54 protein-coding genes and 1 pseudogene (1 of these 55 running past the window's edge) are annotated in these 56,872 nt (G+C 70.6%); 24 read left to right on the top strand and 31 right to left on the bottom strand.

The annotated features are described in order from the left end of the window. Positions 1-133 precede the first annotated feature (133 nt). On the bottom strand, positions 134-1,882 hold the full coding sequence (locus OG257_RS21595) for a BACON domain-containing protein (protein WP_443054452.1): 1,749 nt from the start codon (positions 1,880-1,882) through the stop codon (positions 134-136). Between the two features lie 194 nt (positions 1,883-2,076). On the opposite strand from OG257_RS21595, the gene radA reads away from it, so the two are divergent. Together radA and disA are read left to right on the top strand one after the other, a co-directional pair. Next, positions 2,077-3,489 (top strand): DNA repair protein RadA, encoded by a 1,413-nt coding sequence (gene radA, locus OG257_RS21590; RefSeq protein ID WP_329209821.1) that lies wholly within the window; start codon positions 2,077-2,079, stop codon positions 3,487-3,489. Positions 3,490-3,568: 79 nt separating this feature from the next. After that, the gene (gene disA, locus OG257_RS21585; protein ID WP_329209819.1) at positions 3,569-4,693 is read left to right on the top strand and encodes a DNA integrity scanning diadenylate cyclase DisA; all 1,125 of its coding nucleotides are present in this window, start codon (positions 3,569-3,571) and stop codon (positions 4,691-4,693) included. A 111-nt stretch (positions 4,694-4,804) separates the two neighbouring features. Here the strand turns inward: disA and OG257_RS21580 are convergent, their stop codons facing one another. Continuing rightward, positions 4,805-5,620 carry a hypothetical protein gene (locus tag OG257_RS21580; RefSeq protein ID WP_443054566.1) on the bottom strand — a complete coding sequence of 272 codons (816 nt, stop codon included), beginning with the start codon at positions 5,618-5,620 and terminating at the stop codon, positions 4,805-4,807. Positions 5,621-5,900: 280 nt separating this feature from the next. Between OG257_RS21580 and OG257_RS21575 the strand changes: the two genes are divergently transcribed. The 5 genes from OG257_RS21575 to cseC all read left to right on the top strand — a co-directional run bounded on the left by OG257_RS21575 (position 5,901) and on the right by cseC (position 10,298). Continuing rightward, complete coding sequence (locus OG257_RS21575; RefSeq protein ID WP_329209815.1) at positions 5,901-6,803, top strand: A/G-specific adenine glycosylase; 903 nt, start codon at positions 5,901-5,903, stop codon at positions 6,801-6,803. Positions 6,804-6,986: 183 nt separating this feature from the next. Next, positions 6,987-7,571 carry a SigE family RNA polymerase sigma factor gene (locus tag OG257_RS21570; RefSeq protein ID WP_329209814.1) on the top strand — a complete coding sequence of 195 codons (585 nt, stop codon included), beginning with the start codon at positions 6,987-6,989 and terminating at the stop codon, positions 7,569-7,571. Then, entirely contained in the window at positions 7,559-8,251 is a 693-nt protein-coding gene (locus OG257_RS21565; RefSeq protein ID WP_443054451.1) for a hypothetical protein, read from the top strand. Before OG257_RS21570 ends, OG257_RS21565 begins: the two co-directional genes overlap by 13 nt. Before the next feature lie 8 nt (positions 8,252-8,259). Beyond that, a complete protein-coding gene (gene cseB / locus OG257_RS21560) occupies positions 8,260-8,967 on the top strand; it encodes a two-component system response regulator CseB (protein WP_329209813.1) in 708 nt (235 codons plus the stop codon). Continuing rightward, on the top strand, positions 8,964-10,298 hold the full coding sequence (gene cseC / locus OG257_RS21555) for a two-component system sensor histidine kinase CseC (RefSeq protein ID WP_329209811.1): 1,335 nt from the start codon (positions 8,964-8,966) through the stop codon (positions 10,296-10,298). The genes cseB and cseC overlap by 4 nt, the downstream gene beginning before the upstream one ends. A gap of 131 nt (positions 10,299-10,429) precedes the next feature. Here the strand turns inward: cseC and OG257_RS21550 are convergent, their stop codons facing one another. Continuing rightward, positions 10,430-12,019: an MDR family MFS transporter gene (locus OG257_RS21550; protein ID WP_329209810.1), complete on the bottom strand. Its 1,590-nt coding sequence runs from the start codon at positions 12,017-12,019 to the stop codon at positions 10,430-10,432. A gap of 137 nt (positions 12,020-12,156) precedes the next feature. On the opposite strand from OG257_RS21550, the gene OG257_RS21545 reads away from it, so the two are divergent. Next, positions 12,157-12,741, top strand: coding sequence for a TetR/AcrR family transcriptional regulator (locus tag OG257_RS21545; RefSeq protein WP_329209808.1), 585 nt, complete (start codon positions 12,157-12,159; stop codon positions 12,739-12,741). Positions 12,742-12,767: 26 nt separating this feature from the next. On the opposite strand, the gene OG257_RS21540 is transcribed toward OG257_RS21545, so the two are convergent. Together OG257_RS21540 and OG257_RS21535 are read right to left on the bottom strand one after the other, a co-directional pair. Then, positions 12,768-13,490 carry a M23 family metallopeptidase gene (locus tag OG257_RS21540; RefSeq protein WP_329209807.1) on the bottom strand — a complete coding sequence of 241 codons (723 nt, stop codon included), beginning with the start codon at positions 13,488-13,490 and terminating at the stop codon, positions 12,768-12,770. A gap of 1,050 nt (positions 13,491-14,540) precedes the next feature. After that, positions 14,541-17,069 (bottom strand): ATP-dependent Clp protease ATP-binding subunit, encoded by a 2,529-nt coding sequence (locus OG257_RS21535; protein ID WP_329209806.1) that lies wholly within the window; start codon positions 17,067-17,069, stop codon positions 14,541-14,543. Positions 17,070-17,498: 429 nt separating this feature from the next. Here OG257_RS21535 and OG257_RS21530 point away from each other — a divergent pair, with 429 nt between their 5' ends. Next, positions 17,499-18,080, top strand: a complete 582-nt coding sequence (locus tag OG257_RS21530) for an SCO3374 family protein (protein WP_329209804.1) — start codon at positions 17,499-17,501, stop codon at positions 18,078-18,080. Here OG257_RS21530 and OG257_RS21525 read toward each other — a convergent pair. From OG257_RS21525 to OG257_RS21480, 10 genes are all read right to left on the bottom strand, one after another. Continuing rightward, complete coding sequence (locus OG257_RS21525; protein WP_329209803.1) at positions 18,059-18,394, bottom strand: histone-like nucleoid-structuring protein Lsr2; 336 nt, start codon at positions 18,392-18,394, stop codon at positions 18,059-18,061. The two genes, OG257_RS21530 and OG257_RS21525, sit on opposite strands and share 22 nt — an antisense overlap. Positions 18,395-18,538: 144 nt before the next feature. After that, the gene (locus OG257_RS21520) at positions 18,539-19,120 is read right to left on the bottom strand and encodes an amino-acid N-acetyltransferase (RefSeq protein ID WP_329209801.1); all 582 of its coding nucleotides are present in this window, start codon (positions 19,118-19,120) and stop codon (positions 18,539-18,541) included. A gap of 9 nt (positions 19,121-19,129) precedes the next feature. After that, complete coding sequence (locus OG257_RS21515) at positions 19,130-19,564, bottom strand: BlaI/MecI/CopY family transcriptional regulator (protein WP_329209799.1); 435 nt, start codon at positions 19,562-19,564, stop codon at positions 19,130-19,132. A 103-nt stretch (positions 19,565-19,667) separates the two neighbouring features. Beyond that, positions 19,668-19,847, bottom strand: a complete 180-nt coding sequence (locus OG257_RS21510; RefSeq protein ID WP_329209797.1) for a hypothetical protein — start codon at positions 19,845-19,847, stop codon at positions 19,668-19,670. 57 nt (positions 19,848-19,904) lie between these two features. Then, positions 19,905-20,501 carry a hypothetical protein gene (locus OG257_RS21505; RefSeq protein ID WP_329215248.1) on the bottom strand — a complete coding sequence of 199 codons (597 nt, stop codon included), beginning with the start codon at positions 20,499-20,501 and terminating at the stop codon, positions 19,905-19,907. 140 nt (positions 20,502-20,641) lie between these two features. Next, positions 20,642-21,439 (bottom strand): type III pantothenate kinase, encoded by a 798-nt coding sequence (locus OG257_RS21500; RefSeq protein ID WP_329209795.1) that lies wholly within the window; start codon positions 21,437-21,439, stop codon positions 20,642-20,644. After that, on the bottom strand, positions 21,439-22,485 hold the full coding sequence (gene nadC, locus OG257_RS21495) for a carboxylating nicotinate-nucleotide diphosphorylase (RefSeq protein WP_329209793.1): 1,047 nt from the start codon (positions 22,483-22,485) through the stop codon (positions 21,439-21,441). Before nadC ends, OG257_RS21500 begins: the two co-directional genes overlap by 1 nt. Before the next feature lie 88 nt (positions 22,486-22,573). Further along, positions 22,574-24,361, bottom strand: coding sequence for an L-aspartate oxidase (locus tag OG257_RS21490; protein ID WP_329209792.1), 1,788 nt, complete (start codon positions 24,359-24,361; stop codon positions 22,574-22,576). Next, on the bottom strand, positions 24,358-25,371 hold the full coding sequence (gene panC, locus OG257_RS21485; RefSeq protein WP_329209790.1) for a pantoate--beta-alanine ligase: 1,014 nt from the start codon (positions 25,369-25,371) through the stop codon (positions 24,358-24,360). The genes OG257_RS21490 and panC overlap by 4 nt, the downstream gene beginning before the upstream one ends. Next, complete coding sequence (locus OG257_RS21480) at positions 25,368-26,342, bottom strand: Rossmann-like and DUF2520 domain-containing protein (RefSeq protein WP_329209788.1); 975 nt, start codon at positions 26,340-26,342, stop codon at positions 25,368-25,370. The genes panC and OG257_RS21480 overlap by 4 nt, the downstream gene beginning before the upstream one ends. A gap of 166 nt (positions 26,343-26,508) precedes the next feature. Between OG257_RS21480 and OG257_RS21475 the strand changes: the two genes are divergently transcribed. Beyond that, positions 26,509-27,654 carry a threonine aldolase family protein gene (locus OG257_RS21475; protein ID WP_329209786.1) on the top strand — a complete coding sequence of 382 codons (1,146 nt, stop codon included), beginning with the start codon at positions 26,509-26,511 and terminating at the stop codon, positions 27,652-27,654. Positions 27,655-27,692: 38 nt separating this feature from the next. On the opposite strand, the gene OG257_RS21470 is transcribed toward OG257_RS21475, so the two are convergent. After that, a complete protein-coding gene (locus OG257_RS21470) occupies positions 27,693-27,857 on the bottom strand; it encodes a hypothetical protein (RefSeq protein WP_329209785.1) in 165 nt (54 codons plus the stop codon). 104 nt (positions 27,858-27,961) lie between these two features. On the opposite strand from OG257_RS21470, the gene OG257_RS21465 reads away from it, so the two are divergent. After that, entirely contained in the window at positions 27,962-29,074 is a 1,113-nt protein-coding gene (locus tag OG257_RS21465) for a DUF5937 family protein (RefSeq protein ID WP_329215246.1), read from the top strand. Positions 29,075-29,083: 9 nt separating this feature from the next. On the opposite strand, the gene OG257_RS21460 is transcribed toward OG257_RS21465, so the two are convergent. Beyond that, positions 29,084-29,761 (bottom strand): response regulator transcription factor, encoded by a 678-nt coding sequence (locus tag OG257_RS21460; protein WP_329209783.1) that lies wholly within the window; start codon positions 29,759-29,761, stop codon positions 29,084-29,086. Between the two features lie 18 nt (positions 29,762-29,779). Beyond that, positions 29,780-30,988 (bottom strand): sensor histidine kinase, encoded by a 1,209-nt coding sequence (locus OG257_RS21455; RefSeq protein WP_329209781.1) that lies wholly within the window; start codon positions 30,986-30,988, stop codon positions 29,780-29,782. A 96-nt stretch (positions 30,989-31,084) separates the two neighbouring features. Between OG257_RS21455 and OG257_RS21450 the strand changes: the two genes are divergently transcribed. Together OG257_RS21450 and OG257_RS21445 are read left to right on the top strand one after the other, a co-directional pair. Beyond that, complete coding sequence (locus OG257_RS21450) at positions 31,085-32,095, top strand: SAM-dependent methyltransferase (RefSeq protein WP_329209779.1); 1,011 nt, start codon at positions 31,085-31,087, stop codon at positions 32,093-32,095. Between the two features lie 48 nt (positions 32,096-32,143). After that, positions 32,144-33,286 carry an NADH-quinone oxidoreductase subunit D gene (locus OG257_RS21445; protein ID WP_329209777.1) on the top strand — a complete coding sequence of 381 codons (1,143 nt, stop codon included), beginning with the start codon at positions 32,144-32,146 and terminating at the stop codon, positions 33,284-33,286. A gap of 71 nt (positions 33,287-33,357) precedes the next feature. On the opposite strand, the gene OG257_RS21440 is transcribed toward OG257_RS21445, so the two are convergent. The 4 genes from OG257_RS21440 to OG257_RS21425 form a co-directional block, all read right to left on the bottom strand. Next, on the bottom strand, positions 33,358-34,392 hold the full coding sequence (locus tag OG257_RS21440) for a hypothetical protein (protein ID WP_329209775.1): 1,035 nt from the start codon (positions 34,390-34,392) through the stop codon (positions 33,358-33,360). A 102-nt stretch (positions 34,393-34,494) separates the two neighbouring features. Continuing rightward, positions 34,495-35,475: an ABC transporter substrate-binding protein gene (locus OG257_RS21435; RefSeq protein WP_329209773.1), complete on the bottom strand. Its 981-nt coding sequence runs from the start codon at positions 35,473-35,475 to the stop codon at positions 34,495-34,497. 50 nt (positions 35,476-35,525) lie between these two features. Further along, positions 35,526-36,200, bottom strand: coding sequence for an ABC transporter permease (locus OG257_RS21430; protein ID WP_329209771.1), 675 nt, complete (start codon positions 36,198-36,200; stop codon positions 35,526-35,528). A 3-nt stretch (positions 36,201-36,203) separates the two neighbouring features. Further along, complete coding sequence (locus OG257_RS21425; protein WP_329209769.1) at positions 36,204-36,926, bottom strand: ABC transporter permease; 723 nt, start codon at positions 36,924-36,926, stop codon at positions 36,204-36,206. A gap of 131 nt (positions 36,927-37,057) precedes the next feature. Between OG257_RS21425 and OG257_RS21420 the strand changes: the two genes are divergently transcribed. Next, a complete protein-coding gene (locus OG257_RS21420; protein ID WP_329209767.1) occupies positions 37,058-38,239 on the top strand; it encodes an ABC transporter ATP-binding protein in 1,182 nt (393 codons plus the stop codon). 42 nt (positions 38,240-38,281) lie between these two features. On the opposite strand, the gene OG257_RS21415 is transcribed toward OG257_RS21420, so the two are convergent. Continuing rightward, complete coding sequence (locus OG257_RS21415) at positions 38,282-39,403, bottom strand: alpha/beta hydrolase (RefSeq protein ID WP_329209765.1); 1,122 nt, start codon at positions 39,401-39,403, stop codon at positions 38,282-38,284. A gap of 143 nt (positions 39,404-39,546) precedes the next feature. Here OG257_RS21415 and OG257_RS21410 point away from each other — a divergent pair, with 143 nt between their 5' ends. The 6 genes from OG257_RS21410 (at position 39,547) to OG257_RS21385 (ending at position 44,472) form a co-directional block, all read left to right on the top strand. After that, positions 39,547-41,382, top strand: a complete 1,836-nt coding sequence (locus OG257_RS21410; protein WP_329209763.1) for a phosphatidylglycerol lysyltransferase domain-containing protein — start codon at positions 39,547-39,549, stop codon at positions 41,380-41,382. A gap of 30 nt (positions 41,383-41,412) precedes the next feature. Continuing rightward, a complete protein-coding gene (folP, locus tag OG257_RS21405) occupies positions 41,413-42,273 on the top strand; it encodes a dihydropteroate synthase (protein WP_443054450.1) in 861 nt (286 codons plus the stop codon). Beyond that, positions 42,270-42,752 (top strand): nuclear transport factor 2 family protein, encoded by a 483-nt coding sequence (locus OG257_RS21400; RefSeq protein ID WP_329209762.1) that lies wholly within the window; start codon positions 42,270-42,272, stop codon positions 42,750-42,752. Before folP ends, OG257_RS21400 begins: the two co-directional genes overlap by 4 nt. Positions 42,753-42,945: 193 nt before the next feature. After that, positions 42,946-43,305, top strand: coding sequence for a dihydroneopterin aldolase (gene folB / locus OG257_RS21395; protein ID WP_329209760.1), 360 nt, complete (start codon positions 42,946-42,948; stop codon positions 43,303-43,305). Continuing rightward, positions 43,302-43,913, top strand: a complete 612-nt coding sequence (gene folK, locus OG257_RS21390; RefSeq protein WP_329209758.1) for a 2-amino-4-hydroxy-6-hydroxymethyldihydropteridine diphosphokinase — start codon at positions 43,302-43,304, stop codon at positions 43,911-43,913. Before folB ends, folK begins: the two co-directional genes overlap by 4 nt. Positions 43,914-43,989: 76 nt before the next feature. Beyond that, entirely contained in the window at positions 43,990-44,472 is a 483-nt protein-coding gene (locus OG257_RS21385; protein ID WP_329209756.1) for a DUF3180 domain-containing protein, read from the top strand. A 23-nt stretch (positions 44,473-44,495) separates the two neighbouring features. Here the strand turns inward: OG257_RS21385 and OG257_RS21380 are convergent, their stop codons facing one another. The 7 genes from OG257_RS21380 to dacB all read right to left on the bottom strand — a co-directional run bounded on the left by OG257_RS21380 (position 44,496) and on the right by dacB (position 52,698). After that, positions 44,496-44,852, bottom strand: a complete 357-nt coding sequence (locus tag OG257_RS21380) for a VOC family protein (protein ID WP_329209754.1) — start codon at positions 44,850-44,852, stop codon at positions 44,496-44,498. Positions 44,853-44,987: 135 nt separating this feature from the next. Beyond that, positions 44,988-45,593 carry a GTP cyclohydrolase I FolE gene (gene folE / locus OG257_RS21375; protein WP_329209752.1) on the bottom strand — a complete coding sequence of 202 codons (606 nt, stop codon included), beginning with the start codon at positions 45,591-45,593 and terminating at the stop codon, positions 44,988-44,990. Between the two features lie 185 nt (positions 45,594-45,778). Continuing rightward, positions 45,779-47,839: an ATP-dependent zinc metalloprotease FtsH gene (gene ftsH, locus OG257_RS21370; RefSeq protein WP_329209750.1), complete on the bottom strand. Its 2,061-nt coding sequence runs from the start codon at positions 47,837-47,839 to the stop codon at positions 45,779-45,781. Positions 47,840-48,122: 283 nt separating this feature from the next. Then, the gene (gene hpt, locus OG257_RS21365; protein WP_329215242.1) at positions 48,123-48,662 is read right to left on the bottom strand and encodes a hypoxanthine phosphoribosyltransferase; all 540 of its coding nucleotides are present in this window, start codon (positions 48,660-48,662) and stop codon (positions 48,123-48,125) included. 99 nt (positions 48,663-48,761) lie between these two features. Then, complete coding sequence (tilS, locus tag OG257_RS21360; RefSeq protein ID WP_329209748.1) at positions 48,762-49,835, bottom strand: tRNA lysidine(34) synthetase TilS; 1,074 nt, start codon at positions 49,833-49,835, stop codon at positions 48,762-48,764. Positions 49,836-50,025: 190 nt separating this feature from the next. Beyond that, positions 50,026-51,165, bottom strand: a complete 1,140-nt coding sequence (locus OG257_RS21355) for a zinc-dependent metalloprotease (protein ID WP_329209746.1) — start codon at positions 51,163-51,165, stop codon at positions 50,026-50,028. A gap of 48 nt (positions 51,166-51,213) precedes the next feature. Further along, positions 51,214-52,698 (bottom strand): D-alanyl-D-alanine carboxypeptidase/D-alanyl-D-alanine endopeptidase, encoded by a 1,485-nt coding sequence (dacB, locus tag OG257_RS21350; RefSeq protein WP_329209744.1) that lies wholly within the window; start codon positions 52,696-52,698, stop codon positions 51,214-51,216. 86 nt (positions 52,699-52,784) lie between these two features. Between dacB and OG257_RS21345 the strand changes: the two genes are divergently transcribed. Next, a complete protein-coding gene (locus tag OG257_RS21345) occupies positions 52,785-53,279 on the top strand; it encodes an inorganic diphosphatase (protein ID WP_014155500.1) in 495 nt (164 codons plus the stop codon). 200 nt (positions 53,280-53,479) lie between these two features. Next, on the top strand, positions 53,480-55,192 hold the full coding sequence (locus tag OG257_RS21340; RefSeq protein ID WP_329209742.1) for a threonine/serine exporter family protein: 1,713 nt from the start codon (positions 53,480-53,482) through the stop codon (positions 55,190-55,192). Between the two features lie 306 nt (positions 55,193-55,498). On the opposite strand, the pseudogene OG257_RS21335 reads toward OG257_RS21340, so the two are convergent. After that, a pseudogene (locus tag OG257_RS21335) lies at positions 55,499-56,194 on the bottom strand (DedA family protein); the annotation flags it as partial. Between the two features lie 147 nt (positions 56,195-56,341). Between OG257_RS21335 and OG257_RS21330 the strand changes: the two are divergent. Next, on the top strand, positions 56,342-56,707 hold the full coding sequence (locus OG257_RS21330; protein WP_329209740.1) for a YbjQ family protein: 366 nt from the start codon (positions 56,342-56,344) through the stop codon (positions 56,705-56,707). A gap of 55 nt (positions 56,708-56,762) precedes the next feature. Further along, a protein-coding gene (gene wrbA, locus OG257_RS21325; protein ID WP_329209737.1) for an NAD(P)H:quinone oxidoreductase crosses the window boundary here: on the top strand, positions 56,763-56,872 show its beginning. The gene runs 514 nt beyond the window's last position; only the first 110 of its 624 coding nucleotides appear in the window; the start codon lies at positions 56,763-56,765; its stop codon lies off the right edge, out of view.

The following is a 56,872-nucleotide window of genomic DNA, read 5'->3' as shown; positions in this document are numbered from 1 at the left end:
TCCGGTTCTGATCCGGGTCTGATCCGGGTCTGATCCGGGTCTGATCCGGGTCTGATCCGGGTCTGATCCGGTGATCGCGGCCCGGTGCGCGGTGGACAAACGTTCCGCCGCCCACCGGGCCGTGTGCTGTCCGTCAGTCCGTCGGTTCGGGGCTGCCCCCCGGATCCGTCGTCTCACCGGACGGACCGGGTGTGGGCGACGGCGGGTCGGTGGCCGGCGGCGTCGGATCCGGCGAGTCCGTCGGGTCCGGGGTCGGATCCGACGGGCCGGGCGTCGGCTCCGTGGGGTCCGGGGTCGGGTCGGGCGACGGCGAGGACGGCGACGGCTCGGGGGAACCGGAGGGCGGATCCGGGTCCGGGTCCGGGCTTCCCGGCGGCGGCACCGTGGCGCCGTACCCGCTGATCGCGACCACGGCACCCGACGGGGCGAGCACGATGCGCGCACTCCACGGTCCCGCCGGTTCTGCCGCGTGGTTCACGAGGGCGTGGATGGTGACGCTCCGGCCCGGGGCGACCGTGCCGGAGGAACGGCTGAGGTACAGCCACGGCACATCCGCCCGGGCCGACCAGGCGACGGCTTCGGTGCCGGTCGCGGTCAGGGTGATCGTCGTACGGCCGCCGGACGAGCGGGCCGCGACCCTGAGCGCTCCGGGTCCGTGCCTGCCGCTGCCGGCACTGATCACCTCGGCCGAGACGTCCGGCCTCCGGCCTGCGTCGGCGAAGCGGCCGTCGGCGTCGGGACGGGCGTTGCCCGCGTTCTCGTAGTGGTCGTACGGATCGCCTTCGAGCCCGGCTCCCCCGTCCACCTCCGTCGCGGTCACCGAGGGACCGTCGCGGCCCTCACCGGTCAGCGGTGCGCCCCGGTAGGCGGCCCACAGGGCGATCACGGGGGCGGCCACGACCGTCGCCACGACCGTCGTCGTCACAACCCGGGCGCGCAGCCGGTCCCGGCGCGCCGCATGGTCCTTCGGGTCGAGAGGGAAGCCCGTCCGGCCGAAGCGCGGGGTGCCCGACCGGGACCGCCTGGCGTGAACCAGGGCGACGCTCACCGAGGGGCGGGGCGCCTCGAGGACCGTCAGCGCCGTGGCCGGGGTGACGGTCGCGCCGGGCCACGGTCCGGCGGCACCCGCCCGTTCGGCGGCGCTGCGGCACCGGGGGCAGTCGTCGACGTGCCGGACGAGCTCGCGGCGCAGGGCCGCGGAGAGCAGGACCCGGTGGGTGCCGGTGAGCCGGGCGACGGTGGGACAGTTCCCGGTCTCGACGACCGCGAGGGCGGCGCGGGTGCGTTCCACCTCGCAGGCCGCGGCGGCCAGGAGCTCCCGGGCGGTCGCGGGTTCCAGGCCGAGGACGGCGGCGACGGCGCGCGGGGTGAGCCGGTGACGAACGGCGAGCTCCAGCGCCTCGCGCTGCTCGGGGGTGGTGCCCGCGGCCTCCGGCCAGGCGAGCTGGGCGAGTTCGCGCCGGCGCGCTTCGGCGGCGGGGGATTCGGCGTGGCCCGGGGCGACCGCTTCCTCCGGGGTGGCGCCGGTGACGGGTAACGGGGGCGGCTGCGTGGCTGTCCGGCGGTGGGCCTGGCGGCCCCGCTTCTGCTCCGTGAGCGTGCGCAGGCACATCCACCTGGCCAGGGCGTACAGCCAGGATTTACGTTCCTCCTCGGCTGCGGGGCACCGGCCGTCCTGACGCTCCGCGATCGCGAGGACGGCGCCGAGCGCCTCCGTGGCCGCCTCGTGGTCGCACAGCACGGAGAGGCAGTAGGTGAACAGGCCGTCGAGATACGGCTCGTAACGTGCGGACGATCGCTGCGCCGCCGGGCGGGGACCGCGGCGGTGCGCCCGGGGTGCGCCGGTGGTGTGTAGGGGTGTCTCCAGCCTGCTGCTCGTCACCTGGCGACCGTAGGCAGACGAAGGTGCGCCCTTAGCACCCCTTCCACACATTTAATCCTTACGGGTGAACGTATCCCTCGAAAGGGGACAGGAATCCCAGATTCCAACGGAAATGCCGCATCGTGCACATGTTCGTCACCCGTGACTCCGGTCGACTGGTCGGCACTGTCGGACCACCCCTATACGGTGACGCCATGGCTGCCCGTACGAAATCCGCGAAGGACCGGCCGTCCTACCGCTGCACCGAATGCGGCTGGACGACCGCCAAGTGGCTCGGCCGCTGCCCCGAATGCCAGGCCTGGGGGACGGTCGAGGAGTTCGGCGGCGCCCCTGCCGTGCGCACCACGGCCGCAGGCCGCGTCTCCACCGCCGCCGTGCCCATCGGGCAGGTCGACAGCCGCCAGGCCACGGCGCGCTCGACCGGGGTGAGCGAGCTGGACCGGGTGCTCGGAGGCGGGCTCGTGCCGGGCGCCGTCGTGCTGCTCGCGGGCGAACCGGGCGTCGGGAAGTCGACGCTGCTGCTGGACGTGGCGGCGAAGGCGGCGAGCGACGAACACCGCACGCTGTACGTCACGGCGGAGGAGTCCGCGAGCCAGGTGCGGATGCGGGCCGACCGGATCAGGGCCATCAACGACCACCTGTATCTGGCCGCGGAGACCGACCTGTCGGCTGTTCTCGGCCATCTGGACGCGGTCAAGCCCTCCCTCCTCGTCCTCGACTCCGTACAGACGGTCGCCTCGCCGGAGATCGAGGGCGCACCCGGTGGCATGGCGCAGGTCCGCGAGGTCGCGGGCGCCCTCATCCGGGCCTCGAAGGAACGCGGCATGTCGACGCTCCTGGTCGGCCACGTCACCAAGGACGGCGCGATCGCGGGGCCGCGGCTCCTGGAGCACCTCGTCGATGTCGTGCTGTCCTTCGAGGGCGACCGGCACGCCCGCCTCCGTCTGGTTCGGGGCGTCAAGAACAGGTACGGGGCCACGGACGAGGTCGGCTGCTTCGAGCTGCACGACGAGGGCATCACCGGGCTCGCCGATCCTTCCGGCCTCTTCCTCACCCGGCGCGACGAGCCGGTTCCCGGCACCTGCCTGACGGTCACCCTGGAGGGCAAGCGACCCCTCGTCGCGGAGGTCCAGGCGCTGACGGTCGATTCGCAGATCCCCTCGCCCCGGCGCACGACCTCGGGCCTGGAGACCTCCCGCGTCTCGATGATGCTGGCGGTTCTCGAGCAGCGCGGCAGAATCAGCGCGCTCGGCAAGCGGGACATCTACAGCGCGACGGTCGGCGGCGTGAAGCTCACCGAGCCCGCCGCGGACCTCGCGATCGCACTGGCGCTGGCCAGTGCGGCGAGCGACACCCCCCTCCCGAAGAACCTCGTCGCGATCGGCGAAGTGGGCCTCGCGGGGGAGGTCAGAAGGGTTACGGGGGTCCAGCGGAGGCTCGCGGAGGCGTACCGTCTCGGGTTCAAGCACGCCCTGGTCCCGAGGGACCCCGGGCAGGTCCCGGCCGGTATGAAGGTCACGGAAGTCGCCGACATGGGCGATGCTCTGAGAGTCCTCCCGCGCAGGTCTCGCTCGGACGGACCACAGGAGGACGGCGCACGCCGGTAGACTTTGCCCTGGTCTCGCCCGCCCGTACGAACGGCATGAGGACGCAAGGGCACCGCAAACCTGTGACCGGAGGAGTGCAGTGGCAGCCAACGACCGGGCAGCATCGCCCGGAAAGTCCGGCCAAGGCACCGGTAACGAGGCGCTGATGCGCGCCTCGCTGAGTGCGGTCGCGCCCGGGATGGCCCTCCGGGACGGCCTGGAGCGCATCCTCCGCGGCAACACCGGTGGACTGATCGTCCTCGGTATGGACAAAACCGTCGAATCCATGTGTACCGGTGGATTCGTCCTGGATGTGGAGTTCACCGCGACGAGGCTGCGCGAACTGTGCAAGCTGGACGGCGCGCTGATCCTCGACAAGGACATGACCAAGATCCTGCGGGCCGGAGTACAGCTGGTCCCGGACGCCTCGATCCCCACCGAGGAGACCGGCACCCGCCACCGCACGGCGGACCGGGTCTCCAAGGCGTGTGTGTACCCGGTCGTCTCGGTCTCCCAGTCGATGCACCTGATCGCGCTGTACGTGGACGGGGAGCGCAGGGTCCTGGAGGAGTCCTCCGCGATCCTGTCCCGCGCCAACCAGGCGCTCGCCACGCTGGAGCGGTACAAGCTCCGGCTCGACGAGGTCGCCGGGACGCTCTCCGCGCTGGAGATCGAGGACCTGGTGACCGTCCGGGACGTGACGGCGGTCGCGCAGCGGCTGGAAATGGTGCGCAGGATCGCCACCGAGATCGCCGAGTACGTGGTGGAGCTGGGCACCGACGGCAGGCTCCTGTCGCTCCAGCTGGACGAGTTGATCGCGGGCGTGGAGCCCGAGCGGGAGCTGGTCGTACGGGACTACGTGCCCGAACCGACCGCGAAGCGGTCCCGCACGGTCGCGGAGGCGCTGACCGAGCTGGACGCGCTCTCGCACACGGAGCTGCTCGAACTTCCGGTGGTGGCACGGGCGCTGGGGTACAGCGGCTCGCCCGAGACGCTGGACTCCGCGGTCTCGCCGCGCGGCTTCAGGCTGCTGGCGAAGGTGCCGCGGCTGCCGGGAGCGATCATCGAGCGGCTGGTGGAGCACTTCGGCGGTCTGCAGAAGCTGCTCGCCGCGAGCGTCGACGACCTCCAGACGGTGGACGGGGTCGGCGAGGCGCGGGCACGGAGCGTGCGGGAGGGACTCTCGCGACTGGCGGAGTCCTCGATCCTGGAGCGGTACGTCTAGCCGGACCCGAACGTCCGGGCGGACCCGGAGGAGTCGGGCCGAGGGCCATCCGGACCGGGTGGCCGGCCCGATCGGTCCCTGTCCCTGCCGGGCGGTCGCCGGTCCTGCCGGTCAGTCCTTGGCGAGGACGAACGAGGCGCGCTGCAGCGGCTCGCCCGGCGCCTTCGCCTCGATCAGATACGTACCGGGCGCCGCCTTGCCGGGGGGCGGTGTCGCGCACTGGGGCGCGCTCTTCTTCCGGTCCCATTCCACGGTGTGCACGACGGTCGACCCTGCCGGGATCTTCAGGAACACCGCGCCGCCCGACGGGCAGTCCTTGGAGGACCACACCTGTTCGTCGTTGCCGCCGGCCTCGGTGATGGTGAGCACCGCGCTCTTCGGCCCGAAGTCGGCCTTGCAGTCGCTGCCCGAGGTGTTCTTTGCCGTCAGCCTGAACTTCGGCTTGTCGTCGGGGCCGTAGCTGATCTCCGTACGGAGACTCAACTGCAGTACGGAAGGTGTGCAGTTGGGGAGCGAGGAGCCGGCCGGTACCTGTTCGCCCGTGGTCCCGCCGCCACCCGTTCCCGTGCCGGCCGCCGCCGAGCCGCCCGATCCGCCCGCGCCGGATCCGGCGTCGCCGCCCGTCCCGCCGTCGCCGTTGCTTCCGTCGGAACCCGCGTCCGCGGCACCGTCCCCGCTCCCGCCGGAGTCCGACTCGTCGCGGCCGCCCGGCTGTTGGCTGATTGCCGGTCCTGAACCGGAGGGTCCCGGAGTGATGGACGGGGCGGGATCGTGGTCGCCGGGCTTCGCGTCGTCCTTCGTCCCGCCGCCGCCACCCGAGGTGACGGCCCATGCGACCAGCGCCGCGAGCAGCGCGATCACCATCGCCGCAACTGCCCTCCGCCGCCAGTAGATGCTGGAGGGAAGCGGCCCGACCGGATTGCGCATAGATCCCACGGCGCAAACTGTACGAGAGATCCGGACCATCTCCGGCCCCACCCGCCGCTCTGATCCTCAAGTTTTCCGGATCATCATCACGCAGGGGCCGTTCCCAGCCACTTCCGGCCACTTTGCACCGTACGGAGGACTCCCGGGGCGTCCTCGAAGCGTCCGGAGGGACCAGAAGGGTCAGAACGGGTGGCGTTATCACTCCCTGAGCCCTCAGCCGGGCCGACACCCCCGTGACCGTGCCCCATGTCCTGCCTTCCGTGCCAGGATCGTGGGTGCGATGACTGCCACGACTTCGACACACACGCCCCCCGCCTCCCTCCACACCCCCGTCATCGGGTGGTTCGAGCAGCACGCCCGCGATCTGCCCTGGCGCCGCCCCGAAGCGGGCGCCTGGGGTGTGATGGTGAGCGAGTTCATGCTGCAGCAGACTCCGGTGAACCGGGTCCTCCCGGTGTACGAGCAATGGATGGCCCGCTGGCCGCGCCCCGCCGACCTGGCCGCCGACGCGCCGGGTGAAGCGGTCCGCGCCTGGGGCCGGCTCGGCTACCCGCGACGTGCCCTGCGCCTGCACGGGGCCGCGCAGGCGATAACGGAACGCCACGGCGGCGACGTACCCAGCGAGCACAACCAGCTGCTCGCGCTGCCCGGGATCGGTGAGTACACGGCGGCGGCCGTGGCCTCGTTCGCGTACGGGCAGCGTCATGCCGTGCTCGACACGAACGTCCGCCGGGTGTTCGCCCGCGCCGCCTCCGGCATCCAGTACCCGCCGAACGCCACCACGGCGGCCGAGCGCAAGCTCGCCCGCGCACTGCTCCCCGAGGAGGACGAGCGCGCGGCCCGCTGGGCCGCGGCCACCATGGAACTCGGCGCACTCGTGTGCACCGCGAAGAACGAGGACTGCACGCGCTGCCCGATCGCCGGACAGTGCGCCTGGCGGCTGGCCGGCAAGCCCGCGCACCAGGGACCGCCGCGCCGCGGCCAGACCTACGCCGGTACGGACCGGCAGGTGCGGGGCCGGCTGCTCGCCGTTCTGCGCGAGGCGGTGACGCCTGTGCCGCAGTCCGCGCTGGACGCGGTGTGGGAGGAACCGGTGCAGCGCGCGCGTGCCCTCGACGGACTGGTCGCCGACGGACTGGTCGAACCCCTGCCGGGCGGCCAGTACCGGCTGCCCCTCACCTGAGCCCACACCGGCGGACCGGGCTGTCCAGCGGCTGTTACACAACCGATGGACAGCCGTGCGTCCGCGTACGGCTGCTCCGCACACCCTCGTGACAACGCCTCCGTAGCGTCTGCGACGTCAGCGAACGGGACCACCTGCTGACAAGCGGTACCACGGGGATTCACGGGGACGGAGGCGGTTGTTATGGCGCAGGGCGAGGTGCTCGAATTCGAGGAGTACGTGCGCACCAGGCAGGACGCACTGCTGCGCAGTGCCCGCCGGCTGGTTCCGGACCCGGTGGACGCACAGGACCTGCTGCAGACCGCCCTCGTCCGCACCCTCGGCCGGTGGGACGGGATCGCCGACAAGTCGCTCGCCGACGCCTACCTGCGCCGCGTCATGATCAATACGCGTACGGAGTGGTGGCGGGCCCGGAAGCTCGACGAGGTACCCACCGAGCAGCTGCCCGACGCGAGCGTCGACGACGGTTCCGAGCAGCGCGCCGACCGTGCTCTGCTCATCGACGTCCTGGGTGTCCTGGCTCCCAAGCAGCGCAGCGTCGTCGTGCTGCGACACTGGGAGCAGATGAGCACCGAGGAGACGGCCGCGGCGCTCGGCATGTCGGCCGGTACGGTGAAGAGCACGCTGCACCGCGCCCTGGCCAGACTGCGCCAGGAGCTGGAGGACCGTGCCGCCCGGAGCCGCGAGGCCGGGGGAACAACGGCGCGGATACCGGCGCAGCCGGACAGGCGTCATGACGAGCGGGGGCGGGAGCGGTGCGCGGCCTGACAGGCAGCGGTACGGCGGCCGGCCGGGGCAGTGGGCTCCGGGCCGGTCTGGCGGCGGGAGGTACGGCCATGGCCGGGCTCGCCGCCTTCGGGCTGTTCTGCGCCGGCTGTTCCACCGGCGGCACGGGCACCCGGGACGAGGGGCCCGCGGGCACCCAGCCGGTGGCTCAGGTGACGCCCTCGAACGTGCCGCCCACCGGCACGGCGAAGGCTGCCGCACCGGTCAACGCCGTACAGCTCGTCAAGCGTGACCCCGAGGTGAGCCGGCGGATCAGCAGCGATCTGAGGCCCTGCACCGGTGACGAGTACCCGGTGGACACCTCGTACGGCTCGCTCACCGACGGTCCCGCACCCGATGTCGTGGTCAACGTCATGACCTGCGGCGATTCGGTGGGAGTCGGCACCTACGTCTACCGGCAGCGCCCGGACGGTTCGTACGACAACGTCTTCACCGCCGAGATACCCGCGGTCTACGGCACCATCGACCGCGGCGACCTGGTGGTGACGACCCAGGTGTACGGCTCGAAGGACGCGGTCGCCTACCCGTCCGGCGAGGACGTGATCACCTACCGCTGGTCGGACGGCCGGTTCGCCGAGACCGACCGGGTGCACAACGACTTCAACCGGGCCGTCGGCAACGGGGACGGAGAACTTCCCGCCCCGCCGACGACGCAGAACTGAGAGCCCGCATGGCCGAGACCCATGTCCTCTTCGTCGAGGACGACGACGTCATCCGCGAGGCCACCCAGCTCGCACTGGAGCGGGTCGGCTTCACGGTCACCGCGATGCCCGACGGCCTGCTGGGCCTGGAGGCCTTCCGGGCGGACCGGCCGGACATCGCCCTGCTCGATGTGATGGTGCCGGGGCTGGACGGGGTGAGCCTGTGCCGCCGCATCCGCGACGAGTCGACGGTGCCCGTGATCATGCTGTCCGCGCGGGCCGACTCGATCGATGTGGTGCTCGGCCTGGAGGCCGGGGCCGACGACTACGTCACCAAACCCTTCGACGGGGCCGTGCTGGTCGCCCGGATCCGCGCCGTACTGCGCCGGTTCGGCCACGCCTCGGGCGGGCAGAGCGGCACCACGGCTGCCGAGCCTTCGCACGGGACGGGCGGGGCGCTGGTCTTCGGCGATCTGGAGATCGACACCGAAGGCATGGAGGTACGCCGGGGAGGCGCGCAGGTGGGCCTGACGCCGACCGAGATGCGGCTGCTGCTGGAGTTCTCGTCCGCACCCGGCACCGTGCTCTCCCGGGACAAGCTCCTGGAGCGGGTCTGGGACTACGGCTGGGGCGGTGACACCCGAGTCGTGGACGTCCACGTGCAGCGGCTGCGCACCAAGATCGGGCAGGACCGGATCGAGACGGTCCGCGGCTTCGGCTACAAGTTCCGCGCATGAAGCGGCTCGCTCTGCGGACCGGTGTCCGCTGGAAGATCAGCATCGCGATCGCCGCGGTCGGCGCACTCATCGCGGTGGCCCTGAGCCTCGTCGTCCACAACGCCGCCCGCGTCTCGATGCTGGAGAACGCCCGCGAGGTGCAGCTGGAACGGCTGCTGTTCGCCCAGCGGCTGTACGAGGCGTCGAACACGCAGAAGCCGTCGCCCAAGTTCGGCGCCAAACTCAACGACCCCGCGATGCCCTCCAGCCTGCGGGACCAGGTCAGGAACAACCGGCGCGCCACCCACGTCGACGAGTACGCGGGAGGAGTGCCCGACGTCTGGGCGGCCGTACCGCTCGCGAACGGTGACGTCCTCTCGCTCCACACCCGCTTCGCCGACCGCAACGCCACGATCATGGGCGACCTCGACCGCGCCCTCGTCATCGGCTCGGTCTCGGTCGTCTTCGGCGGGTGCGCGCTGGGGGTGCTCATCGGCGGCCAGCTGTCACGCAGGCTGCGCAAGGCCGCGGCAGCGGCGGGCAAGGTGGCCCAGGGCAACACGGATGTACGGGTACGGGAGGCCGTCGGCGGCGTCGTACGGGACGAGACCGATGAGCTGGCCCGCGCGGTCGACGCCCTCACGGACGCGCTGAACGAACGGATCGAGGCGGAACGCCGGGTCACGGCGGACATCGCCCATGAGCTGCGCACCCCGGTGACGGGACTGCTCACGGCGGCCGAACTGCTGCCGCCGGGGCGCCCGACCGAGCTCGTACGGGACCGGGCACAGGCGATGCGGACCCTGGTCGAGGACGTGCTGGAGGTTGCCCGCCTGGACAGCGCCTCGGAGCGGGCCGAGCTGCAGGAACTACCGCTCGGCGAGTTCGTGAGCCGCAGGGTCGCCCTGCTGGATCCGGAGATCACCGTCCAGGTGGTGCACGAGTCCTGGGTGTCCACGGATCCGCGGCGCCTGGAACGCATCCTGGGCAATCTGCTGGGGAACGCCGCCAAGCACGGGGCGGGCCCGGTCGAGCTCACCGTCGAGGGCAGGGTCGTGCGGGTCCGCGATCACGGGCCCGGTTTCCCGGAGGCGCTGCTGCGGGAGGGGCCGAGCCGGTTCCGTACCGGCAGCAGTGACCGGGCCGGCCGCGGGCACGGTCTGGGTCTGACGATCGCCGCGGGGCAGGCGCGGGTCCTGGGTGCCCGGCTGACCTTCCGCAACGCTGCGCCCGCCGGGGCGGCGGACGGTGCGGGCGGGGCCATCGCCGTGCTGTGGCTGCCCGAGCACGCGCCGACGAACACCGGGAGCTTCCCGGTCCTGCAGCAGTCCGGGCAGCAGACAAAGGACTGACGGGTGGGCCGCCCCGGAGAGGAGCACGCCCTGGATACGGGTGGGCCAGCCCCGGATACGGGTGGGCCGCCCCGGATACGGGTGGGCCCCGGAGGCATCGCGCCTCCGGGGCCCACCCGTCGTACAGCTGCTCAGACGGTCTGCGACTCCTTGGCCGCCGATGTCTGCGGCGGTGCCGCGTCGTCGACCGGAGCGGCCTCCGGCTTCTCGGTACCCCGCAGCGGGACCTCCTTGACGAACAGCGCCGCCAGCAGGGCCAGCACCGCGATCGAGCCGCCGAGCAGGAAAGCGATGTGCGTTCCCGAGGACACCGCGAACTCGTACGCCTGCCGCATCTCGTCCGGCAGCTTCGCCAGGCTCGCCGCATCCAGCTGGGCGGACTTCTCGGTGGCTCCCCCGCCGCCGCGCGCCGCCATCTCGTCCTGGACCCGCCCGGTGAACAGTGCACCCATGATCGCGACTCCGAAGGAGCTGCCGAGCGTGCGGAACAGGGTGGTCGCGGAGGAGGCGACGCCCATGTCCTTGAGCTCGACGCTGTTCTGCGCGACGAGCATCGTGATCTGCATCAGGAAGCCCATGCCGGCACCGAGCACCGCCATGTAGACGCCGGAGGTGAAGCGCGTGGTGCCGGTGTCCATGGTGGAGAGGAGGAACAGGCCCGCGACCATCAGGACGCTGCCCACGATCGGGAACACCTTGTACTTGCCGGTGCTGGTGGTGACCCGGCCGGCGATCAGCGAGACGATCATCATCGCGATCAGCATCGGCAGGAGCAGCAGTCCGGAGTTGGTCGCGGAGGCCCCCTGCACCGACTGCTGGAACAGCGGCAGGAAGAGCACCGCACCGAACATCACGAAGCCGGCGACGAAGCCGACGATCGACATGAGCGTGAAGTTGCGGTTGCGGAAGATGTGCAACGGGATGATCGGCTCCGCCGCCTTCGTCTCGACGAAGACGAAGCCGACGAGGGAGGCCACGCCGAGGGCGATGAGCTCCATGATCACGGCCGAGCCCCAGGCGTACTCCGAACCGCCCCAGGTGGTGACCAGCACGATCGCGGTGATGCCCACGGTGAGCAGCGCGGCGCCCAGGTAGTCGACCTTCGCCTTCGTGCGCTCCTTCTTGGGCAGGTGCAGCACGGCGGTGACCATGGCCAGCGCGACCGCGCCCAGCGGCAGGTTGATGTAGAAGCTCCAGCGCCAGCCCAGGTGGTCGGTGATGGTGCCGCCGACGAGCGGCCCGCCGATCATGGCGATCGCCATCACGCCCGCCATCATGCCCTGGTACTTGCCCCGCTCCCGGGGCGGCACCAGATCGCCGATGATCGCCATGACGCCGACCATCAGACCGCCGGCGCCGAGGCCCTGGATCGCCCGGAATCCGATGAGCTGGCCCATGTCCTGGGCCATTCCGCTCAGCACCGAGCCGACCAGGAAGATCACGATGGACGTGAGGAAGATGCCCTTGCGTCCGTACATGTCGCCGAGCTTGCCCCAGATGGGCGTGGAGGCCGCCGTGGCCAGCGTGTAGGCCGTGACCACCCAGGCCAGATGTTCCATGCCGCCCAGGTCGCCGACGATCGTCGGCATCGCGGTGCCGACGATCAGGTTGTCGAGCATGGCCAGCAGCATCGCGATCATCAGGGCGAGAACGACCACCCGGACGCTGCGTGGCTGTGGTTCCGCTTTCCCGGCCGGCGCCGCTTTGTTCAGATCCGCCATGTCCCGTACTCCCCTGATCCCCTGCTGTCCGGTCCGCCACCGGGTCCGGCACTTACTTGCCGCCCGGCTAGTTGGCTACACTGAGGAAAGTAGACCCGTAACTAGCCGGGCGTCAAGTAAGTTCTTGGGAGAGTCGCATGGGCAGCAGGCCGCAGCCGCGCCGGGGCAATACCCGACAGCGCATCCAGGACGTGGCCCTCGACCTGTTCGCCGAACAGGGCTACGAGAAGACCTCTCTCCGTGAGATCGCCGAGCAGCTGGACGTCACCAAGGCCGCGCTGTACTACCACTTCAAGACCAAGGAAGACATCCTCAACAGCATCTTCGAGGACCTGAACCAGCCCGTCGAGGAGCTTCTCGCCTGGGGCAAGGAACAGCCGCGCACCCTGGAGACGAAGAAGGAGATCCTGGTCCGCTACAGCGAGGCACTCAACCGCGCCGCCCCGCTCTTCCGCTTCATGCAGGAGAACCAGGCGACCGTGCGCGATCTGAGCATCGGCCACACGATCAAGCACCGGGTCATCGCCCTGGTGGACCTGATCAAGGAACCCGACGCCCCGCTCACCGACCAGGTGCGCTGCTTCACCGCACTCTTCGCGATGCACGCGGGGATGCTCGCCCTCAGAGACGCCGAAGGCGACCCCGAGGAGAAGCGCAAGGCTGCTCTCGAGGTCGCCATCGAACTGGTGACCAAGGCCCATGACCCGGGTCCTGCCGCTTAGCCGCTACCGGCACCGCGGGCACTCCATCAGATGTGGACGTGCTCGGCCTTCAGGTAGGAGACCGGGTTGATCGCCGAACCGTAGTTCGGGGTGGTCCGGATCTCGAAGTGCAGGTGCGGGCCGCTGGAGTTTCCGGTGTTACCGGAAAGGGCGATCTTCTCGCCCGTCTTCACACGGTCGCCGATGTTCACTTCGATCTTGGACAGGTGCGCGTACTGCGAGTACTTGCCGTTGGAGTGCTTGATCACGATGGCGTTGCCGTACGCGGGACCGTCGCCGCCGCCGTTCGGGCCGGCCTTGACGACGCGGCCGGAGTGCGCGGCCTCGACCTTGGTACCGATCGGCACCGCGAAGTCCTGGCCGGAGTGCTTGCTGGCCCAGCGGTCGCCGCCGGTGCCGTAGGTCGCGCTCAGCACGTAGTGGTTGACCGGGGCCTCCCACGACGCGGCCTTCTTCTTCGCGGCCGCGGCCTTCTTCTTGGCTGCGGCCTTCTTCTCGGCCTTCTTGTCGGCCGAAGCCTTCTTGGCGGTCTCAGCGGCCTTGCCCTGGGCGGTCGCCTGCTGGGCGACGGACTGGGCCGTGGCCGCACCGGCGAGGGCCGCGGTGCCCGCAGTGCCCGTCGTACCGGACGCGAACGCCGCGCCCGCACCGAACACCATCGACGCACCCAGGCCTGCGGCCACGACGGCGCCACTGACGCGGGACATGGACGGGCGGCGGGAGTGCTGGAACGTAACGCGCTTCGACATACGGGGAGAACCTCCGGGGTGCTGGGACCCGGCACTCGGACCGGGCTTGCTCCACCTTGGTAACCCGGATCGCCCAGAACACTCAAACCCCCCATCTACGAAGAAAAGCCGTAGACAGACCCCGCGGGAATCGCCTTCCGAGCCGCGCGGGGACGCCAGAGCAAACCCGCTCAAACATGCTGGAATCAGGATCTCGGAACAGGTTTAGGCCCAGCCCCAAAGGCCCCTTTGCGGACATTGGGCGGCGATCCGGGCTGATTCACCCCATTCGCCGAAGGTCCCGGCCGCTCCGGGGACGAAGGTCCCTTGAGCGATCAAGGACTTTGCTCCTACCGCTCGTAGTAGGCCCAAATCGGCTGTGCGCCTTGTCACCGCCGGTGGGACCTATGGCCTTCCGTTTCGGGACCTTCGCGGCGGGGTACAGCGAGGCACTTCTGAGGGGTCCCGGCCCTGTTTCGGGGCCCGACACCCGGGGGATCGGGCGCCCGGTACGGGGGAACGGCCATCCGACACCGCGGAGACCGGGGAACGGCCGCCCAGCACCCGCGGAGTCCGGAGAACGGCCGCCCCGCACTGGGAGGGGCCACCCGAAACCCGCGGTGTCCGACCCCCTGGGCCTCTGGGAACGGGCGCCCCGCACCCGCGGTCAGGCCGCCCGGATCCCGTGGTCCCCGGCCGCCGGCCCCGGGGAAGGGCCACCCGACACCCTCGGGCCGGGCCCGGCCGCAGTCAGGCCCGGGATTCCGGCGGGGTCGCGGCCGCAGTCCCGGGCCCGGATCCCAGGCGGGTGTACGTGCGCCCAGGCGCTGGGGCACACGCGGGTCCGGCGCGTGGCCCGGCGCCCAGGGGCACACGGCCCGCCTCACGCCCTCATGGCTTGCCGTACGCCCGCGGCGCGGCTGGCCGCCCGCACGGCTCTCCCTGCGGCGGGCGGCCCCAGGCCCCGTAGCCACACACGCCCAACCGCGCCACGGGACACAGAAAGGGGCTGCCCCGGACCGTTGAACGGTCCGGGGCAGCCCCTTCTACGTGCTCAGGCGCTACGCGCCCTTACGCTTCCTTCGTCAGGTTCGGGCCGGCGCCACCGGCCGCCTGCTCGATCGGCGGGACGTCGGGCAGTGCCGACTTCTCCTCGCCACGGAACGAGAACTTCTTCTCGTCCCCCTCGCCCTCGGTGTCCACGACCACGATGTGACCGGGGCGCAGCTCTCCGAAGAGGATCTTCTCGGAGAGGATGTCCTCGATCTCGCGCTGGATCGTCCGGCGCAGCGGCCGGGCGCCCATCACGGGGTCGTAGCCCTTCTTCGCCAGCAGCGACTTGGCGTTCGGGCTGAGCTCGAGGCCCATGTCGCGGTCCTTGAGGCGCTCATCCACCTTGTCGACCATGAGGTCGACGATCTGGATGATGTCCTCCTCGGTCAGCTGGTGGAAGACGACCGTGTCATCGACACGGTTGAGGAACTCGGGCCGGAAGTGCTGCTTGAGCTCTTCGTTGACCTTGACCTTCATCCGCTCGTAGTTCGTCTTCACATCGCCCTGGGCGGCGAAGCCCAGGTTGAAGCCCTTGGAGATGTCCCGGGTCCCGAGGTTGGTCGTCATGATGATGACCGTGTTCTTGAAGTCCACGACCCGGCCCTGGGAGTCGGTCAGACGACCGTCTTCCAGAATCTGGAGCAGGGAATTGAAGATATCGGGGTGGGCCTTCTCGACCTCGTCGAAGAGAACGACGGAGAACGGCTTGCGGCGCACCTTCTCGGTGAGCTGGCCGCCCTCCTCGTAACCCACGTAACCGGGGGGCGAACCGAAGAGGCGGGAAACCGTGTGCTTCTCGCTGAACTCCGACATGTCGAGGGAGATCAGCGCGTCCTCGTCGCCGAAGAGGAATTCGGCGAGCGTCTTGGAGAGCTCGGTCTTACCGACACCGGACGGGCCGGCGAAGATGAACGAGCCACCGGGGCGCTTCGGGTCCTTCAGGCCTGCTCGCGTACGGCGGATCGCCTGCGAGAGGGCCTTGATGGCGTCCTTCTGGCCGATGACGCGCTTGTGGAGCTCGTCCTCCATGCGCAGCAGACGCGAGGACTCCTCCTCCGTCAGCTTGAAGACCGGGATGCCGGTGGCGGTGGCCAGGACTTCGGCGATGAGCTCGCCGTCGACCTCGGCGACGACGTCCATGTCGCCGGCCTTCCACTCCTTCTCCCGCTTGGCCTTCGCCGCCAGCAGCTGCTTCTCCTTGTCCCGGAGGGACGCTGCCTTCTCGAAGTCCTGGGAGTCGATCGCCGACTCCTTGTCGCGGCGCACGCCCGCGATCTTCTCGTCGAACTCGCGGAGGTCCGGCGGCGCGGTCATCCGGCGGATGCGCATCCGGGAACCGGCCTCGTCGATCAGGTCGATCGCCTTGTCCGGCAGGAAGCGGTCCGAGATGTAGCGGTCGGCCAGGGTGGCGGCCTGCACCAGCGCCTCGTCCGTGATGGAGACCCTGTGGTGGGCCTCGTAACGGTCGCGCAGACCCTTGAGGATCTCGATGGTGTGCGGCAGCGACGGCTCCGCGACCTGGATGGGCTGGAAGCGGCGCTCGAGAGCGGCGTCCTTCTCCAGGTGCTTGCGGTACTCGTCGAGCGTGGTCGCACCGATGGTCTGGAGCTCGCCTCGCGCCAGCATGGGCTTGAGGATGCTCGCCGCGTCGATCGCGCCCTCGGCGGCGCCCGCACCCACCAGGGTGTGGAGCTCGTCGATGAACAGGATGATGTCGCCGCGGGTGCGGATCTCCTTGAGGACCTTCTTCAGGCGCTCCTCGAAGTCACCGCGGTAGCGGGAGCCTGCGACCAGCGCACCGAGGTCGAGGGTGTAGAGGTGCTTGTCCTTGAGGGTCTCGGGCACCTCGCCCTTGACGATGGCCTGCGCCAGGCCCTCGACGACCGCCGTCTTGCCGACGCCGGGCTCGCCGATGAGGACCGGGTTGTTCTTGGTCCGGCGGGACAGCACCTGCATGACCCGCTCGATCTCCTTCTCGCGCCCGATGACCGGGTCGAGCTTGGACTCACGAGCGGCCTGGGTGAGGTTCCGGCCGAACTGGTCGAGCACCAGGGACGTGGAGGGCGTGCCCTCCGCGGGGCCGCCTGCGGTGGCCGCCTCCTTGCCTCCCGAGTACCCGGAGAGCAGCTGGATGACCTGCTGCCGCACCCGGTTCAGGTCGGCGCCCAGCTTCACGAGGACCTGGGCTGCGACGCCCTCGCCCTCGCGGATCAGGCCGAGCAGGATGTGCTCGGTGCCGATGTAGTTGTGGCCGAGCTGGAGGGCCTCGCGGAGCGAGAGCTCCAGGACCTTCTTCGCCCGGGGAGTGAAGGGGATGTGCCCGGACGGGGCCTGCTGGCCCTGACCGATGATCTCCTCCACCTGCTGGCGGACCGCCTCGAGCGAAATCCCGAGGCTCTCCAGGGCCTTAGCGGCGACACCCTCACCCTCGTGGATCAGGCCCAGGAGGATGTGCTCGGTGCCGATGTAGTTGTGGTTGAGCATCCGGGCTTCTTCCTGAGCCAGGACGACAACCCGCCGCGCGCGGTCGGTGAACCTCTCGAACATCGTTAATCGCTCCTCAGAGCGGTCAGGCAGTTAGGGGTAGGTCCCCTCCCTGTCCTTCCGCAGCTTAGTCCCGCAAGCGGGGACCGCTCATTTCAACTGCCGACACCCGTCGATGGCCTCCTGCCCCGAACGCCGACAACTGCTCCAACCCGATGGTGCGAGACGATGTTCCCGCAGGCCAGGCAGATAGCCCTTTCGCCAGTACGCCGATGGCGAACGTGAGACGTTTTTGCCTGCGTGTCGCCCCTTCTCACTAGGGATGTCTTACCCGCACTCACTGACAGTCCATGCGGCGCACCCCCGTTCCCTCCGCTACGGGCGAACAACTTCACGCTGCCGAATGCTCCCGTACGCCCCCATCACGGACACGAAGAGCATTCGATCATGAACTGTGCGTAACCCTGGACCCGGTTCGGCGGTTCATCGGTCATGGCTCCCACCGTCCCGCCTCCCCGCTCGTCGCCCGAAGCCGACGCCTGCGCGCGGTGGTACGCACGTGAGCTCGACTGGGCCACGGTGGGAACAGCGCCTGTGCGGCTGCTGACCGGGCTGCGCTTCGACGTGCTGGAGCTGCCTGCCGCGGCTGGTCACGCGGCACTGCGCCGGGTGGGGCGCACCGGCCCCGTGGCAGTGGCCGGGCAGCGGATGTGGCTGCTGGTGGCCGCCGGGAGCGCCGACGAGCTGCCGGGGCTGCTGGACTGGCTGGAGTGGAGCGGTATCGCTCTCGACCTGGCCGCCATCGGCGCGGGCGGGCACATCGACGCCCCTGCGCCGCCCGACGGGGCGGGGGGCTCGCCGGGGGCCGCCTTCTGGCTGCGGCCCCCCGAACCGCGCCAGGAGGTGGAGCCGCGGCTCCCGGCTCTGGCCGGCCTCGGGAGCAGGGGTGGGGATGCTCCCGATCTCGTACGACTGGTGGACGCGGCAGCGACGGAATGCCACCGGGTCCGGCTCACGCATGCCCGGACGCTGTTGTCCCATCGGCCGACAGGTCAGCCGTTGGCCTTCTCGTAAGCCTCGCGGATCTCGGCCGGAACGCGGCCGCGGTCATTCACATTGTGGCCGTTCTCGCGGGCCCACTTACGGATCTCCGCAGTGTCCTTGTTGCCACCCGCAACGGCACGGCCCTTGCCGCGGCCGGTCGCTGCGCGACCACCCGTGCGACGGCCACTCCGGGCGTAGGGCTCGAGAAGACCACGGAGCTTGTCCGCGTTGCTCGTCGTGAGGTCGATCTCGTACGTCTTGCCATCAAGAGCGAACGTGACGGTCTCGTCCGCCTCGCCACCGTCGAGGTCATCAACAAGAAGGACCTGAACCTTCTGTGCCACCGGATTTCCTTTCATCGAAAATGCAGTACGCGGAAAGGAAACCGCTTTTCCCCGGAAAACACAAACCCCTGGGAGACGTTCAGTAGCACAAGAACACGGGAAACGTGCGCGATTCGGACATAGGGTTCCGACAGCTAGTCCCGGTCACAGGTGCAGAAGCATCCGACTGTTGCCCAAGGTGTTCGGCTTCACTCGTTCGAGACCGAGGAACTCGGCGACACCCTCGTCATAGGAACGCAGCAGCTCGCTGTAGACATCTCCGTCGACCGGCGTCTCTCCGATCTCGGTGAAGCCGTGCTTCGCGAAGAAGTCGACTTCGAAGGTGAGACAGAAAACCCGGCGGACGCCGAGCCAGCGTGCGGTCTGCAAGAGCTTGTCCAGAACTTGGTGACCTACTCCCGCGCCCTTGATCCCGTGGTCGACGGCGAGAGTACGCACTTCGGCGAGGTCTTCCCACATCACGTGGAGTGCGCCGCAGCCGATGACGCGGGCGTCCTCATCACGTTCGGCGACCCAGAACTCCTGGATGTCCTCGTAAAGCGTCACCGTCGCTTTGTCGAGCAGGATGCCTTCGGCGACGTAGCCGTCGAGCAGGCCGCGGACGGATGCCACATCGCTCGTCCTGGCACGTCGGACGGTGATGGCGAGTTTCCCAACCGACGGGTCGGTAGGAAAATCTGTATGCGGCTCGGTTTGCGGCTCGGTTTGCGGCAGCTCTGAGGACATGCCCCGACGCTATCGCCCGATCTCCGGTGGTGCTTCATCGGCCGGGACCGCGTCATCCGGCGGGGTTGCCGACGGTTCGGGGAAGACCGGCGAGACCATGCGCACCGCATCCTGGAGAGCCTCGCGCTGCTCGGCGGACATCATGCCGAAGAAGGCGACCAGAGCGGCCGCCGGGTTGTCGCTGAGGGACCAGGCTTCGTTCATCAGTGCGGCCGAGTACGCGGCCCGTGTGGAGACCGCCGTATATCGATATGCCCGGCCATCGACTTCTCGGCGCACCCAGCCCTTCTGATGGAGATTGTCCATTACCGTCATCACGGTCGTGTATGCGATGGACCTCTCCTGCTGAAGGTCCTCGAGAACTTCCCGCACGGTGACCGGACGGTTCCATTGCCAGACCCGTGTCATCACGGCGTCTTCCAGCTCTCCCAATTGGCGAGGCACAGCGTCACCTTAGTGCTAGATGTCTGGAATGGGCCTTTTATCGAGACGGCAAAAGGGCGCACAGCTCCTCGGGAGCCGTACGCCCTTCTTGGCCTGGTCCGGATCAGACGCCGTCGGCCCGCGGGGCCTGCTGCAGCGATTCGGTGCGGGCGGCCGCCGCGTCCACGGCCGCGTCCTCCTTGGCCTTGTTCGGACCGCCCTGGCTCTTGACGATCGTCACGACAAGACCGATGAAGAAGGCGGCCATCACCACGGGGGGCACGAGCGCGGATACGTAGTCCATGCCGTCCAGGGTAGCGAGCCCGGCATTCCGGTCTCTCCCGGGCACCCCGTGGGAACCCTAGGACACGGCGCGTTCCTCGGGTGGGGGTGCGGGCGCCGGCCGGCGCCGGGGCGGGAAGACCTCGGACGGCTTGGGCATGGGGCGCTCACCGGGGGCCGCCGGGCGGGACGGCGACGCGGGCCGGGCCGGGGTCTTGGGGCGCTCGGGCTCCTTGGCCGCCGCAAGGCCGCCGGGCAGGGCGAGCAGCCTGCTGCGCGGCGCGGGCGTCGTCGCGGGCACGGCGCGCCCGGCGAGGCGGGCCCGCACCGAGCGTTCCGCGAGCACCTGACAGCGTTCCAGGAGCGCCGCCGCGACCGGTCCTGCGCGCAGTGCGCGCAGGGCGGCCAGATCGTCGGGACGGGGGTCGTAGCCGGCGGCAAGGGCGTCCTGCAGGAGCTCCAGGTAGCCGCTGAGCGAGCCGGGGAGTGCGTCGCGGTACCGGGCGAGATCGGCGAGGAGGAACGCGCGCAGCCTGCCTGCCTCGCTCACCGCCTCGTCCACCGCGGCGGCGAGCCGCAGGCAGTCCTGGACGTCGTCTTCCGGCAGGGACGTGGGGTGGAGGGCATGAGCGAGAGCACGTCGGAGCACTCGCAGCTCGTCCGCACCGAACGCCATGCCGCCGCGTGATCCGTAGGGCGTGGGCATGACGCGACAATACGTGCTAAATGGACAAAATCCGCTTAACTGGCCGCCCGGCGGCGCGCCGTCCTCCGAGGCGCCGCCGGGCCGTTCCCGCAGGTGACCGCGGGCGCGCCCTACATCCGGGCGATGTTGCGCTCGTACACGAGACGGAGGCCGATGAGCGTGAGCCAGGGTTCGTGCTCGTCGATGACGGAGGACTCCCCCAACACCATCGGAGCAAGGCCGCCGGTCGCGATGACGGTGACCTCGTCGGGGTCGGCCGCCAGCTCCTTCTTCATGCGCTCGACGACGCCGTCGATCTGGCCCGCGAAGCCGTACACGATGCCGGACTGCATCGCCTCGACGGTGTTCTTCCCGATCACACTGCGCGGCCTGGCCAGCTCGATCTTGCGGAGCTGGGCGCCCTTCACCCCGAGCGCCTCCACCGAGATCTCGATACCGGGTGCGATCACACCGCCCGTGTACTCACCGCGGGCGGACACCGCGTCGAAGGTGGTGGCCGTACCGAGGTCGACGACGATCGCCGGACCGCCGTAGAGCTCGACGGCTGCGACGGCGTTGACGATGCGGTCCGCGCCGACCTCCTTCGGGTTGTCCGTCAGCACGGGCACACCCGTCTTGACCCCCGGCTCCACGAGGACCGCGGGGACATCGCCGTAGTAGCGGCGGGTGACCTCGCGCAGCTCGTGCAGAACGGCGGGCACCGTCGAGCAGATCGCGATGCCCTCGATCCCGTCGCCCAGCTCCACGCCGAGCAGCGGGTGCATGCCCATCAGCCCCTGGAGCAGCACGGCGAGCTCGTCGGCGGTGCGGCGGGCATCGGTGGAGATCCGCCAGTGCTCGACGATCTCCTCGCCGTCGAAGAGGCCGAGGACCGTGTGGGAGTTGCCGACGTCGATGGTGAGCAGCATCAGGCGCCGACCCCGTCGGTGGGGACGGTGTCACGGAAGTCCAGGCCGATGTCGAGGATCGGCGAGGAGTGCGTGAGCGCGCCGACGGCCAGGTAGTCGACGCCCGCCTCGGCATAGGCGCGGGCGGAGCCGAGGGCGAGCCGGCCCGAGGACTCCAGCACCGCGCGGCCGCCGACGAGGGCGACCGCCTCGGCGGTCGCGGACGGGGTGAAGTTGTCCAGCAGGATCAGGTCGGCACCCGCGTCGAGCACCTCCGTGACCTGCTCCAGCGTGTCGACCTCGACCTCGATGGCGAGCTCGGGGAACGCCTCCCTGACCCGCTTGAACGCCTCGGCGACACCGCCGGCCGCGATGACGTGGTTGTCCTTGACGAGGGCCGCGTCCACGAGGGACATGCGGTGGTTGACGCCGCCGCCGCAGCGGACCGCGTACTTCTCCAGGGCGCGCAGTCCGGGAGTCGTCTTGCGGGTGTCGCGGACCTTGGTCTTGGTGCCTTCGAGCACATCGGCCCAGGCCCGGGTCGCGGTCGCGATCCCGGAGAGCCTGCACAGCAGGTTGAGCGCGCTGCGCTCACCCGTGAGCAGGTCACGGGTGCGGGTGGTGACGGTGAGCAGCTTCTGTCCGGGCGCGACGCGGTCACCGTCCTCGACATGGCGCTCGACCTCGAACTCGTCCGTGCAGACGATGGACAGGACGGCCTCGGCAACACGCAGACCTGCGACGACGCCTGCCTCGCGGGCGGTGAAGTCACCGGTGGCCACGGCCTCCTCGGAGACGGTCGCCACGGTCGTCACGTCAACCCCGCCGTCGAGGTCCTCCTCGATCGCGACATGGGCGATGTCCTCGACCTGGACGGGATCCAGGCCCGCGTCGGCGAGCAACTGGGCCAGAGCGGGGTCGAGGCCGCACTCCAGACCGTCCGGGTCGTAGCCGTCGTCGCAGCCGCAGCCGTCGCCGCAGCCGCCCCCGGACGCGGCGGGCGCGCCGATGTGGATCAGCGGTACGTCCACGGGTGTCGGGCGCGGGTTCTCTTCGGGCGTGCTCACGGTTACGGCTCCTCGGGGGCGTCGGCGGGTGGTTCGGGGTACTGCTCGGTGTTGCTGCGCAATCCGGGCGGCGTCGTGCTGTCGCCGCTCAGTCTGCTGAATCCTCGGGGCGTACGGGCGGGAATGCGGCGCTGTCCGTACGACGGACGACGAGCCGCCGGTCCGGGGCGATCCGGACGACGAGGTGACGGCGCCAGTCCGCGTCGTCGCGGTCGGGCCGGTCCTCGCGCCAGTGGCAGCCGCGGGTCTCCTCGCGCTCCCGGGCGGCAGCGACCAGGACCCGCGAGACGAGGAGCAGATTGGTGGCCTCCCACGCCTCGACGCCGGGTACCGCGTCCTTGGCACCGGTCGCGACGGTGTCCGCCGCGGTGGCCGCGGTCTGCTGGAGGGAGTCCAGCTCCTCGGCCGCGCGGGCGAGGCTGGCGGCGGAGCGGATGACTCCGGCGCCCCTCGTCATGATCCGCTGGATCTCCGTCCGGGACTCGGCGGTGAGCAGCGGGGCGGGCTCCGACGCGGGCCCGTGAGCACCGGGGACGGCTGCCCCGGCCCCGGCGGCCGGCCGCGGCAGGTCCTGTTCACCGGACACGTCCTGGGCCGGGTCCGGGGTCATGTCCTGGGTCCGGTCCTCGTTCCGGTCCGTCACGATGTCCGCCGCGATGCGTTCGGCGAAGACCAGGCCCTCCAGGAGGGAGTTGGACGCGAGCCGGTTAGCGCCGTGCACTCCCGTGCAGGCGACCTCTCCGCAGGCGTACAGACCGGGGACCGTCGTACGGCCCCGGAGGTCGGTGCGGACGCCGCCCGAGGCGTAGTGCGCGGCCGGGGCCACCGGGATCGGCTCCGTCACCGGGTCGATGCCGTGTGCGCTGCAGGCGGCCAGAATCGTCGGGAAGCGCTGCTCCCACATCTCGGCGCCGAAGTGACGCGCGTCGAGATACATGTGCTCGGTGCCCAGAAGGTGCATCTGGCGGGTGATGGCCTTGGCGACGATGTCGCGCGGGGCCAGCTCGGCCAGTTCGTGCTGCCCCAGCATGAAGCGCGTGCCGGAGGCGTCGACGAGATGGGCGCCCTCACCCCGTACCGCTTCCGACACCAGCGGCTGCTGGCCCTCGGAGTCGGAGCCGAGAAACAGGACGGTCGGGTGGAACTGGACGAATTCGAGGTCGGAGACCTCCGCGCCCGCCCGCAGCGCGAGGGCCACGCCGTCGCCGGTGGAGACCGGCGGGTTGGTGGTGGCCGAGAAGACCTGGCCCATGCCGCCGGTCGCGAGGACCACCGCGGGAGCGCGGACCGCGCCGACGCCGTCGTGCTGGCCCTCGCCCATGACGTGCAGGGTGACGCCCGCGGTACGGCCTTCGGCATCGGTGAGCAGGTCGAGGACCAGGGCGTTCTCGACGGTGTGCAGGGCTGCCGAGCGGACCGCTTCGACCAGGGCGCGGGAGATCTCGGCGCCCGTGGCGTCTCCGCCCGCGTGCGCGATGCGGCGGCGGTGGTGGCCGCCCTCGCGGGTCAGGGCGATGGCGCCGGTGTCGGTCGTGTCGAAGTGCGCGCCCGTTTCGATCAGCCGGCGTACGGCGTCGGGGCCCTCGGTCACCAGCGCCCGCACCGCCGTCTCGTCGCACAGGCCGGCGCCGGCGACCAGGGTGTCGTCGAGGTGCTGCTCGGGGGTGTCGCCCTCGCCGAGGGCCGCCGCGATGCCGCCCTGCGCCCAGCGGGTGGAGCCGTCGTCGAGGCGGGCCTTGGTGACGACGACGGTGGCGAGACCGGCCGCGGCGCAGCGCAGGGCGGTGGTGAGACCGGCCACGCCGGAGCCGACCACGACGACGTCCGCGTCGATGGCCCAGCCGGGGGCGGGGGCGGTCAGCCGTATTCCGGTCACGTCAGGACTCCGAGGGTCAGCGGGATGTTGTCGATCAGACGGGTGGCACCCACCCGTGCCGCGACGGCGAGGATCGCCTCGCCGCTGTCGCGGTCGTCGGGGATCTCGGTGAAGTCGGCCGGGTCCACGAGCGCCAGGTAGTCCAGGTCGAGCGGCACGGCCTCCTCGGCCGCCTCGGCGAGGACGGCCCGGGCCGCTGCCCGCACCGCGGCCGGTCCGACCGTCGGCCGGGCCAGCGCCACGGCCTGGGTGTCGGCGGCCGCACGGGCCTCTCCGAGCTTCGTGAGCGCGGCGGCCCGGCCCTCCCGCTCGGGGACGGTCTGCGCGCGGGCGTGCAGCGCCTGCTGCGCCGCCAGCCGGTCGCGGGCCGCGAACAGGGCCCCGGGGAGGGCCAGCGCGGTGCGGCGTTCGTCGGCGGAGAGGAACCGGTTGCGGCTGGAGAGCGCGAGCCCGTCGGGGTCGCGCACCGTGGGAACGGCGACGATGTCGACGCCGAAGTTGAGGTCGCGCACCATGCGGCGGATGAGCGCCAGTTGCTGGGCGTCCTTCTGCCCGTAGAACGCCGCGTCGGGCCGGGTGAGGTGGAGGAGTTTGGCGACGACGGTGAGCATGCCGTCGAAGTGCCCGGGGCGCGAGGCGCCTTCGAGACGCTCTCCCATGGGTCCCGCGGTGATCCTGACCTGGGGGTCACCGCCCGGGTACACCTCGTCGACGGAGGGCGCGAAGACCGCGTCGGCACCGGCCGCCGCGGCAATGGCGAGGTCGGCGTCCAGCGTGCGGGGGTAGCGGTCGAGGTCGGCGGCCTCACCGAACTGGAGCGGGTTGACGAACACGGTGACGACGACCTGTCCATCGGGCCCCGCGGCGGCCCGTGCCGTACGGATCAGGGTGGCGTGGCCGTCATGGAGCGCGCCCATCGTCATGACGACGGCGCGCTGCGCACCGGCCGGCCGGTGCAGGGCGTCCAGTTCCGCGGCGGTGCGCAGGAGCGTGGCGGGTGCGGTGCTCATCGGGCCTCCCCCGGCCCGGTCTCGTCCGTGCCGTCCGTTCCGTTCATTCCTTTTGTGTTCGCGCTGTCCGACAGGACATCCAGGAGGTCCTCCGCGAACTCAGGCTTGAGCAGACCATGGGCCAGCGCCCGGTCGGCCGTGGTGCGGGCCATCGCGAGATATCCGGCCACTGCCTGCGGGGCGTGCCTGCGCAGCTCGGCGACGTGCGCGGCCACCGTGCCCGCGTCGCCCCGGGCCACGGGGCCGGTCAGCGCGGCGTCGCCGGAGCGCAGGGCGTTGTCGAGGGCAGCACCGAGCAGCGGGCCGAGCATCCGGTCGGGTGCGGACACTCCGGCCTTCTGCAGCAGCTCCATGGACTGGGCGACCAGGGTGACCAGGTGGTTCGCTCCGAGGGCGAGCGCCGCGTGATAGAGCGGGCGGGACTCCTCCGCGATCCATTCGGGCTCACCGCCCATCTCGATGACGAGCGCCTCGGCGGCGAGCCTGAGCTCCTCGGGGGCGGTGACCCCGAAGGAGCAGCCGGCCAGCCGTTGGACGTCGACGGAGCTGCCCGTGAAGGTCATGGCCGGATGCAGGGCCAGCGGGAGCGCCCCCGCGCGCAGTGCGGGGTCGAGCACCTTCGTCCCGTACCGCCCGGACGTGTGGACGATCAGCTGGCCGGGCCGCACGGCACCGGTCTCCGCGAGGCCCTCGACCAGGCCGGGCAGCGCGTCGTCGGGAACCGTCAGCAGCACGAGCTCGGCGCGCGCGAGGACCTCGGCCGGCGTGACGAGGGGTACGTCGGGCAGCAGGGCGGCGGCCCGGCGCACGGATGCGTCGGAGACGCCCGAGACCGCGACCGGGCGGTGCCCGGCGAGCTGCAGCGAGGCGGCGAGGGCGGGGCCGACCCGTCCCGCGCCGACGACGCCGACGGTGAGACGGGCGGGGCGGTCCCTCGCGTCGAGGGATTCCTTGGAAACAGATGCGTTCACGCGGCGATGGCCTTCCGTTCCAGTCCGCGGGGGGTACCGGACGATTTCTCTGCATGCTACGCCAGCGTTTCGCGAGACCCCCCGGCTGTCCACAGCCTGTGGGTAACTCTGGGCCGCAACCGAAAACGGGGTGGGCTGTGTCAGCGGCCCGGGTGATGATCGTCCCATGGCAGTCACCGATGAGCAGAAGCAGCGGCACCGCAGGCTGACCGCGTGGAAGCGGTCCGGAAGGGTGCTCGCCCGGGCGTCCGCCGACCACACCCTGGGCGAGCGGCTGGCCGCGCTGGCCGCCGACGCGGGGTCGGTCCACGACCTGGAGGAGTGGACGGATGTGTACGGCGACGGGGTCGTCGCCGAGGTGGAGCGGCGGACCGCCGATCTGCTGGGCATGGAGGCCGCGGCGTTCTTCCCGACGGGGACGATGGCCCAGCAGGTCGCGCTGCGCAGCTGGGCGGGGCGTACGGGGAATCCGGTGGTGGCGCTTCATCCGCTCTCCCACCCCGAGATGCACGAGGGGGGTGCCCTCACCTCGGTGAGCGGACTGCGCACGGTGCATCCGACGTCCGCACCCCGGCTGCCCACGGCGGACGAGGTCCGGGACTTCCCCGAGCCGTTCGGCACCCTCATGCTGGAGCTCCCGCTGCGCGACGCCGGCTTCGTCCTGCCCTCCTGGGAGGAGCTGGAGGCCGTCGTGGCCGCCGCGCGGGAGCGGGACGCGGTCGTGCATCTGGACGGAGCCCGGCTGTGGGAGTGCGGACCGCACTTCGGGCGCGGTCTGCCGGAGATCGCGGGGCTCGCCGACAGCGTCTACGTGTCGTTCTACAAGTCCCTGAACGGATTGTCCGGGGCGGTGCTCGCCGGCCCCGAATCGCTGGTCGACGAGGCGCGGACCTGGCGCCACCGGTACGGCGGTCAGGTCTTCCAGCAGTACCCGGCGGCTCTCTCCGCGCTGCTGGGTCTGGAGCGTGAGCTGCCGATGCTGCCCCGGTACGTGGCGCACGCCAAGGTGGTCGCGGGGGCAATGGCGGAGGGTTTCGCGGACAGTGCGGTGCCCTGGTTCCGAGTGCATCCGGAACCGCCGCACACCCACCAGTTCCAGGTGTGGCTGCCCTACGGGACACAGGAGCTGGACGAGGCCTCGGTGCGGCAGGCCGAAGAGACGGGCGTGACGCTGTTCCGCCGGTGGCTGGCCGGGCCCGCGGGGCCGCCCGGGGTGTCGTACACCGAGGTCACGGTGGCCGCGCCGGGGCTGGAGTGGTCGGCGGGGGATGTGCGGGAGGCGGTGGCGGAGTTCGTACGGCGGCTGGGGTAGGGCGTGGTGGCCCGGTCAGCCCGGTGGCCGGGCTCTCCTCAGGCGCCGTGCCGGTTCTGGTTCTGTCCCGCGGTCCAGGCGTGGAAGCGTCTGCGCAGTTCCCGCAGGACTTCCCGGTCGTGGCGGCCGGGCAGCGGGGGCGGTGGCTCACCGTGCTGCGCCGAGCGATAGCTGTCGAGCATGTGCTGCTGAACGATGTCCATGCATCCAGCGTGAACCCGTTCCCGGCACTCCGCCCGTCGATTGACGGCCCCCGTCAACTGGCGCCCGGCCCCGGCTCCGTACCCCGCACTATGGACGGGTGAGCGTGCACATAGACATCGCGGGCCTGCCCTCCGAACACATCCTTTTCGAGATCTCCCCCCTCGCCGAGCTGGGGCTCGCCCTGCATGCGCTCTCCGAGCCCGGGCACCATCCGGGCCACCACGGCTGGGCGACCGCGACCTCCGCGGCTCTCGAGCCCGACCTCGCCGACCGGCTGCACGAGGCCGATTTCCTCTGGCGCAACACCTTCTCCGACGTCTTCCTGCCGTTCGCCGGTGTCCGCGGCGGCGACGGACGTACGGGGGCGAGCCTGGCCGAGGACCTGGACATCCTCGACAAAATGGATGACGAGCGGTTCGTCTCCGCCGCCCTGGAGTTCACCTGCGCAAGCCTGTACGGGACGGGCGCGCCGTCCCCGCTCAACAGCGCCACGATGCGGGCCCGCGCACTCGACATGGCGGCGGCAAGGGGGCCCCAGCAGCTGGAGTTCACCCAGCAGCTGCTCGCCGCACCCGGCTCCGTACGCACCTGGGTGCGTCGCCTCTTCGAGGACTGCGACCAGGCCTTCTTCTCGGACACCTGGCAGCGGGTCCAGGTCCAGCTGGCCGCCGACGCCCGGCACAAGACCGAGCTGCTGCGGCGCAAGGGCCTCGACGAGGTGTTCCGCGCGGTCTCGCCCGCGCTCTCGCTCAACGAGGACGCGAGCAGGCTGAACATCGACAAGCTGACCGTCGGCCGGACGAACGCCGCCGACCCGGCCGTCGGGACGGGGCTCACCCTCATCCCGACCAGCTTCGGCTGGCCCCACCTGATGGTGCTCCACGCCCCGGGCTGGCGGCCGGTGATCCACTACCCGGTGCACCGCCCCGAGCTGCCCTCCCCCGCCTCCGTGGAGCTGCTCCAGCTGCGGATGGAGGCCCTGGCCCACCCGATGCGGATGCGCCTGTGCCGCAACCTCGCCCGTTCCCCGTACACCACCGGGGAACTCGCCGACGCGCACAGCATCACGGCGCCCGAGGTCTCACGGCACCTGGCGGTGCTCAAGAAGGCCGGCCTGATCACCACGCGCAGGCGCGGCCGGTACGTCCTGCACTCGCTGGACCTGACCGTCGTGGCCCGGCTCGGCAGCGACTTCCTGGAAGGCGTGCTCCGGTAGCCGCGCCGGTCAGGCGCCCGACCCGCCGCCCGCCCTGACCAGGCCGGTCTCGTACGCGAGGACGACCACCTGGACGCGGTCGCGCAGGCTCAGCTTGGTGAGGATGCGGCCCACGTGGGTCTTCACCGTCGCCTCGGACAGCACCAGACGGGCCGCGATCTCGCCGTTCGACAGACCCTGGGCGACCAGCATCATCACTTCCCGCTCGCGCTCGGTCAGCTTCTCGATGTGCTTGTGCTGCGGCTCCTTGCCGCTGCTGGGCAGCATCGGGGAGAACTGGTCGAGGAGCCTGCGGGTGGTGGACGGGGCGACCACGGCGTCGCCGCTGTGCACGGACCGGATCGCGGCGAGCAGCTCGCCGGGCGGCACGTCCTTGAGCATGAAGCCGCTCGCGCCCGCCTTCAGGCCGGAGAACGCGTACTCGTCCAGGTCGAACGTCGTCAGGATGAGGACCTTGGGCGGATCGGTCTGCGCGCAGATGCGCCGGGTCGCCTCGACCCCGTCCAGCCGCGGCATGCGCACGTCCATCAGCACCACGTCTACGGTCGTGGACCGCAGGACCTCGATCGCCTCCGCCCCGTCACCCGCCTCGGCGACGACCTCCATGTCCGGCTGGGCGGCGAGCACCATCCGGAAGCCCGTGCGCAGCAGCATCTGGTCGTCGACGAGCATTACGCGGATCGTCATGAGGGTCCTGTCCTTGTGTCACTGGTTGGCGGGCTTGAGCGGGAGCAGTGCGCTGATCCGGAAGCCGCCGCCCGGCCGCGGTCCCGCGTCCAGCGTGCCGCCGACCATGCCGACCCGCTCCCGCATGCCGATCATTCCGTGTCCGGCGCCGTCGGCCCCGCCGTCCTCGTACAGCTCGTGCGCGGCGCCCCGGCCGTCGTCCTCGACGAGCAGCCCGAGGCCGTCGTCGAAGTAGACCAGCCGCACGCTGGCCCCGGCGTCCGGACCGCCGTGCTTGCGGGTGTTGGTGAGGGCCTCCTGGACGATCCGGTACGCGGTCAGCTCGACGCCGGTCGGCAGCGGACGCGGAGTGCCCTCGATCTTGAAGTCCACCGCGAGGCCCGTCCGCCTCACCTGGTCGACCAGGTCCTCGATCTGCTCGACGTCGGGCTGGGGCACGTACTCGCCGCTCTCCCGGGTGTCGCCGGTGCGCAGCACCCCGAGCAGCCGCCGCATCTCGGCGAGGGCCTGTCGGCCGGTGCTGGAGATGGTCTCCAGTGCCTGCCGGGCCTGGTCGGGAGCGGCGTCCATGACGTAGGCGGCACCGTCGGCCTGAACCACCATCACCGAGACGTTGTGCGCGACGACGTCGTGCAGCTCCCTGGCGATGCGGGCCCGTTCGGCGGCCACGGCGACCTTCGACTGCGCCTCGCGCTCACGCTCCAGCCGGGCGGCGCGCTCCTCCAGCTGACTGAAGTAGGCCCGACGCGTGCGTATCGAGTCGCCGAGCACCCAGGCGAGGACGAACGGCACGGTCAGGACGACGACGACGAAGACCGACTGCACCCAGCTGTCCGACGGGGAATCCTCCGGCCACCGCAGCTGCGAGAGCCCCGCGGCGCCGAGACTGCACGCCAGGGCGAGCCGGGAGGCCCAGCGCTCCCCCACGGTGGACACGGTGTAAATGATCACCAGCATGGCGAAGTCCGCGGCGCCCGGACGCACGTCGAGCAGCAGCTGCGCGATGCCCATCACGATCGTGAGCAGCAGCATCTTCTCCGGTGCGCGGCGGCGCAGCGCGACCACGGTGCACAGACCGACCGCGATGGGCACGGCCGCGACGCGCTCCCTGCCGTCACCGCCCTGCTCGGCCACGATGGACATGCCGGAGAGCCCGAGCAGGAAGACAGCCCAGAAGGTGTCGACGCCCGTCGGGTGTCTGCGGATGAAATCGTAGAGGCGCTGCACGTGACCCAGCGTAGGTACAGGTGATCGGTACCCGGGTCAGCCGAAGGGCCGATCCAGGTCCTGGGACCGTACTCCCCAAGGTGGAGACTTGCCTACGTGACGGATGACTGGTGCGGATGGCGGGAAGCGGCAGAGACCGCTTTGTACGGGGACGGGGGCTTCTACCGGCGCCCCGAGGGGCCGGCGGGCCATTTCCGCACATCGGTGCACGCATCCCCGCTGTTCGCCTCCGCCGTCGCCCGGCTGCTCGTCGGTACGGCGCGCGAGCTGGGAACGGACTCCGTGGACCTGGTGGATGTGGGAGCGGGCAGGGGTGAGCTGCTGACCGGCGTGCTGACGGCGCTGCGGGCCGGGTCCGCCGGTCCGGGACTCGTCGTACGGGCCCACGCCGTGGAACTCGCTCCACGGCCGGCGGGCCTGGACCCTGCCATCGGGTGGAGCGCCGAGCTGCCGCAGGGCACGAAGGGCCTGCTGTTCGCCAACGAATGGCTGGACAACGTCCCGACGGACATCGCCGAGGCCGACGCCGACGGAGTGGCCCGCTACGTCCTCGTCCGGGCCGACGGCGAGGAACGGCTGGGCGATCCGGTGACCGGGGCGGACGCGGAGTGGCTGGCCCGCTGGTGGCCGCTGACCGGACCGGGTGCCCGTGCGGAGATCGGCCGGCCGCGCGACGAGGCCTGGACCCGGGCGGTCGCCTCGATGGCCGAGGGGGTCGCGGTCGCGGTCGACTACGCGCATGTACGGGGGGCGAGGCCGCCGTTCGGAACACTGACCGGCTTCCGGGCCGGCCGCGAGGTGCGGCCCGTGCCGGACGGCAGCTGCGACCTGACCTCGCACGTGGCGCTGGACGCGTGCGCGGAGGCGGCGGCGGGCAACGGCGCGGTGGCCGAACTGCTGGATCAGCGGACGGCGCTGAAGGAGCTGGGGGTCAGCGGCGAACGTCCGCCTCTGGCACGGGCGTCGACGGATCCGGCGGGCTATGTGCGGGCACTCGCGGCGGCCGGAGAGGCTGCTGAACTCACCGCCCGGGGCGGGCTCGGCGACTTCGGGTGGCTGCGGCAGCGGACAGCGCCGGGGCCTCGCCCCGTGCCCCCGCCGGTCTGAGGGACCTGGGGCCGGGTCCCGGGAACGGGAAGGGGGATACTGTCCCGCATGACGGAGACGACGGTCGGCATCGGCGGCGCGGCAGAGAGCACCGACATGGTGCTCAACATCGGTCCGCAGCACCCCTCCACACACGGCGTGCTCCGGCTGCGGCTCGTCCTGGACGGTGAACGGATCCAGCACGCCGAACCCGTCATCGGCTATATGCACCGCGGCGCGGAGAAGCTCTTCGAGGCCCGCGACTACCGGCAGATCATCATGCTCGCCAACCGCCACGACTGGCTGTCGGCCTTCTCCAACGAGCTCGGTGTCGTGATGGCCGTCGAGCGCATGCTGGGCATGGAGGTCCCGGAGCGCGCCGTCTGGACGAGGACGCTGCTGGCCGAGCTGAACCGGGTCCTGAACCACCTGATGTTCCTGGGCTCCTACCCCCTCGAACTCGGCGGGATCACTCCGGTCTTCTACGCGTTCCGGGAACGCGAGGAGCTCCAGGCCGTGATGGAGGAGGTCTCCGGCGGCCGGATGCACTACATGTTCAACCGGGTCGGCGGCCTCAAGGAGGACCTTCCCGCGGGCTGGCTGGGGCGGGCCAGGGAGGCCGTCGCCTCGGTCCGCTCCCGGATGGACGTGTACGACCGGCTGGTGCTCGGCAACGAGATCTTCCGGGGCCGTACCAGGGGTGTGGGCGTGCTGTCCGCCGAGGCCGTGCACGCCTACGGGGTGTCCGGTCCGATCGCCCGCGCGTCCGGGGTCGACTTCGATCTGCGGCGCGACGAGCCCTACCTCGCGTACGGGGAGCTGCAGGACACCCTCAAGGTCGTCACCCGGACCGAGGGCGACTGCCTGGCCCGCTTCGAGTGCCTCCTGGAGCAGACGCACAACGCCCTGGACCTGGCGGACGCCTGCCTGGACCGGATGGCGGACCTGGCACCGGGGCCGATCAACCAGCGGTTGCCCAAGGTCCTGAAGGCGCCCGAGGGGCACACCTACGCGTGGACCGAGAACCCGCTCGGCATCAACGGCTACTACCTGGTGTCCAAGGGCGAGAAGACCCCGTACCGGCTGAAGCTCCGCTCCGCCTCGTTCAACAACATCCAGGCGCTCACCGAACTGCTGCCGGGCACTCTCGTCGCCGACATGGTCGCGATCCTGGGGTCGCTCTTCTTCGTCGTCGGGGACATCGACAAGTAGTCGGCGGGGCGGCCCGCCGACTCCCGGCGCGCAGCGGCTACGTACGGCTACAGCTACGGCTACGGCTACGGCTACGAGGAGATCGCGCTGCGCAGCCGGACGACGTCAAGCTGTTCGGTCTCGTCGTGCGCGGTCAGGTCGATGACCTTTCCGACGGCCCGGTTCTCGGCGGTGCGCGTACGGTGCGCGGCCAGGGCCTCCTCGCCCACGACGTCCGCGAGGTCCTCGTTCTGCACGGACTCGATCGCGGCGTTGGCCTTCTGCGTACCGAAGAAGTCGAAGCTGCCCTGCGGGACGAGATGGCGCCGCCCGCCCGCGTACGGGACGACGGCCGAAGCTGCGGGTACGGAGCGCGGCGCACGCACGGGTGCGGACGGCAGCTGAGGTGCGGGGAGGGCGGCCGAAGGGCGGCGGTGCTGGTGCTGGTCACCCGCTCCGGCGGCCGCCGCGTGCTTCCCCTTCGGGCCCTCGCCCTCCGAGTCCCGCTCCGCGGCCCGCTCGGCGAGATCGCGCTGCCTGGCCAGCTCGGCCGTGCGGCGGGCCTCCTGGAGCGCGGCGTTGCGCGTCAGTTCCTGCAGGGCCTGGGCGGCGCGCAGGTAGGCGGCCGGGGTCGGGGTCGACCGGGCCGTGGGGAGCTCGCGGGGTACGGCCGCCGCTTCGATGGCGAGCTGCCTGCGCCCCTCCAGGGCACCGGCCCGCTCGGTCTCGGCGTTCGCGTACCGGCGCAGCAGAGAGGCGTGTTCGCCCCGCAGGCCGGCGAGCTCCACCCGCTTGCGGCGCAGTTTCGTCTCCAGGCGGAGCCGCAGTTCCCGTGATTCCTCGAGGTCGGCCTCGAGCTCGGCTATGCGCTCCTCGGTCTTCCACTCGTCGCTGACGCGGGCCCGGTTCAGCTCCGCGACACGCAGTCCTGCCGCCCGGTCCCAGCTGCGCATCAGATAGGCGCCGCTGAGAGCGGCGGCCGCTGTCGCGGCCACCAGGACGCGCAGCGCCACAGGTTCCGCGAGGAGCCAGGCTCCGGCGGCGCAGACGACCGACACTCCGGCCACCACGGAGGGGGGCAGGATTTTGTGGAGGGGTGGCGAATGGCGGTGACGTCCACGTGGCATGGCCCGAAATTTACCGTGCGCACGGGTCACTTGGGAGGCCGCCCGGCAATCTGTTCCCGCCCGGTTACCTTGCGGCCCCTCAAATGACTGTTCCGCGGCCGTCTACTTCTTGATCAGACCCTTCGACTGCAGATACTCCTTGGCCGCATCGGCGGGCTTGGCGCGCTCCGCGTCGACCTTGCGGTTGAGTTCGGCGAGGTCCTCCGTGGTGAGGACATCGGTGAGCTTCCCGAGCGCCGCGGCGATCTCCGGGGCACCCGCGTCCTTGGCGTTGAGCACCGGCAGGACGTTGTCGGCGTTCTGGAGCTTCTTGTCGTCCTCCAGGAAAACCAGCCCGTAGGCGTCCAGCACGGCATCCGTGGTGGTCGTGAGGACGAGCTGGTCCTTGCCGTCCTTGACCGCCTGCTTGGACTGCGGTGTCCCGACGCCCTTGGGGTCGATCCCGGTGACGTCGATGCCGTACGTCTTCTTCAGACCCGGTGCGCAGAACGGACGGATCTCGCACTCGTCGCCCGCTGCGATCTTCACCTTGATCTTCGACCGGCCGAGGTCGGAAAGCGTCGTGAGGTTGTTCTTCTCGGCGAATTCCTTCGACACCGCGAAGGCGTTCTGATCGACTGCCTCGCCGACCGGGAGAACCTTCAGCCCGAGCGGACCGGCGAGCTTCTCCAGGGCTGCCACGGTGGCCGCCGCGTCCCCCGATGCGACCGGCTTCTTCTCCGCCTCCGCCGCCCCGTTGACCTTGGCGTTGAGGAATTCGGCGATGGTCGCCGCGTATTCCGGGACGACGTCGATCTCGCCCTTCTCCAGTGACGGCTCGTACAGTTCACGGTTCTTCACCGTGGTGATCGAGGTGCTGTACCCGGCATCGCCCAGGAGCTGTGCGTACAGCTCGGCGAGCACCTTGGACTCGGTGAAGGAAGCGGCGCCCACGACGAGCGAGCCCTTCTTGGAGTCCGCGCCCGCCGCGCTGTCCGAGCCGCTCTTCTCCTTCTCCAGGCTGTCGCCGCCGCACGCGGCGAGCGACCCGGCCAGCGCGACCACTCCGATGACCGCACTCGCTATGCGCGAGGTCCTGCTCATGTTGTTCTCCATCCGCGAAAAAGGGTGTGCACTGTCCGAAAAGCGCGCGTTCATGCCGTCCGGCGGCGGCGCAGGGGCGACAGCAGCCGGTCCAGCGCCACGAGTGCCCCCTCCACCACCAGGGCCAGCAGGGCGACCAGTACGGCGCCCGCGAATACCTGCGCCGTGTCATAGGTGTTGAATCCTGCGGTGATGATCCGGCCCAGGCCGCCCAGTCCGACCATCGCCGCGATCGAGGCGGTGGCGACCACCTGGACCGCCGCGGACCGCAGCCCGGTCATGATCATCGGATAGGCCAGCGGGAGCTCGACCCGCGCGAAGAGCTGCATGCCGGACATGCCCATGCCCCGGGCGGCCTCGAGCACCGACCGGTCCACCTCCCTCATCCCGACATAGGCGTTGGTCAGCAGCGGCGGCACGGCGAACAGCACCAGCGCGATGATGGTGGGGACATAGCCGGAGTTGCGCAGCGGCGTCATCATGAAGAGGGCGAGGACCGCGAACACCGGGATCGCCCGGCCCACGTTGGAGATGTTGACCGCGAGCGCACCCCCCTTGCCCATGTGCCCCAGGTACAGCGCGATCGGCAGGGCGATGGCGCAGGCGGCCACCAGGGCCACTCCGCTCACGTACAGGTGCTCGCCCAGCCGGTGCGTCGCCCCGTTCTCCCCGGACCAGTTGGCTCCGGTGACGAGCCAGGTCCAGGCGTCCCCGATGACTCCCATGGATCAGCCCGCCTCCGTCTTCGCGATGCCCGCGGGCCCGGTCGCCGCCGTGGCGGGTGTCCGTATGCGGGTCCAGGGCGTGAGCAGGCGCTGCAGGCCGAGCAGCAGCAGGTCCGCGGCCACCGCGAGCAGCACGCAGAGCACGGAGGCCGTGAGCACCTGGGCCTTGAAGAAGCTGGGCAGCGCGTCCTCGATGAGATTGCCGAGGCCGCCCTTGCCGACGAGGGACCCCACCGTGGTGAGCGCGACCGTCGAGACCGTGGCGATCCGCAGACCGGCCATCAGCGCGGGCAGCGCGAGGGGGAGTTCCACCTCCCACAGGAGCCGGCCGGGGCCGTAACCCATGCCCTGCGCCGCTTCCTTGGCCTCCTGGGGCACCGCTTCGAGCCCTGCCAGGATGTTCCGCACGAGAATGGTCAGCGAATAGAGCACCAGGCCGGTGACGACGAGGGCCGCGGACAGTCCGAACAGCGGCAGCAGCAGCGAGAACATCGCCAGCGACGGCACCGTGTAGAGCACCGTGGTCAGACCCAGCACCGGTCCGGCGAAATGCCGGCCGCGGCGTGCGAGAAGCGCGAGTGGAAATGCGACCACCAGGCCGATCAGCACCGAAGCCACAGTGATCCAGATGTGCTGGACCGTCGCCTCGGTCAACTCCTGGCTGCGGGAGCGCAGATACTCGCCGCAGATCCAGTCGTTCGCCACCAGGCAGTTCTGCTCGGCCATCCGTCCCCCACCTCCCGTTTGCCGCCGCGGACTCGATGTCTGGCGACCCTATCCCCGAGCACCGACAATCGCCGAGGCTGTCGTATTCCAGCAACATGTCCTTCACAGAACCCGCGTCACAATGGGGAATCATGATCCGTTTCGAGCACGTCACCAAGCGGTACGCGGACGGCACCACCGCCGTCGACGACCTTTCCTTCGAGGTCGCCGAGGGTGAACTGGTCACGCTCGTCGGACCTTCCGGCTGCGGCAAGACGACCACGATGAAGATGGTGAACCGTCTGATCGAACCGACAGAGGGCCGGATATTCCTCGACGGGGACGACATATCCGCCATCGACCCGGTACAACTGCGCCGTCGCATCGGCTATGTGATCCAGCAGGTCGGGCTGTTTCCGCACAAGACGGTCCTGGAGAACACGGCAACCGTCCCCCATCTCCTCGGCTGGAACCGGGGAAAGGCGCGGGAGCGGGCCGCCGAACTCCTCGATCTCGTCGGACTTGATCCTTCCGTTTATGGCGGGCGCTATCCCGAGCAACTGTCCGGCGGTCAGCGCCAACGGGTCGGTGTGGCACGCGCACTGGCCGCCGACCCGCCGGTCCTGCTGATGGACGAACCATTCGGCGCCGTCGACCCCGTCGTACGGGAAAGACTGCAGAACGAATTCCTGAAACTGCAGGCTCAGGTGCGCAAGACCGTGTTGTTCGTCACGCACGACATCGAGGAGGCCGTCCGGCTCGGCGACCGTATCGCCGTGTACGGACAGGGCCGGATCGAGCAGTTCGACTCCCCGGCCACCGTGCTCGGGGCACCCGCGACGCCGTACGTCGCGGACTTCGTCGGGGCGGACCGCGGTCTGAAACGGCTCTCGGTCACCCCCATCGAGGAGAGCGACCTGGACCAGCCGCCGGTCGTCCACCTCGACGATCCGCTGGCGAAGGCGACGGCGCGGCTGCGGGCCGATGGCGCCCGCTGGGCGGTCGTGCTGGACGGCGAGGACAACCTGCACGGCTGGATCCCCGCGGGCGACGCCGCGTCGGCCGATGCCGCGGGAACGGTCCGCGAGCACGCCCGCCGCATGGAGGCGTGGCTTCCGCTCGGCGCCCCGCTCAAGCAGGCCTTCGCCACCATGCTCCAGCACGACGCGGGCTGGATCGCGGTCATCGACAAGGACAGCACCGGCCGCTTCCTGGGTGTTCTCACCCCGGCCCGCCTCCACGAGGCGCTGCGCCGCTCGATCGACGCGGACGCCCAGGACCTTCCGCGTGCCGAGGTCGCGGTGGAGACCGTGGCGACGGTCGCTTCACCGTGAACCACGGTGCCGCCGGCCGGGGCGGAGCCGGGGGCGCCGGGGTCAGGTCGCGCTGAGCCTGCCGCTCATCCATTCCAGGGCCGGAGGAATCTCCCGCCGCCAGGTGTTGAAGTTGTGGCCGCCGCTGTCGAGCACGATCGAGGACACCCTGGCGGGTGCCTTCACCCGGTCGATGAACTCCCGGGTGCCCCGGAGGTTCCCCTCGCCCTGCCGGGACGTCGTGACCAGGAAGGACGAGGCGGCCGGCGCCCGGTGGTCCAGGCTCCACAACAGATCGGCACGGTTGCGCGCCTTCCGGTCCCCGTGGAAGAGGTCGCCGGTCGTCGGGTCCTCGGCCGCCCTGTAGTAGGCCGACAGACCGGCACTCGCGGCGAAGCGCTCCGGGTGGTGCAGGCCGAGCTTCAACGCGCAGTAGCCCCCGGTCGAGTTGCCGATGACACCCCAGTTGCGGGCCCGGCTGCCGACCCGGTACGTCCGGGACACCGCCTGCGGCAGGTCCTCGGCGAAGAACGTCTCGGCCTGCGGGCCCCCCGCGATGTCCACGCACTCGGTGTCCCGGGGCGGCGCCACCGTCGGCCGCAGCATCACCAGGACCATCGGCTGCGCCCTGCCCGCCCTGACCTGTTCATGAGCGGTCTGCGGGTAGCGCAGGCCCTTGACCAGGTTCTCGGCGGTGCCCGGGTAGCCGGTCAGCACGATGACCGCGGGGAACGTCCGCCGGGCGTGCGCCGGCTGGAAGTACTCCGGGGGCAGATAGACGTACGCCGGACTGTCGATCCGCGAAGCCCGCCCGGAGACGACGACCTTGTCGATCCGGCCCGCCACCGCGGGCCTGCCGCCTCCCGGCACATCGGGCCGCTGGGTGCCGATCCTGGCCACGCCCCCGGCCACGGGCTCACCGGCGCCGTGGTCGGTGACCGTTCCCAGGTCCTGCTTCTGCCCGAACAGATCGGCCCAGGAGCCGTAGAAGAGGAAGGAGTTGTTGGCCAGGAGACCGGCCGAGACGAAGAGCGCCAGCTGGGTCGCCAGCAGCAGGCCGATCCGGCCCGCCACCGCGGAAGCGGTGCGGGCGGCCAGCCGGGGCCAGAGCCGGATCGTGGCCGCGAACAGCCCGACGGCCAGTGATACCGCCAGAACCAGAACGGCGTTGCTGGTGAGACCCATGGGTGAAGGTGAGCTTTCTGTGCGGGAAATTTCCGGAAAGGGGATGAACCCACTCCGCGGAAGCCTCGTCCTAGAGGGCGCACATCGTCCGTAGGGGCTTCGGCCGACGGACTCAGGAATCTCTCGCGGAGCCACGGGAAGCGATGTCTGTCACGGTAGATGGGGATAAATCAGGAACGGTTCCGCATGCGGCACGCGGACGCAGGTTCCTGCGCGGACCGCGACCCGCGTCCGTACCGGCACTGGTGGGAAGCGCCTGCGCGGCGGTCGGCCTGATCGATGTCGCCGCCGGAGTCTTCCCGCGGTTCCGGCACAGCCGGATGCACACCTTCGCCGAGGTGCTCCCGGGCGCCCTCGGGCCGTTCGCCGCGGCGCTCTCGCTCAGCTCGGGCGTCCTGCTGCTCCTGCTCGCCCACGGCATCAAACGGCACAAGCGGCGCGCCTGGCGGGCCGCCGTCGTCCTGCTGCCCGCGGGCGCGGTGGCGCAGTTCGTCTACCGCCACTCCCTGATCGGGGTGCTCGTCTCCCTCGCGCTGTGCTTCCTGCTGGTGCGGCACCGGAGCCAGTTCGCCGCTCTGCCCGACCCGCGGAGCCGCTGGAGGGCGCTGGCCAACTTCGTCCTCCTCGGTGCGGGTTCGCTCGCGCTCGGTCTGGTCGTCGTCAGCGTGCATCCCGGCCGGGTCGTGGGGAACCCGTCCATCGCCGACCGGCTCCAGCACGTGCTCTACGGCCTGTTCGGCCTGGAGGGGCCCGTGGACTACGCCGGGACGACCTCCTGGACGGTGGCGTACTCCCTGGGCGCTCTCGGCCTGCTGACCGCCGTCACCACGATCTACTTCGCCTTCCGCCCCGAGCACCCGGCCGCCCGCCTCACCGAGGACGACGAGGCCCGGCTGCGGGCCCTGCTGGCCAAGCACGGGGGCCGCGACTCGCTGGGGCACTTCGCGCTCCGCCGTGACAAGGGCGTCGTGTTCTCCCCCAGCGGCAAGGCCGCCGTCTGCTACCGCGTGGTGTCCGGGGTGATGCTCGCCGGAGGCGACCCGATCGGCGACGTGGAGGCCTGGCCGGGTGCCATCGAGCGCTTCATGGACGAGGCCCGGGCGCATTCGTGGACCCCGGCGGTGATGGGCTGCAGTGAGACCGGCGGTGAGGTGTGGACCCGGGAGACCGGGCTGACCGCTCTGGAGCTCGGCGACGAGGCGGTGGTGGATGTCGCGGATTTCTCCCTCGCCGGGCGTGCGATGCGCAACGTACGCCAGATGGTGAAACGTATCGAGCGCAACGGTTACGAGACCCGCGTCCGGCGCGTCCGCGACATCGGTGACACCGAACTCGAACGCATCCGCAGGGCTGCCGCCGACTGGCGAGGCACCGACACCGAGCGCGGCTTCTCCATGGCGCTGGGCCGGATCGGCGACCGCGCCGACGGCGACTGCGTCATCGCCACCGCCCATCTGGCGGAAACCGGTGCGGAGGAATCGTCGTACGGCGATCTGAAGGCGGTACTGCACTTCGTGCCGTGGGGCGGGGACGGCCTGTCCCTGGAGCTGATGCGACGCGACCGCTCGGCCGACCCGGGCATGAACGAACTCCTGATCGTCGCCTCGCTGCAGGCCGCCCCCAGGCTGTCCGTCGCACGCGTCTCGCTGAACTTCGCCATGTTCCGCTCCGCCCTCGCCCGCGGTGAGCGGCTGGGGGCAGGGCCCGTGCTGCGCTGCTGGCGAGGGCTGCTGATCTTCCTGTCGCGCTGGTTCCAGATCGAATCGCTGTACAGGTTCAACGCGAAGTTCCAGCCCCGCTGGGAGCCCCGTTTCGTGGTCTTCCGCACCAGCCGCGACCTCCCCCGGATCGGCCTCGCCGCCCTGCAGGCCGAGGGCTTCCTGAGCCTCGTGCTGCCCCGCCCGTTCCGCTCCCCCCGCCCCCGCCCCTGCGGCCACCGGCCCGAGCAGGGCGCGGAGCGCGGCGTCCGCGCGGCCTGACGGACCCGTTCCCGGGCCTAGGCTGGTCGTATGAGTACGTTGCGAGGACGGGGCACAGTGCAGGGGCTGCCGGAGTGGGACCGCTGCGCGGTCATGGGGGTCGTCAACGTGACGCCCGATTCCTTCTCCGACGGGGGCCACTGGTTCGACACCACAGCGGCGATCAAGCACGGCCTCGCACTGGTGGCCGAGGGTGCCGATCTGATCGACGTCGGCGGTGAGTCGACCCGCCCCGGCGCGAGCCGGGTGGACGAGTCGGAGGAGCTCCGCCGGGTGATCCCCGTCGTGCGGGAGCTGGCCTCCGAGGGCGTCACGATCTCCGTGGACACCATGCGGGCCCGCGTCGCCGAGCAGGCCGTCGCCGCCGGCGCGGCCCTGGTCAACGATGTGAGCGGCGGCCTCGCCGACCCGGACATGGTCCCGGTCGTCGCCGGGGCCGGTGTGCCCTTCGTCGTCATGCACTGGCGCGGCTTCAGCGAGTCGATGAACAGCAGGGCGGTGTACGAGGACGTCGTCGCCGAAGTGATCGCGGAACTGCGCACGCGCATGGATGCCGTGATCGCGGGCGGCGTCGCCCCGGAGAAGCTCGTGATCGACCCCGGCCTCGGCTTCGCCAAGGACGCCTCCCACGACCTCTCCCTCATGGCGCACCTCGGCGAGCTGCGCGATCTGGGCCGGCCGGTACTCGTCGCCGCCTCCCGCAAACGCTTCCTCGGGCACGTCCTGGCCGGTGAGGGCGCGGCCCCACCGCCCGCCCGCGAGCGCGACGCCGCCACGGCCGCGATCTCCGCACTCTCCGCCGGTGCGGGCGCCTGGGCGGTCCGTGTGCACGAGGTACGCGCCACGGCCGACGCCGTGCGCGTCGCCCGTGCCGTCGAGGGGGCGGCGTGAACGACCCGCGCGAGGAGCACGAAGGGGCCGCCGCCGACATCGAGTCCGTCGAGCAGGCCAACACGGCGTTCTACGAGGCGATGGAGCGGGGCGACTTCGACGAGCTCTCCGCCCTCTGGCTGCCGGGCGAGGACCTCACCATCTCCTGCGTCCATCCGGGCTGGCCGGTGCTCACCGGCCGCGGCGAGGTGCTGCGCAGCTACGCGCTGATCATGGCGAACACCGAGTACATCCAGTTCTTCCTGACCGACGTCGGGGTCGCGATGACCGGCGACACGGCGCTGGTGACCTGCACCGAGAACATCCTCAGCGGCGGCCCGGCGGAGGAGGGCAACTCGCTCGGCCCGCTCGTCGGCCAGCTCGTCGTCGCCACCAATGTGTTCCGGCGCACGCCGGACGGCTGGAAGCTCTGGTCCCACCACGGCTCACCGGTGCTGGCCGAAACCGGTGAGGAGGACGACGAGGAGTCGCCCTCCTGAGCGGGTATGCCTTTTCCAATTGATTGGACCCCCGGATCTCGGGGTATACGCGGCTACCGACCTCTGTGCGGTCCGGCCCGCATCACCCGTGGACGGGCACTGTCCGTGCTCGCAGGTAGATTCGAAAGAAGGCACTTCGCCGCCCGCACGCGGCCGGGTGCCCCTACGACCAACAACAGCAGGAGTGATTCGCGTGGATCGTGTCGCGCTGCGCGGCCTCAAGGCCCGTGGGCACCACGGCGTCTTCCCCCGGGAACGGGAAGAGGGCCAGACCTTCATCGTGGACCTGGTGCTGGGCCTCGACACCCGCCCCGCGGCAGCTGCCGACGACCTGACCAAGACCGTGCACTACGGCGTGGTCGCGGAAGAGGTCGTCGACATCGTCAAGGGTGAGCCGGTCGACCTGATCGAGACTCTCGCCGAACGCATCGCGCAGCAGTGCCTCAAGCACGACGGGGTTCAGGAGGTCGAGGTCGTCGTCCACAAGCCGGACGCCCCGATCACCGTGCCCTTCGACGACGTGACCATCACCATCACCCGGAGCCGAACGTGACTGCATTTTCCACCGAGGGGCAGAGCGATCCGACCGTCCAGCCGGTTCCCGCCGCCGTGGTCGAGCAGGTGGACGCAGCGGACATCACCCTCTCCAATCCCAAACGGGCCGTGATCTCCCTGGGCTCCAACCTCGGCAACCGGCTGGAGACGCTCCAGGGCGCCATCGACGCCCTGGAGGACACCCCCGGCCTGCGGGTCAAGGCGGTCTCCCCCGTGTACGAGACGGAGCCCTGGGGTGTGGACCCCGGCTCCCAGCCGTCGTACTTCAACGCGGTGGTCGTCGTGAAGACCACGCTGCCCCCGTCCTCCCTGCTGGAGCGCGGCCAGGCCATCGAGGAGGCCTTCGACCGGGTCCGCGAGGAGCGCTGGGGGCCGCGCACCATCGACGTCGACATCGTGGCGTACGCCGACGTGGTGTCCGACGACCCGCTGCTCACCCTCCCCCACCCGCGCGCCCACGAGCGGGCGTTCGTCCTCGCCCCCTGGCACGACGTGGATCCCGACGCCCAACTGCCCGGCTCAGGCCCGGTCGCGGACCTGCTCGCCGGTGTCGGACGCGACAGCGTGCTTCCCCGGGCCGACCTGGAACTCCGGCTGCCCGAGTAGTCGTTAGGCTCAACGCATACGGACATCCGGTACGGGCGTCCGACAGGGGCAACGGCGGCGAAGGGCGGCACTCTCGGTGAAGCAACTACGGCTCGGGCTACTGGCCGGACTCTTCGCCGGGGCCGGCGTGCTGTCCTGGGGCGCGGCCCGCCTCTGGGACGCCCTGGGGACCTTGCCGAGCGTGCCCCTCGCCGCACCCATCGTGCTCGCGGTGATCGCCGTCGTCCTGCTCGCCACGGCTCTGTCGATCCGTGCGCGCCTGCGCGCGCAGCGGGAGCGACGCCCCGGCGCGAAGGGCGTCGAACCCCTGATGGCGGCACGCGCGGTGGTCTTCGGCCAGGCGAGCGCACTCGTGGCGGCCGTGGTCTGCGGGCTGTACGGCGGCGTGGGCGTCTTCCTGCTCGGCTCCCTCGACGTCCCGCCCCGCCGCGACCAGGCCATCTACGCGGGCTTCGCGGTCCTGGCCGGCGTGGCCGTCGTCGCCGCCGCCGTCTTCCTGGAGCGCGTCTGCAAGCTCCCGGAGGACGGGGACGACAGCAAGAAGACCGCAGCCGCCTGACGGGCAGGCCTCCCCGGGCCGGGCTACGGCACCCGGGCCACCGGGTTCTCGATCAGGGTGATCCGGTTGCCGTCGGGGTCGTGGACCGCGGCGAACCGCACACTCCCGGAACCCGGCTGCACGTCGCCCGAGGTGATTCCGCGGCCGGCGAGGTCCGACAGCGCCTTGTCCAGGTCGTCGACGACGAGGTTCACCAGCGACCCGCCGGCGTGCTCGGGCGACTGGAAGACCTGGAGCCAGGCGTCAGCCGAGATGTGCCAGTCGGCCAGCCCGTCCATCGGCCTGGTGTCGGCCGGCCGGCCCAGCAGCCGCTCGTACCACTCGACCGCCGGCTCGATGGCCATCACCGGCGCTACGGCGAGCACGTGTGTGAATGACATGGGGGCGTCCTCTCACTGTGGATCCGGCCGTCCGGCCGCTTCCACTCCTGTCGACTCCACCCAGGCCGCAAACTCATCGCGGAGCCGCCCCGCCCGTCAGCGCTCAGCGCTCAGCTCAGCCTCAGCACTCAGCACTCAGCGCGCCATGATGAGGCTCATCGCCTCCGCACGCGTCGCCGGATCCCGCAGCTGTCCGCGGACCGCCGAGGTGATCGTCTTGGCGCCGGGCTTGCGGATGCCCCGCATCGACATGCACATGTGCTCGCACTCGACGACCACGATGACCCCGCGCGGCTCCAGGATCGCCATCAGGGAATCGGCGACCTGCGTGGTGAGCCGCTCCTGGACCTGAGGACGCCGGGCATAGACATCGACGAGCCGGGCCAGCTTCGACAGCCCCGTGATCTTGCCGCTGGTCGCCGGGATGTACCCGACGTGGGCAACACCGCGGAAGGGCACCAGGTGGTGCTCACAGGTGCTGAACACCTCGATGTCCTTGACCAGCACCATCTCGTCGTGACCGAGGTCGAACGTCGTCGTCAGGACGTCCTCGGGCTCCTGGTGCAGCCCGGCGAATATCTCCTTGTACGCGCGCGCCACCCGGCCCGGTGTCTCGCGCAGCCCTTCGCGGTCAGGGTCCTCCCCGACCGCGATGAGGAGCTCACGTACGGCGGACTCGGCCCGCTTCTCGTCGAAAATGCCGATCGAGCCCTGCCCGTCCAGCGTCACCGGGTCGGTCATCTGTGCCTCGTTCCTCTGAGCTGTCGCAAGCGCATGGTCGCCCCGACATCGCAGGCGTGGCCCGGCCATGTCGCAGGCATACGGAAAAGCCGCGCCCCCACAGGCTAGAACCTGGGGGGCGCGGCTTCCATTCCGGGCCTGGTGGTGCGTCCGTGACAGGGGCCACACCGGGTCGGACAGGGGTACTAGCTCTCGGGACGCTCCTCCGGAACCGCTTCCGTGGAGGTGCCGAGGTCCTTCGACGTGATGTCCTTCGGGGCGATCTCCGCCGGGGTGGCCGAACCGTTGGCAGTGCTCGTGCCGTTGGTCAGTGCCAGCTCCTTGGGAGACAGGACCGGCGGACGCGTCGACGGGGTGCGCCGGGCGGAACCGGTCCACGCCGGGCGGGCCGGACGCCTCACGATCGGGGCGAAGATCTCGGCGATCTGGTCCTTGCCGAGCGTCTCCTTCTCGAGAAGCTCGAGGACCAGTGCGTCGAGGATGTCGCGATTCTCTACGAGGATCTCCCACGCGTCGTTGTGCGCGGTCTCGATGAGCTTCTTGACCTCTTCGTCGACGAGCGCCGCGACCTCTTCCGAGTAGTCGCGCTGGTGGCCCATCTCCCGGCCCACGAAGGGCTCGGTGTTGTCGCCGCCGAACTTGATCGCGCCGAGACGCTCCGTCATGCCGTACTGCGTGACCATCGCGCGGGCCGTGGCAGTGGCCTTCTCGATGTCGTTCGCAGCGCCGGTGGTCGGGTCGTGGAAGACCAGCTCCTCGGCCGCGCGCCCGCCCAGCATGTATGCCAGCTGGTCGAGCATCTCGTTGCGCGTCGTGGAGTACTTGTCCTCTTCCGGGAGCACCATCGTGTAACCGAGGGCACGGCCGCGGGAGAGAATCGTGATCTTGTGGACCGGGTCCGACTGGGGGGAAGCCGCCGCAACCAGGGCGTGGCCGCCCTCGTGGTACGCGGTGATCTTCTTTTCCTTCTCGGACATGATCCGGGTCCGCTTCTGCGGACCCGCCACGACGCGGTCGATGGCCTCGTCGAGCATCTCGTTGTCGATGAGCTTCCTGTTGCTGCGCGCCGTGAGGAGCGCCGCTTCGTTCAGCACGTTCGACAGGTCGGCACCGGTGAAACCGGGCGTACGACGGGCGACCGCGTTGAGATCGACGTCGGGTGCGACCGGCTTGCCCTTCTGGTGCACCTTGAGGATCTCGAGGCGGCCCTGCATGTCCGGCCGGTCGACGGCGATCTGCCGGTCGAACCGTCCCGGGCGCAGGAGCGCCGGGTCCAGAATGTCCGGCCGGTTCGTGGCGGCGATCAGGATGACGCCGCCCTTCACGTCGAAGCCGTCCATCTCGACGAGCAGCTGGTTGAGCGTCTGCTCGCGCTCGTCGTGCCCGCCGCCCATACCGGCACCGCGGTGCCGGCCGACAGCGTCGATCTCGTCGACGAAGACGATCGCCGGAGCGTTCGCCTTGGCCTGCTCGAAGAGGTCACGCACTCGGGAGGCACCGACACCGACGAACATCTCGACGAAGTCGGAACCCGAGATCGAGTAGAACGGCACGCCCGCCTCGCCCGCGACTGCGCGAGCGAGCAGCGTCTTGCCCGTACCGGGCGGCCCGTACAGCAGGACGCCCTTGGGGATCTTGGCGCCGACGGCCTGGAACTTCGCCGGCTCCTGGAGGAATTCCTTGATCTCGTACAGTTCCTCGACGGCCTCGTCCGACCCCGCCACATCGGCGAAGGTCGTCTTCGGCGTGTCCTTGGTGATGAGCTTGGCCTTGGACTTGCCGAACTGCATGACCTTGGAACCGCCGCCCTGCATCTGATTCATCAGAAACAGGAAGACGACGACGATCAGGACGAAGGGCAGCAGCGAGAGAAGGATCGAGACGAACGGGGACTGCTTCGACGGCGAGACGGTGTAACCCTTCTCGATGTCACCGCTCTCGAACTTCTGCTGCAGCGTGTCGGCCAGCTCGACGCCCTGGTTGCCGATATAGCTCGCCTGGAACTTGCTGCCGGACTCGCCCTTGAGCTTCTGGCCGTCCTTCAGCTCGATCTTGAGAATCTGTTCGTCACCGGTGGTCAGCTTGGCCTGCTCCACCTGGTCCTTGCTGATCGCCTGGATCACCTTGCCGGTGTCCACCGTCTTGTAGCCGCCGGACGAGCCGACGACCTGCATCAACACGACCACGGCGAGGACGGCCAGCACGATCCACATGACCGGCCCACGGAAGTATCGCTTCACGTCCATCCATACGGAGCGAAGACGCCCCGTCCCTCCTGCCCGTAGGTAAATGCTGCTGTGAGAAAAGACTGTTCTTCGGACGGTACCCCAGCATTGTCACCCGCGACCGCAGGGGACGTCTGACAAACCCGCCTTCGAAGGCTCCAACGGCGGGAAAGCGATGAGGGTTCCCCGGAGTCCGGCCGGGTTCGGCGGGGCCCCTTGGGCCTCGTCCGTGCGACGGGTCCCTGCGCCGCGTCCGTACGCCGGGTCAGCACGCCGCGTCGGTACGCCGCGTCCGGACGGGGACTCAGCCGCCGTATACGTGCGGGGCGAGCGTGCCGACGAAGGGAAGGTTGCGGTACTTCTCCGCGTAGTCCAGCCCGTAGCCGACGACGAACTCGTTGGGGATGTCGAAGCCGACCCACTTCACGTCGATCGCGACCTTCGCGGCGTCCGGCTTGCGGAGCAGGGTGCAGACCTCCAGGCTCGCCGGTTCGCGCGAGCCGAGGTTGGTCAGCAGCCAGGACAGCGTCAGGCCGGAGTCGATGATGTCCTCGACGATCAGGACGTGCTTGCCCTTGATGTCGGTGTCGAGGTCCTTGAGGATCCGGACGACGCCCGAGGACTGCGTGCCCGCTCCGTACGAGGAGACGGCCATCCAGTCCATGGTGATCGGGGTGGACAGCGCGCGGGCCAGGTCCGCCATCACCATCACCGCGCCCTTGAGCACGCCGACGATGAGCAGGTCCTTGCCCGCGTACTCCGCGTCGATCTTCGCGGCCAGCTCGACGAGCTTCGCGTCGATCTCTTCCTTGGTGAGGAGCACCGACTGAAGGTCGGTGCCCATGTCCTTCTCGTTCACCCGCGTCTCTTTCTTTGCCTTCCGGACCCGGGCTGTTCCCCGGGCCGGACCGGCCGTCTCGCCTGCACTTCAGCCGCTTGCGCTTCAGCTCTGCCGAATCACCAGTCTGCCACCCTGCCGCAGCGCTTCGATGCGGCCGGGCAGGTTGATGGCCCCCTGGCCGCGCCAGCCGGTGATGAGCCGGTCGACTTCCTCGATGTGGCGGGCGAAGAGCGAACCGGCCGGGGATCCGGCGTCGATCACGGCACGGCGCAGCACCCGGCGGCGCACCGCGGGCGGCAGGACGGAGAGCTTGGCGCAATCCAGGCGTCCGTCGTCGTCGCGCACCGAGCGGTCGGCCTCGGCCGCCCAGGTGTCGAGGGCGTCGGCATCGTCACGGGAGAGCTGCGCCGTACGGGCGAGGGCTTCGACGACGCCTTTGCCCAGCGCCTTCTCCAGGGCGGGCAGACCCTCGTGGCGCAGCCGGGAGCGGGTGTAGGCGGGGTCGACGTTGTGGGGGTCGTCCCAGACGGGGATCGACTGGACCAGGCAGGCCTTTCGGGCGGTCTGCCGGTCGAGCTGGAGGAAGGGACGGCGGTAGCGGCCCGCGGGGCCCGACGCGGCGGCCATCCCGGAGAGCGAACGGATGCCGGATCCACGGGCGAGGCCGAGGAGGACGGTCTCGGCCTGGTCGTCGCGGGTGTGGCCGAGGAGGACGGCGGCGGCGCCGTGGCGCTCTGCGGCGGCGTCCAGCGCGGTATAGCGGGCTTCACGGGCGGCGGCCTCGGGCCCGCCGTCGCGGCCGACGTGAACGGCGACGGCCTCGACCGGGTCGAGCTGCATCTCGGCGAGGCGGGTGACGACCTCGCTGGCGCGGAGTCCGGAGCCCGGCTGGAGGTTGTGGTCGACGGTGATGCCGCCGGCCCTGACGGGAAGCTTGCGCGACTCGAAGGCGAGGGCGGAGGCGAGCGCCATCGAATCCGCGCCCCCGGAGCATGCGACGAGCACCAGCGGGGTATCGGGCCGTTCGGGAAGCGAGGCCCGTCGCGGACCCGCTCCGGCTTCGGCGAACTCGGCACGGCCGGCCTGTTCGGTGTGGCGGTTGTAGTCGGTGACGACGTCGTGGAGTACGCGGCGGACCGCCAGGCGTATCGCCGCGACCGCAGGATGGGGACCCATGTCCGGTGCCCTTCGGTGAGGTTCTGGGAAGGTGCCTCGGAGTACCGGGACGCAGAGATCCCGTTACTCAGAGTGCGTCGATGGTGACAGAGCCAAGCTGTCCATCGAGCATTGCACGCCTTCCCATGCCCCTATGGTCCCTCGGATGGGTGATTGGAGGGGCAATCTCGTGCCATCGGGCGGGCCATGATCACGAATCTGCCTTACGGTGCACCCTCGCGACCCAGTCCGCCGGCTTGGCGATCTCCGCCTTGGTGGGGAGGGTGTTGGGCGAGGTCCAGACGCGGTTGAAACCGTCCATACCGACCTCGTCGACCACGGCCCGGACGAACTTCTCGCCGTCGCGGTACTGCCGCAGCTTGGCGTCGAGGCCCAGGAGCTTGCGCAGCGCCAGGTCCAGACGGCTCGCACCACGGGCCCTGCGCTGCTGGAACTTCTCCCGGATCTCCGCGACGGAGCCCACCACTTCGGGCCCCACGCCGTCCATCACGAAGTCCGCATGCCCTTCGAGCAGGGACATCACCGCGGTGAGGCGGCCGAGGATCTCGCGCTGGGCGGGCGTCTGGACGATCTCGACGAGGCTGTGCCCGCCGTCGTCCTCCCCCTGCTCACCCTCCGGGCGGCTGCTGCCCGAGAAGGACTGGGCGGCCTCACGGAGGCGCTCCAGAACGGTCGTCGGGTCGACGTCGGTCTCGTCGAGGAACGACTGGATCTCGCCCTGCAGATGATCGCGGAGCCAGGGCACCCCGGTGAACTGGGTGCGGTGGGTCTCCTCGTGGAGGGCCACCCAGAGCCTGAAGTCGTGCGGTTCGACATCGAGTTCGCGTTCGACGTGGACGATGTTGGGGGCCACGAGCAACAGCCTGCCGCCGCCCTTGGCGGAGGCGGGCAGCTCCCGGGTGGCGGGCGCGAAGGTCTCGTACTGGCCGAGCACCCGGGAGGCAAGGAAGGACAGCAGCATGCCGAGTTCGACACCGGTCACCTTGCCGCCGACGGCGCCGAGGACGGCACCGCCGGGGCCGTTGCCGCGCCTCTCCTGCATCTTCCCCAGCAGGGGACGCAGCAGTTCACGGAAGCCGGCGACGTTGGCCCTGATCCAGCCCGCCCGGTCGACGACCAGGACCGGGGTGTCCTCGGGTTCGTGCCCCTCCGGGATCATCCGGGTGAACGAACGGACGTGCTCCTCCGACGCCTTGGCATGTCGGCGGAGTTCCGCGACGACGGCGCGGGCCTCCTCGCGACTGATCTCGGGACCCGGCCGCACAAGCCGGGTCGCGGTCGCGACCGCGAGATTCCAGTCGACCATCTCGGCACCACCGATGCTCGTCATGCGTCAACCGTACGTGAGACGGCCCCCCGGTGGTGGGGTGTCAGCCGCTCAACGGGTGCCTTTGGTGAGGGTGGTGGCCAGGGTGTCGAGAGAGGATTCCGCCTCGCGCGGGGACGTGGTGCCCGATGCCAGGAAGGCGAAGGCGAGCAGCCGGCCCTGTGCGTCGACTGCGGTTCCCGCGAGGGCGTTCACCCCGGTGAGGGTGCCCGTCTTGGCCCGGATCAGGCCGGTGCCGCGGGAGGTCGCGGGGTAGCGGCTGCCGAGCGTTCCGCTGAAGCCGGCGATCGGCAGACCGGTGAGGGCGGGCCTCAGTTCGGGGTGGTCCGGGTCGGCGGCGAGGGCCACCAGGGCCGCGAGCAGGCCGGCCGTCACCTTGTCACCGCGGTCCAGGCCGCTGCCGTCGGCGAGATTCGCGCCGGCCAGCGGAAGGCCCAGCTTCTTCAGACGGTCGGTGACGGCACGCCTGGCTCCCGCGAAGGACGCCGGTCGGCCCGCCTTGAGGGCGGTCTGGCGGACGAGGGCTTCGGCGATGTCGTTGTCGCTGTTGGTCAGCGCCCGTTCGACGAGGGCGGAGAGCGGCTTCGAGAGGTGCGTGGCCACGGTCCTGGACCCGGCTCCGGCCCGCCCGGAGGAGGGGGCGGACCGCGTGCCGACACCGGCCTCGTCGAGCAGGTCCGCGAAGGTGCGGGCGGCGTCACCGGCGGGGTCGGCGGTACGGGGGGCGGGGCCGCGGTCGCTGCTGTCGAGCCGGCCCTCGTCGACCATGAGCGCGCTGACGGGCGCGATGTTCTCGTTGGGGCCGATGGGGTGCAGAGCGGGGCCCGAGTAGCGGGACGTGTCGTACTTCAGCTCGACGGTCGTGGTGCCGCCGTCGCGCAGGGCGTGCGCGGTGTCGGCGGCCAGGCCGCGCAGCCCGGCCTCGTCGAGGGTGGGGTCGCCGCCGCCGACAAGGGTGACCGTGCGGGAGTCCGCGGACACCCGGACCGTCGTGGCGATGCGGTGGCCCGGTCCGAGAGCGGAGAGCGCGGCGACGGTGGAGGCGATCTTCACGGTGGAGGCGGGGGTCATGGGGGTGGCCGCGCCACGCGCGTACAGCTGTTCGCCGGTGGCCGTGTCGACGACGACCGCCGTGCGTACGGTGCCGAGCGCGGGCGCGTCCAGCAGGGGCGTGAGGGCGGCCTTCAGACCGCTCGCGCCCGCCGGGGCCGTCAACCCGGCCGTGGCGCCCAGGGGGGTGAGTACGGCGAGGGCACTGGGTGCGGGCTCCGGCACGGCGGGCGTGGCCCGCCCGTGATGTGCGCCACCTGCGCGCTCCTGGGCAACCGCCCGGTCCTGCTCGGCCTTACGCTGACCGGAGTCCCAGGGACCGGCGGCCAGCACGGCTCCGGCGGCGACCACCAGGCCGAGCACCGCGGAGCCTGCGACGAACCGCCGGTCGTTCGGCCCGTTCCCTCGTTTCACGTACTTCGAGTCTTTCCACTTGCCCCACCTGTTCAACGGTTCGTTCGACGGTCTTTCCACCGGCTCGGCCACCGTTGACCAGCCCCTTTCGCGAGCACTCGTCTGCGTGAGGGACACTTAACCACCAGTCGTATGTGTTGATCATGGAGGAGCCACCCGTGGAGTTCGACGTCGTTATCGAGATCCCGAAGGGTTCGCGGAACAAGTACGAGGTGGATCACGAGACCGGCCGGATCCGCCTGGACCGTCGACTCTTCACCTCGACCAGCTACCCGGCGGACTACGGTTTCGTCGAGAACACCCTCGGCGAGGACGGCGACCCGCTGGACGCGCTGGTCATCCTGGAGGAGCCGACCTTCCCCGGCTGCCTCATCAAGTGCCGCGCGATCGGCATGTTCCGGATGACCGACGAGGCCGGCGGCGACGACAAGCTGCTGTGCGTCCCGGCCTCCGACCCCCGGGTGGAGCACCTGCGCGACATCCACCACGTGTCGGAGTTCGACCGCCTGGAGATCCAGCACTTCTTCGAGGTCTACAAGGACCTGGAGCCCGGCAAGTCCGTCGAGGGCGCCGACTGGGTCGGCCGCACCGAGGCCGAGGCCGAGATCGAGGCCTCCTACAAGCGCCTCGAGGCGCAGGGCGGCGCGCACTGACGTGATCCTTCCGGTTCCGCTTCCGGGCGGAGCCGAACGGATCGCGGCGCATCGGGCCGACCGGCCCCGCTGACCGTACGAGGAATGGGCGGCGCACCTTTCACCGGTGCGCCGCCCTTTCGCGTGACGGCCCATGTCCGTGCCCATACTGGGCAGAAGCGCAGCCGGGGACACGCGCAGCCGAGGAGGAACGAGGTCGAGTGGTGGCGGAACAGGGCGGTCCGGAGGACCAGAAGCCCCAGTCCGACGAGGCGCACAGTGCCTTCGTCCCACCTGCCGGGGTGGATCAGCCTTCGCCCCCGTCGGAGGACGACCACCCCACATCGGAATTCGCCCTTCCGGCCGGTCTGCACACCGATCCGTCGGCGCCCCAGGGACCGGGCCAGGGTTCCGCTTCCGGCCCGGGCGGCAGTGCCGCCGAGGCCCTGAGTTCCGCCTTCGTCCCACCGAGCGGGTACAACGCGCAGCATCAGCCGCCCGCCTTCACTCCGGCGCACGGCATTCCCATGGTCCGGCTGACCAAGGAAGCCCCTTGGCAGGACCGCATGCGCACGATGCTGCGGATGCCCGTGACCGAGCGTCCGGCACCCGAGAGCGTGCAGAGGACCGACGATTCGGGCCCCGCGGTCCCCCGCGTGCTCGACCTGACGCTGCGTATCGGGGAGCTGCTCCTCGCGGGTGGCGAGGGTGCCGAGGACGTCGAGGCGGCCATGTTCGCGGTGACGCGCTCGTACGGTCTCGACCGGTGCGAGCCGACGGTCACCTTCACCCTGCTGTCCATCTCGCACCAGCCGTCGCTGGTCGAGGATCCCGTGACGGCGAGCCGTACCGTACGCCGCCGGGGTACCGACTACACCCGGCTGGCCGCCGTCTTCCAGCTGATCGACGACATCACCACCGCGGAACACGTCGAGGTCTCGCTGGAGGAGGCCTACCGGCGCCTCGCCGAGATCCGCCGTAACCGGCACCCGTACTCGGGCTGGGTGCTGACAGCCTCGGCCGGCCTGCTCGCCGGTTCGGCATCGGTGCTGGTCGGCGGTGGTGTGCTGGTCTTCATCGTGGCAGCGGCCGGCGCGATGCTCGGGGACCGGCTGGCCTGGCTCTGCGCCGGCCGCGGGCTGCCCGAGTTCTACCAGTTCATGGCCGCGGCCATGCCGCCCGCCGCGATGGGTATCGCGCTGACCCTCACCCATTCGACCGATGTCCGCCCGTCCGCGGTGATCACCGGTGGGCTGTTCGCACTGCTGCCGGGGCGTGCCCTGGTGGCGGGAGTGCAGGACGGCCTGACCGGCTACTACATCACCGCGGGTGCCCGGCTGCTCGAAGTCATGTACTTCTTCATCGGCATCGTCGCCGGTGTGCTGCTGATGCTCTATCTGGGTGTCCAGCTCGGTGCCGAGCTGAACCCGGAAGCACAGTTCGTGCCCAACGACCGGCCGGTGCTGCAGATCCTGGCCTCGATGGCCCTCAGCCTGGCCTTCGCCATCCTGCTCCAGCAGGAGCGCTCGACGGTGCTCGCCGTGACCCTCAACGGTGGCGTGGCCTGGATCATCTACGGGGCGATGGCCCGTACCGGCGGCATCTCGCCCGTGGCGGCGACGGCGGTGGCGGCCGGCCTGGTCGGGCTGTTCGGCCAGCTGTTCTCCCGCTACCGGTACACGTCGTCGCTGCCGTTCATCACGGCGGCGATCGGCCCGCTGCTGCCGGGCTCCGCGACGTACTTCGGTCTGCTGGGTGTGGCCCAGAACGAGCTGGACACCGGGCTCGCCTCGCTCTCCACCGCGGTGGCGACGGCGCTGGCCATCGCCATCGGGGTGAATCTCGGAGGCGAGATCTCCCGGCTGTTCATGCGGGTACCGGGAGCGGTCGAGGGGCCGACCCGCCGGGCGGCCAAGCGGACACGCGGCTTCTGATACGCGAACGGCGCCCTGTCCCGTAACGGGATCAGGGCGCCGTGCACCTCGCCGGACGCGCGGTCAGCGCCTGGCGTGCCGCCCGCGCTGGCCGGACGCGCCGCCCTGCCCGTTGCCCGGACCGCTGCCCGGGCCGTTGTCGTACGGACCCGCGCCGGGGCCACCGTTGTACGGGCCGTTGCCCGGGCCGCTGTACGGACCCGCATCGGGACCGCCACGGTAGGGACCGCTGTCCGGTCCGCCATACGGGCCGTTGTCCGGTCCGCCGCCGTACGGGCCGTTGTCCGGTCCGCCGTACGGGCCGTTGCCGTAGGGGCCCGCGCCGGGGCCGTCGTCGGAGGGGCCCCGGTCCTCGCGCCGGGCCTCCGCCGCGGCCTCCTTCTTGGACCTGCTGCGGGCACGCAGGAACTCGATCGCGATCGGGACCACCGAGATCAGCACGATCAGGATGAGGATCAGTTCGATGTGCTCGTGCACGAAGTCGATCTTGCCGAGAGCGGCGCCGAGCACCGTGACCCCGACGCCCCAGAGGATGCCGCCGATGATGTTGAACGTGATGAACGAGCGGTAGTTCATCCGGCTCACACCGGCGATGATCGGCGTGAAGGTCCGGACGACGGGGACGAAGCGGGCCAGCACCAGCGACTTCGGTCCGTACTTCTCGAAGAACTCGTGGGCCTTCTCCACGTTCTCCTGTTTGAAGAGACGGGAGTCCGGGCGCCTGAAGAGGGCGGGGCCCACCTTGCGGCCGAAGAGGTAGCCGACCTGGTCACCGATGATCGCCGCCAGGGCCACCAGGGTGCACACCAGCCAGAGCGGGTACTTCAGGTCGCCGGTGGTCACCAGCAGACCCGTGGTGAACAGCAGGGAGTCGCCCGGCAGGAAGAAGCCGATCAGCAGCCCGGACTCGGCGAAGACGATGAGCAGGAGGCCGGGAAGCCCGAACGTGTTGAGCAGGTAATCCGGGTCCAGCCAGCTCGGGCCGAGCGCAAGCGTATTCAAGGGTCCGGGCTCCAGGATCGATCGATGGCGGCTGCGTGGCCGTTCCAAAGCTACCAACGCTGCGGAGCGCCTCTGGGTTCCAGTGGCGTAAGCAGGGATGCGTGCGGCACGAACCAGGGCAAAGCTGTCCTCAGGAGGTGCCACCCCATGGGCATTGAGGACTACGGCGGCGGACAGACGGCCCAGGCGGACGTGCTCGTCGTCACCACGAATGACGTACCCGGCCACCAGGTGACGCAAGTCATCGGCGAGGTCTTCGGACTCACCGTCCGCTCCCGCCATCTCGGCAGCCAGATCGGCGCGGGGCTGAAGTCGATGATCGGCGGCGAGCTGAAAGGGCTGACCAAGACCCTGGTCGAGACCCGCAACCAGGCGATGGAGCGGCTCGTCGAGCAGGCCAGGGCACGCGGTGCCAACGCGGTGCTGATGATGCGGTTCGACGTGAGCGAGGCGGCCGACGTGGGCACGGAGGTCTGCGCCTACGGAACCGCGGCCGTGATCAGCAAAACCTGACCGGCCGCACCCGCGCCCCCGCTCGCCCCCGACCCGCTTCCCGGAGGTTCCCCGCATGCCCACGTCGGTCAACGTCGCCGTCATCTACTACTCCTCGACCGGCACCGTCGCCGCGATCGCCCGGGCCATCGCCAAGGACGCCGAGAACGCCGGCGCCCAGGTACG

This window comes from Streptomyces sp. NBC_00683, from assembly GCF_036226745.1.
GTDB lineage: Bacteria > Actinomycetota > Actinomycetes > Streptomycetales > Streptomycetaceae > Streptomyces.
This window is presented reverse-complemented; position numbering and strand designations above follow the sequence as displayed.

Bases quoted from the DNA above. Each gene is read 5' to 3' on its own strand.
- OG257_RS21435 (WP_329209773.1), bottom strand. From the start codon at position 35,475: ATGAGCAGGACCTCGCGCATAGCGAGTGCGGTCATCGGAGTGGTCGCG.
- OG257_RS21570 (WP_329209814.1), top strand. From the start codon at position 6,987: ATGGCGCAGGGCGAGGTGCTCGAATTCGAGGAGTACGTGCGCACCAGG.
- OG257_RS21505 (WP_329215248.1), bottom strand. From the start codon at position 20,501: ATGGCGTTCGGTGCGGACGAGCTGCGAGTGCTCCGACGTGCTCTCGCT.
- OG257_RS21470 (WP_329209785.1), bottom strand. From the start codon at position 27,857: ATGGACATCGTTCAGCAGCACATGCTCGACAGCTATCGCTCGGCGCAG.
- OG257_RS21500 (WP_329209795.1), bottom strand. From the start codon at position 21,439: ATGCTGCTCACCATCGACGTCGGCAACTCCCACACGGTCCTCGGCCTC.
- OG257_RS21545 (WP_329209808.1), top strand. From the start codon at position 12,157: ATGGGCAGCAGGCCGCAGCCGCGCCGGGGCAATACCCGACAGCGCATC.
- OG257_RS21475 (WP_329209786.1), top strand. From the start codon at position 26,509: ATGGCAGTCACCGATGAGCAGAAGCAGCGGCACCGCAGGCTGACCGCG.
- OG257_RS21330 (WP_329209740.1), top strand. From the start codon at position 56,342: ATGGGCATTGAGGACTACGGCGGCGGACAGACGGCCCAGGCGGACGTG.
- OG257_RS21575 (WP_329209815.1), top strand. From the start codon at position 5,901: ATGACTGCCACGACTTCGACACACACGCCCCCCGCCTCCCTCCACACC.
- OG257_RS21420 (WP_329209767.1), top strand. From the start codon at position 37,058: ATGATCCGTTTCGAGCACGTCACCAAGCGGTACGCGGACGGCACCACC.
- OG257_RS21415 (WP_329209765.1), bottom strand. From the start codon at position 39,403: ATGGGTCTCACCAGCAACGCCGTTCTGGTTCTGGCGGTATCACTGGCC.
- folE (WP_329209752.1), bottom strand. From the start codon at position 45,593: ATGACCGACCCGGTGACGCTGGACGGGCAGGGCTCGATCGGCATTTTC.
- hpt (WP_329215242.1), bottom strand. From the start codon at position 48,662: ATGGGCACCGACCTTCAGTCGGTGCTCCTCACCAAGGAAGAGATCGAC.
- OG257_RS21380 (WP_329209754.1), bottom strand. From the start codon at position 44,852: ATGTCATTCACACACGTGCTCGCCGTAGCGCCGGTGATGGCCATCGAG.
- OG257_RS21530 (WP_329209804.1), top strand. From the start codon at position 17,499: ATGGCTCCCACCGTCCCGCCTCCCCGCTCGTCGCCCGAAGCCGACGCC.
- OG257_RS21430 (WP_329209771.1), bottom strand. From the start codon at position 36,200: ATGGGAGTCATCGGGGACGCCTGGACCTGGCTCGTCACCGGAGCCAAC.
- cseB (WP_329209813.1), top strand. From the start codon at position 8,260: ATGGCCGAGACCCATGTCCTCTTCGTCGAGGACGACGACGTCATCCGC.
- OG257_RS21445 (WP_329209777.1), top strand. From the start codon at position 32,144: ATGACGGAGACGACGGTCGGCATCGGCGGCGCGGCAGAGAGCACCGAC.
- radA (WP_329209821.1), top strand. From the start codon at position 2,077: ATGGCTGCCCGTACGAAATCCGCGAAGGACCGGCCGTCCTACCGCTGC.
- OG257_RS21520 (WP_329209801.1), bottom strand. From the start codon at position 19,120: ATGTCCTCAGAGCTGCCGCAAACCGAGCCGCAAACCGAGCCGCATACA.
- OG257_RS21425 (WP_329209769.1), bottom strand. From the start codon at position 36,926: ATGGCCGAGCAGAACTGCCTGGTGGCGAACGACTGGATCTGCGGCGAG.
- OG257_RS21550 (WP_329209810.1), bottom strand. From the start codon at position 12,019: ATGGCGGATCTGAACAAAGCGGCGCCGGCCGGGAAAGCGGAACCACAG.
- OG257_RS21355 (WP_329209746.1), bottom strand. From the start codon at position 51,165: ATGACGAGCATCGGTGGTGCCGAGATGGTCGACTGGAATCTCGCGGTC.
- OG257_RS21460 (WP_329209783.1), bottom strand. From the start codon at position 29,761: ATGACGATCCGCGTAATGCTCGTCGACGACCAGATGCTGCTGCGCACG.
- OG257_RS21580 (WP_443054566.1), bottom strand. From the start codon at position 5,620: ATGCGCAATCCGGTCGGGCCGCTTCCCTCCAGCATCTACTGGCGGCGG.
- folP (WP_443054450.1), top strand. From the start codon at position 41,413: ATGAGTACGTTGCGAGGACGGGGCACAGTGCAGGGGCTGCCGGAGTGG.
- OG257_RS21510 (WP_329209797.1), bottom strand. From the start codon at position 19,847: ATGGACTACGTATCCGCGCTCGTGCCCCCCGTGGTGATGGCCGCCTTC.
- OG257_RS21535 (WP_329209806.1), bottom strand. From the start codon at position 17,069: ATGTTCGAGAGGTTCACCGACCGCGCGCGGCGGGTTGTCGTCCTGGCT.
- panC (WP_329209790.1), bottom strand. From the start codon at position 25,371: ATGAGCACCGCACCCGCCACGCTCCTGCGCACCGCCGCGGAACTGGAC.
- OG257_RS21410 (WP_329209763.1), top strand. From the start codon at position 39,547: ATGTCTGTCACGGTAGATGGGGATAAATCAGGAACGGTTCCGCATGCG.
- tilS (WP_329209748.1), bottom strand. From the start codon at position 49,835: ATGGGTCCCCATCCTGCGGTCGCGGCGATACGCCTGGCGGTCCGCCGC.
- ftsH (WP_329209750.1), bottom strand. From the start codon at position 47,839: ATGGACGTGAAGCGATACTTCCGTGGGCCGGTCATGTGGATCGTGCTG.
- OG257_RS21440 (WP_329209775.1), bottom strand. From the start codon at position 34,392: ATGCCACGTGGACGTCACCGCCATTCGCCACCCCTCCACAAAATCCTG.
- OG257_RS21540 (WP_329209807.1), bottom strand. From the start codon at position 13,490: ATGTCGAAGCGCGTTACGTTCCAGCACTCCCGCCGCCCGTCCATGTCC.
- cseC (WP_329209811.1), top strand. From the start codon at position 8,964: ATGAAGCGGCTCGCTCTGCGGACCGGTGTCCGCTGGAAGATCAGCATC.